We start from the raw sequence: 57,671 nt of genomic DNA on the forward strand, positions 1-57,671 counted from the left end.
AACGTGCTGAAGAAGGCCTAGAAAACATTAAAGAACACTTACTATTAACACGCTATAATCCTAGTCGTGTTGAAAAAGGTGAAATGCTATCGGTAGAAGATGTGCAAGATATTCTGTCAATCCCACTATTAGGTGTTATTCCTGAATCGCAAGCGGTATTAAGTGCTTCAAACTCAGGCCAACCTGTTATATTGGATACAGAATCTGATGCAGGCCAAGCTTATTCTGATGCAATTAACCGCTTACTAGGTGAAACCGTCGATTTTCGCTTCTTAGACGTTGAGAAAAAAGGCTTATTTAAACGGATTTTTGGAGGTTAACGTGTCTTTACTTGACTACTTCCGCTCAGAAAAGAAAAACAGTGCGTCACTAGCAAAAGAGCGATTGCAGATCATTGTCGCGCACGAGCGTTCTCAACGAGGAACGCCGGATTACTTACCACAATTAAAACAAGACATTTTAGATGTGATCCGTAAATACGTGAACGTAAGTACCGATGCAGTTCAGGTTCAGTTTGATCAGAACGAAGACGATTTAGCCGTACTTGAGCTAAACGTTACACTACCTGATGAAGAAAAGAAGTAATTGAAGAAAGGGCGCTTTATAAGCGCCCTCTTTATTTTCGCAATAACTTTCTAAATACCTACGTTTTAATCCCCTTCGTGCAACTAAAACTTTTTAACTATGTAACACAAAAACTATAGATAATACCAATTCGCTTAATTAAGTGATCTATTTTGAGGATCGAAAAACGTGTTGATAGCTAGGCAAAAAAATCGCTATTTAGTTGTTCTAAAAGAGATTTTTTTAACACAGGTAACGACACGTTTAGCGCCGCAAAATGATTAAGTATTATTGCGGATTGGTATAAGTATTACACAGTTAAAGAAAACATTTAGCCTTAAGTATCCCATTCTTTTAAAGCGTCTTTAACATAGGTATATCGCCAAGAACTAAGTAAATCTGGCTTTATATGACTCTGCTTTTGCTCATTAGTTAGCTTCCAATTCCAACTAATCAATTGATTTACCTGCTTTTTAGAGGCCATAACGTCTTCTGGTATATTGTGCTCTTTAGCTACTTTAGTGATTTTTTGTTTTATATCTTTTGCTACTTTTTTATAAGTAGGAAAATCAATTAAGCGCTTAAGTACATCAGGATGCTGAGCATCAGGAACCGCTTTGGCAACTTCAATACACTTTATTATATCTACACCAGAGCGATTAACTTCAATTGCTTCAACTCCTGGAATTTGACGTAGAGCGTTTAAACTTGAAGGACCACGTTTGGCAATTTCAGTCATGTTATGTTCTTTTAACACAAAATTAAGCGCCAAATTTTTCTTGATAGCTTTATTTCTTCGCCATACAGCAAGCTCTTTTAACACCGCTAATTCGTGCGGTTTAAGTTGCCATGCATTTTTAATATCTTTATATAAAAGCTCGTCAGGTGTTTGAAATGCACGTTTTTTTGCAATCAATTCACTTTCGTTTATTACAATGTCAAAGAAACCAGCCACATTGATACGGTCGATGATCTGCTCAAAACACGGTAATAAGTAAAAAGTATCAGCAGCAGCGTAGTCTAATTGTTTTTTGGTTAACGGACGTTGCAGCCAGTTAGTGCGTGACTCGCTTTTATCTATTTCAATACCTTGCAGTTCTTTTACCATAAGAGCAAAGCCCATACAGTTACCTTCACCGAGTAACTGCAACGCAAATTGTGTATCAAATAATGGAGCTGGAACGAACCCTGCGTACTTTTGAAAAACTTCAATATCTTCAGAAGGAGAATGCAGTACTTTTAAAACAGCAGGATCTTTAAGTATTTCCCAAAAATCAAATAGTGAAAGTTCAGCTAATGGGTCAATAAGCGCTAAATGCTCACCATCAAAAACTTGGATAAGTGCAACTTCTGGATACAAAGTGCGACGACGCATAAACTCAGTATCAATAGCTAAAATAGGCTTATTTTTTATTTGTTCAACAAAAGTATTAAGTTGATTTTGGGTTTCGATCAATTGGTATTGCACTTAATCTCCTACAATAAAAAAGCCGACATATGTCGGCTTTTTTATAGGTTGCTAATCTTTCAAGGCTCTTCGGAGTATCTTACCTACGTTAGTTTTAGGTAACTCATCCCTAAACTCTACCAGTTTGGGGACCTTGTAATTAGTTAAATTATCACGACAGTGACTTATTATATCTTTTTCAGTTAAAGAAGGGTCTTTTTTCACAACAAAAACTTTAACTTGTTCACCACTTACATCGTGAGGAATACCAATAGCTGCGACTTCAAGCACACCTTCGTGCATAGCCACTACTTCTTCAATCTCATTAGGGAAAACATTAAAGCCAGATACAATGATCATGTCTTTTTTACGATCTACAATAAAGAAGAAACCTTCGTCATCATAAGTCGCAATATCACCTGTAGCAAACCAGCCATCTTTTAAACATTCAGCTGTTGCATCTGGACGGTTATAATAACCAAGCATTACTTGCGGGCCTTTAACACAAAGCTCGCCAGGTTCACCTTTAGCGGCTTCTTCGCCATTATCTAAAACTAATTTAATATCAGTGTTCGGTGCAGGTAAACCAATAGAGCCATTATATGCTTTCAAATCAAAAGGACTAATAGTAACTAAAGGAGAACATTCTGTAAGGCCATAACCTTCCATCAGTTTTGACCCCGTCACTTTTTGCCATTTTTCAGCAACAGGGCGTTGAACGGCCATACCGCCACCCAAAGACATTTTTAAATGGCTAAAATCAAGTTCAGCAAAACCTGGTGTGTTTAATAAACCATTAAATAATGTATTAACGCCAGTAATTGCTGTGAATTTATGTTGACCCAGCTCTTTAACAAACCCTGGCATATCTCGTGGGTTTGTAATTAATATGTTTAAACCGCCGTACTTCATAAACGTTAGGCAGTTAGCTGTTAAAGCAAATATATGATAAAGAGGCAGTGCAGTAACAACAACTTCTTCACCACGGTTTAACACTTTGTCTAAACAACCTGAAACTTGCTCGAGGTTACCAACCATATTGCCATGGCTCAGCATTGCTCCTTTAGATACACCTGTTGTACCACCGGTGTACTGTAAAAAAGCAAGATCAGACAAGCTCATTTCAGGACGTGTATATTTAGCTTCATCTGCAGCTAAAACGTCTGAAAATTTAATTGTGTTAGGCAAGTTGAACTTTGGCACCATTTTTTTAATGTGCTTCACAACAAAATTAACTATGTGCTTTTTAAGCCCGCCTACCATGTCGCCTACTTGCGTTACTACAATATGTTTAACATCAGTATGGGCAAGTGACTTTTCAAGTGTGTCAGCAAAGTTTGCTAGGATGAAAATAGCAGTAGTGTCAGAGTCTTTTAGCTGATGCTCTAATTCACGCACAGTGTAGAGAGGGTTAACATTAACAACGACACAACCTGCACGTAAAACACCTAAAATTGTGACTGGTGTTTGTAGTAAGTTAGGCATCATTACGGCAACTTTGTCGCCTTTTTTGAGACCTAAGTCATTTTGAATATAGGAAGCAACTTTTTTTGTTGCTGTATCTATTTCATCGTAAGACATCGTTTTACCCATATTCGTAAATGCAGGTAAATCGGTGTAGTCACTAAAACTTTTTTCGAACACTTCGAGTAACGAGTTGTAATGCTCAGGATCGATTGTTTCAGGCATACCCTCTGGGTAGCGCTTAAGCCAGATTTTTTCCACTCTTAGCCCCTGTTTATAATTATATTTTTATTAACCTTAATCTAAGTAAGGCGCTTTAACAATTGAGCAAATACTCTAATGCAGGAATAATCCCACATTTAACACATATTTACAATTAACATGCACCATTTTGCAGCATAAAGTCTTGAATATGCTCAAAACAGTGTTCACTGCTTTGCATGTGGCAATGATGCCCACCATCTACATTAATGACCTTCAAGCTATTGTAATAACTAATATACTTTGCCAAATTTTGTTTTACAAACGAATAACCTTCGTTACCTAAAATTAATTGACATGGTGCAATTAAATCTTTTATTGCACCAATACATTGCGCTTCATCAAACCTAAAACCTGAGTGATTTTTGAGCTTTGGATCTGTTGTTAGCGCAAAACCATCTGAAACCTGTTTAATATTTCGTTGCATTAAGAGCTTAATAAGCTCGCTATTCAAATCGGTTGTTTGAGCACGAGCTTCATAAATAAGTTCTTTCGACTTATAAATTCTCGACTTTTTATTTTTTAAACGCGCTCTATTTAGTACTGCACTTTGTAACTGTTCACACACACCTTCACTAGGGGTTGTAACACAACCAATTCCCTCAATAAAGGTAACAGACTCTACATAATCGCTAAAGCAGCTAGCAAAAAGTCCTGCAACCATAGCGCCCATGGAATGACCTACTAAATGTACTTTTTTAACACCAAGGGCATTTATAAGTTGGTACACATCATCAATATAATCAACAAAATAATAGTGTGCATCATCACTTCGCCAAGATGATAAACCGTGCCCGACAAAGTCAATACAGTACCACGTATGCTTTGGGTTAACGTTGTTTAACATTGGCATAAAGCTATGGCAGTTGTCTAACCACCCATGCAACGCTATTACTATTTCGTTCCCTGAACCTACTTTTAAGCCATGGATATTTAAATTATTGGTTTCAATATTAAATGGCTGCACGGTAAGTCCTTTATTAATTTAGAGCATCATTATTTATAGCATACAAGTTGTCAGACCACTAACTTAGAAAATGGTGCCAAATTCACGATTTAATTATCTTCGTGATGACAAGAGAAGCAAAGCATAATAATTAAACATAACATTATTAATAACTTAAACTAAAAACAACAAACTAACCGTTTTTAATAAGCTTGCTCTGTATGTATTTTGAACAATTTAAAGGTGGCGGCATTGTATATACTTAACTTATAACTAGTATAATTTAAATAAATAGAACTAACAGCGTTAACTATAATTCTATGTATATAAAATCAAAGTATAAATTATAAATATCTCAGATATTCATTTATTTATCATCCTATCTGTATACAATATCAGCGGCTATTAAATAAGGTACACTCATAAGGTACAACCATGAAAAAACAGATCAGCTTATTGGCACTTTTATGCACCGCTTCTGGTGCTTACGCAGAATCAGCACCTAAAAATGTAATTTATATGATTGGTGACGGCATGGGTCCGGCTTACACCACGGCTTATCGCTATTTTAAAGATGACCCTGCAACAAAAGAAGTAGAAGGCACGGTTTTTGACACTATTTTAAAAGGCATGGCTCACACCTACCCTGATGACCATACTTATGTAACAGACAGCGCAGCGGGTGCTACAGCGCTTAGTAGCGGCCATAAAAGTTATAATGGTGCAGTTGCTGTAGATACAGATAAAAAGCCAGTTAAAACCATGCTTGAAATGGCAAAAGAGCGCGGTATGACAACTGCGCTTGTTGTAACGTCACAAATAAACCATGCAACACCTGCTAGCTTTACAGCTCACAATGAATCTCGTTACAACTACGATGATATTGCCAACGATTATATTGATAATAAGATTGCTGGTAAATTACCTGTTGATTTAATGCTAGGTGGCGGTACTAAATATTTTATTCGTGACGACCGTAATTTAGTTGAAGAATTTAAAGCGGCAGGTTACCAATACGGTGACGATATTAATAACCTGGGACAAATTACACAAATACCTGCCATAGGTTTGTATGCAAGCAAAGGCTTGCCATTTGCCCTTGATATGAACCCAACTCGCCTTACTCAGTTAACATCTAAAGCGCTTGGTTTACTAGATGACCAGAACGAAGAAGGCTTTTTTGTGATGATTGAGGGCAGCCAAATTGATTGGTGTGGTCACTCTAACGATATAGCGTGTGCGATGGCTGAAATGGACGACTTTGCTAAATCAATCGAAAAAGCAAAAGCGTACGTTGATAAAAATAAAGACACTATACTTGTAGTTACAGCCGATCACTCAACGGGCGGCTTAACTATTGGTTCGCACGGCCAATTTAAATGGGAAACAGACGTAATTAAAGGTGTTAAGGCAACGGCTAGTAAGTTAACAGACAAACTTATGGAGTCTAAAGACTTAAAACCAGTATGGACTGCTAACACCAATATTGAATTTACAACTGAAAACCAAATCAAACTTGAGCAAGCTAAAAAAATGGGCGAAAAAGCGCTTAATTTAGCTGTTAAAAGTATTATTAGTGATGCAAGCTTTACTGGCTGGACAACTGGCGGACACACCGCTGTAGACGTTCAAGTATTTGCCTATGGCAAAGGCAGTGAGCAATTTATCGGCTCACAAAATAATACTGATATTGCAGATAAGCTGATTGGCTTTATTGAGCAGTAAATTTCACCTCGTTTTGAACACAAAAAGCCCGAACACATGTTCGGGCTTTTTATTGAATTTTATCGCTGTATTTATCTAAAACGCTCAATTAAGCTTTAAGCGTATATATCAACACCTATTAAATTTTGTACTTCGGCTCTGCGTTCTAAATTAGCAAATTCAGTATAAGTAGAAATCGCTTTACTTACTTGAGCTGTCGGTTGGTCGTAAATTGTTTGGCTGTATTCATTGCTTTTAGCACTGCTTTTAAACAGTTGATTAGCTAGTTCGACGCCCTCGACACTGCTTTTTACATAATCGGTATTCGTTTTTTGAGCAGCCGGCTGGTCTAATAAACTCTGTGGTTTATTAGTAACAACTTTAGTAGGGCTAACCCTACCCGGAATATCTCCGGTAAAAAAACCTGAACCAATAGGCAGCGTCATTACGCGTCTCCAACCTTAATATTGTATAAAATTATGATTTAAAAACAACCAATTTGCAAATAATATGATTAGTCACGCCCTGGTAGCTTTTTCCACGTTACCGTATCTCGCACATATTTAGGTTGAGCGTCACTCGCTTTTACAACGTCACCCGCTAAAAACGCGGCTTCAACATGCGCTAACATATAACGCGCATCAGGCAATGTAATATCAGTATTAATTGTCACGTTTTCAAAGTCATTTAGCGCATCAGGATAGGTTTTAAAGCCCGTGCCCACAGCTACAGATGGCTCAGTGGTCGCTATATAGTCATTATTTAGTAAATCAGGTTTTATAACGCATTCTTGGTTCACTAAAAGCATTAGATTATTTTGCACTTGATAATGTGCAAAGTATATCTCCCCCATGCGGGCATCTATGCTTGGGTAAACACTGAGGCTACCGTTTTGTTCAAACGCTTGTTGCGCCATAATAGCCAAAGTAGACACACCTACAAGCGGCAAATTAGTTGAATACGCTAAACCTTGCGCTATAGCTACACTAATACGTACACCAGTAAAACTGCCCGGGCCTTGTCCAAAACCAATGACATCTAAGTCTTTTAATTTACAGTTTGCTTTAGTTAATAGCTCATCCACAAGTGGAAGTATTTTTTGGCTATGTTGCTGCGGACATTCTTCAAAATGATGAAACGTTTGGCCCTGAAAATGTAAAACAATTGAAAGTGCTTCTGTTGAAGCATCAAGGGCAAGAATATTACTTTTGATCATTTTAGTACTCTAGTTAATTTGTTTTAAAAATGTATTGGCATCTTCTAAGCTTCGCGTGCGGCGCATCGGCGGTAAGCTTTTTAAAAATACTTGGCCATATTGGCGTGTAACTAAGCGATTATCGCATATTACAAGTACGCCTTTGTCTTTACTATCTCGAATTAAACGCCCTACACCTTGTTTTAGCGCAATAACAGCCTGCGGTAATTGTATGTGTGAAAAAGGGTCTTTTCCCTGCATTTGGCAATCTTGCATTTTAGCTTGTAGCAATGGATCGTCAGGAGCTGCAAATGGCAATTTGTCTATAATAACACAGCTTAACGTGCTGCCGCGTACATCAACGCCTTCCCAAAAAGAAGCCGTGCCGAGTAATACCGCATTACCATGGCGGGTAAATTTCTCTAAAATAATACGCTTAGACATTTGCCCCTGCATATAAACTGGGTAGTCTATTTGTGTGGTGAGCCCTTCGGCCACCAAGTGCATCATTCGATAGCTCGTAAACAATACAAAACAACGCCCTTGTGCTGATTTTATAAGCTCAAGCGTGAGTTTTACAATTGCGTGCGGCATATTATCAGCGTGCGATTCGGGTAAGTAACGCGGTAAACACAGCAGCGCCTGATTAGGGTAATCAAACGGACTATCTACCATCATGCTTTGCTTTGGTTTTAAACCAAGGCTTGCATTAAAGTGCTCTAGCTTGTTGTCGACCGAAAGTGTTGCCGATGTAAATACAAAGCCTGCGCCCGTGTCTTGCATCATTTGAGCAAATTTAGCTGATACATTTAATGGCGTTATATTAATAGTTAAATAACGGCGGGTTGTTTCATACCAGTAACTAAAACCAGTTTGAGCCGTATCAAAAACCCGTTCTAACTGCCCTTTAAATGCCAATGCACGCTCAAACGGGTGCTCTATTTTATCGCTTCTATCCAAACAAAGTTTGAGTACTTGATAGACAAAGTCTAAATCACTAATGACGCGGTGGAGCGCCGCACATATTTGTTTATCGCTTAGCTTTTCTCGCCAATCGCCTCTACTGCCATCAACACCAAACTGTAATCGTAAATCAGCAACGCTTGTCTCAAGCTTATTTAAACTTTTACCAAGTTGCAGCATATCGGGTATTTCAGCTCTATAAATAGCACGTAAATCATTAATTAAATCCACCAGCTTTTTAGTGCTTACACTCTCACCAAAATAATCACTGGCAATTTCACTTAACTGATGCGCTTCATCAAATATATAAGCATCTGCTTTTGGCATTAGCTCAGCAAAGCCACTTTCTTTTACAGCCATATCGGCAAAAAACAAATGATGGTTAATAACAACCACATCGGCATCGGCCGCAGTTAAACGTGCTTTGCGTATATAACAGCTTTGAAAGTCTGGGCATTCTTTGCCTAAGCAATTATCCGCTGTTGAATTTACATAAGGCAGTACTTTGGCATCATCCTCTATACCAATACAATCGGCCAAATCGCCTGACTGTGTTTCGCTTGCAAACTTAGCTACCATAGCTAGTTGATGCATTACGTCAGAGTCGTCAGTAGGCACATGTGCAACATGCTGATTAAGTCGATAGGTACATAGGTAATTGGCACGCCCTTTTAATAAGGCGGTTTTTTTTGAAGCACTTAAAGCTTTAACTAGTTGCGGTAAATCTCGGTGATAAAGCTGCTCTTGTAAAGCTTTAGAACCTGTTGATATTATTGTGCGCCCTTTTGACTTAAGTGCAGGGGCTAAATATGCAAATGTTTTACCCGTACCCGTACCTGCTTCAACAACTAATTGCGAACTGTTTTTTAATGCATCCGCAACAGCTACTGCCATATCAATTTGTGGTTGGCGAGGCGTATACCCATCTAAAGATAACGCTAAAGGCCCGGTTGCACTAAACAGCTGTTTGATAATACCAATCACTTTAAAATAAATAATAGCGGGATTTTACGTAAGCTAAACATCAAGGGCAAGTAATTAAGTAATCGGTTTGAGTATATAAATAAGGGAGCAGAGCTCCCATTAGTTATTATTGCGCATTTATAGTTAAGGTTATTCCACTAGCTGCGCTGTACCCCTTTAAGTCAATATACCACTTGCCCGCTTGTGGGTTGGTAATACTACACGTTTCAGCATTACCATTTTTATACGGTCGACATTGATATACAGATTCAGTTGATTGACTGGCAAAATTCACATATAAATCGGCATCGCCTGAGCCACCAGCCATAGTTATATTTAAAGAGGAATACCCTGCTTCTAAGTCTTGTGTAGACCGCCCCCAATCTCCCGTAGCAACACTAATATCAGTTTCTGTTCGATTAATAGGTTCAATCGCTGTTGTTTCATTATAATTGGCAATAAGAGAAACATTAGCAATAGCGTTCCATGCTTCTACCATAACGTAATAAATACCGTTTTGGGCACTCGCAATATCACAACGTTCATTGCTCGATGATGTTGTACTTTTACAATCAAAATTTTCTAATGTAGGCGCTGTATTAAATTTAACATATAGGTCTGCATCACCACTGCCCCCTGAGGTAGTAAAGTTTAAGTTACTTGCATTATTAGGTACCTGTAGCGTATAGATAAGCTGCGCTTTAGCATCACCTGCAAGGCCAGAAACTGCAACACCATTTTGTAACTCATTATTAGCTGGTGGCACTATATCACCAGCATTTTTTGCCATTTCAGCTAAATAACTCACAGCAAGTTTTGCAAATTTACTAGCGTGGTCAGCATCAAAATTAGTGTCATTCTGTGTATGAATTAACGGATTAATATCAGCCATCCTAGATTCAAATGGCATTGATGCTGCAAAGCCTTGTTGATACCATGATGCATGATCAGAACACCCATACCCACATTGGTCAAAACCATAGGTAATGCTAGGTAAGTAGGTATCAATTAACTGACCTAAAAATTGGTTTTGAGCATTTGTAGTGTAATCAGTCATCATTACAATATCTTCGCTACTGCCATTGTTTCCAGTCATATCAAATTGCACCATGCCGATCACATTTTTTCCTTGTGATTTATAAGATGAAGCAATATCTTTTGAACCTCTTAAACCAACTTCCTCTGCAGCAAAAGCCATTATATGAATTGTTTTTTGCGGTTTATAATCATTTTCAACAATCGATCTTAACACTTCAGATAATACAGCAATCCCCGATGCATTATCATCAGCCCCTGGTGAGCGACCGTTGCTTGGATTTGATTGATTAATTGAGTCTAAATGCCCACCAATAATGACAATTTCATCAGCCTCTTCATCTCCTGCAATAGTAACAATGACCGACGACTGCGCCCAGCTATGAGTAAAGTAATCAACATTTATATCATTACGTGTAGCTGCTAACTGTTGCCAGTAATCTTTTAGCCATTGTGAGGCATCTACACCAGTTTGAGCCGTATAATAGCGATTATAAAAGCTACTCATCGAATTAACTGTGTTCGTCAAATTATTTGGACTAATACTATTTATTAATTGCTGAGTTGTTTGCGGATTGCTAATGCTATATGTAGCAGCTAACGCACTTAGATTTTGATTTTGAACGGCAGCTAACTGCTGAGTGTATTCATTAGCCTCGATTAACGAATCATGAGCAACAAACCCTCCACAGCGATGATAATTATCATGCATAAACTCACTTAATTGAATGATATTTCCCTGATCGATTCTCATTAAGTTTACCGAATCCATATTTGTATTCTGTACACTTAATAATTGATCGTTTTGTGTAAATGTTTTTTGAACTTGCTGATAATGTTTTGCAGCAACCGGGTCAATACTAACCCAAATGCTTTCATTATTTTGAGCATATAATGACGACGATGTTAAAAAAGTAAATGCGCATAATAGGGAAGTATAAATAGAAGTTTTCATCAGTATTCCTTGTTATTAAATACAACTTTAAAAGAAAGGGAGCTATTGCTCCCTAAAAGTAGGTTTAATTTGCTGAAATACTAAGCGTTAAACCACTTGCAGAGCTATAACCACGTAAGTCTATATACCAAGTGCCCGCTTGAGGAGCATCAAAGGTACAGCTTTCACTATTACCATTTTTATATGGGCGACAAAGGTATGTCCCCGTACTTGATGCTGCTCCATAATTTACATACAAATCAGCATCACCACTTCCACCAGATATATAAACATCAAGTGATGAATAACCCTCATTTAATGTTTGTGTAAACCGCGTCCACGAACCCGCACCAACACTCACATTAGTTTCAGTTACATTGATAGGAGTAACATCGCCCCCATTACTGCCATCAAAGCTACCCGTTAGAGAAACCCCAGAAATTGCATTCCATGCCTCTACCATCACGTAGTAAGTTCCGCTTTGAACATTACTAATTAAACAGCTCTCAGTACTTGATGAAGTGGTACTTTTACAATCAAAGTTATTTAACGTTGGTTTTGATCCAAATTGTACATAAAGATCAGCATCGCCTGATCCACCATTTGTATTAAACACTAAATTACTTGCTCCAGCAGGAACCTCTAGCGTAAAAAACAATTGCTCTTTAGCTGAGCCACTTATACCAGTACGAGTTACGCCATTAGTTAAAGCTTCATCGTTAGTTGGAGGAGGTGTTGAGCTACACGTGCTACCTGAACTTAAATTAGAATTTACTCCCACAGCACTTAGCGCTGCTTGTACATCACTTGGGTCATAGTTTAAATCACAAGCTGCATCCATTACGCCATTACCGGCTAAATCCCAATTTGTACTTGCGCTCCAATAAAGCTGATTAGCTCTAGTCATTACAATAAATGCTTTTTTTGTATTCCAACCGGGTGTGGTAGCCAAATTATAAAAAGCTTTATTAAATACACCAGAGCTATGGTGCACATCCATCCCAGAATAATAACTTGATTGGTTATCTATTGAATTACCATCTTGCGTTGGATTATTCATGTAGCGAAGCGCACCATTGCCTTTAAATATGTCTTGGCCGACTAGCCAATCATTAGTGCCTTTCATATAAAATTCGGCCGCTTCACCCGCCATATCAGAAAAGGCTTCATTTAAGCCGCCTGATTTTCCGCTGTACACTAAGCCAGAGTTTTGTTCAGTAAATCCATGGCTTACCTCATGAGCAGACACGTCTAGACTAACAAGCGGATAAAACGTATTTTGGCCATCACCAAAGGTCATGGCGCTGCCATCCCAAAATGCATTTTCATAGTTACTACTGTAGTGAACTCGCATTTTTAATTGAAACGTAAGTGGTGGCGTACCGATCCAATCGTTATACATATTAAAAATTACATTTCCAAAATAATGCGCATCATTGAGAGGAGAATAAGCACCATTTATTTCTTTAAATGTATTTTCAGGACAAGTAAAAGAATATGCAGACGTACCACTAGTACCACCGTTGAGGTTTATGGTGCGCACGTTTGTATTGTTCATCGTACAGTTATTGCCTGACTGGGTAACATCTAAACTATCAAAGTCAGTACCATATATGTATTTTCCTGTTTTTAAATTTCCGCCTGGACCTGTAGCATCTGCATGCTGAAGATTGTCAAAGCTAAGTAGCACTTCGCCAGAGTTAGCATCAATAATCTGATAGGGTCTAGAAGGCGATTTACCATAGGTGACATACGACACCTCATAAACCAAGTGCGCTTTGCTTTGCTGATCGACCCAAATAGCCAATCTTGATTTTTCATTATGTTTTTTTAAGCCAATTGTTTTTGCTGCAATACCCACATTTTGGCTTTGGAGCATCGCCTGTTTAGCTGATAATTTAGCACTAACATCGCTTATATCACCTTCAATGTCATACACTGCCGCGCCGTGCGCTTTTTTTAGCATGCCGTTTTTAAATGTTAAGCTTAGTGTATCCCCTATCACGGGTAACCCCTGGTAGGTTTGTTGATACCGGCGAGTCACCTCCCCGTTATTGCTTGTAAACTCTTTTAATACAACTAATTCGTTCCTTACACTCAACCCAATCAATTCTCGAGGACTTGTAGATAATATTGATGCAGAGTTTGATTGCACCATAGTATTTATAGCCTGTTGTTGATTTAGGTATTTCTTATTCGCAGCTACTGCATCTGTTGCTTGAACAAAAGTTAAAGCAGCAAAAGTTGCTAATGTGATTTTTGATAAATTCACGTTTACGCTCCGTTAAAATATTTAGTTTGTAGTGGAATTGTATTAACCGGAACCATCTGTACCCGATTAAGGATCAAGCATATGTTACAAATTGAAGATTTAAAAATTAAACATTTAATTTACACGTAAAGTATTAGTTTAAAATTTAAACTATTCTATTACAGTGAGTTACTGATTTAGTGACAAGTAATCAAAACCTCTATTTTACATTTTGTAAACATATATTTACTTAAAATCACATTAGCCAGTATTTAAAAAAGGATTAGAAAAAATTGAAGAAGTTTAAAAAATGGCTTGTAAAAACAAAAAATAGAGTTTTATTTTTTGATTAACTGAGAGTGGTAATTAACGCAGTTAAAAACATTTAAGTACGTATTAGAAGGCGCGCTTTCAACAATAGAAAAGGACTATTTAGAGCAATGTTTTATATTGGTTTAGTCAACTACCTGCATCAAGTAACCTAGTATTAAAAAGTGCATTACAAAACGTAACAATAGAAATTATAAATTAACTAAATGTCCTACAGGACATAATAAATATAGCTAATCAAACCATAAAGACTGTGACACAGATAAAGCACAGGAGTAACATATGCCGCGTTTATACTCCCCTTTTTCGTTTGTCGTTAAAAAATAGTAAGGTTAGCCAATGAATGCTTGGTATCTCATTTGTTTTCTCTCTGCCATTGCAATTTTTATTGCTTTTGCAAACCAATATATCCTCAAAATGCAAACTACAATTGCCATTACTACAGGTTCAGTTGTTATTTCTTTATTATTGATTATTGCCGTTAAATTATTAGGCGATCAAAATGCGTTAGCCATGACCCAAATTGTTTCCAGTATTAACTTTAACGAGTTATTACTCAAAGGTATGCTCGGATTTTTACTTTATGCTGGCGCATTGGAAATTAACCTTATGGCGCTTCGTAAACAGCGTTGGGAAATAACCGCACTAGTGCTATTTTCTACTATTGCTTCCACTTTTATAGTCGGTTATTTAAGTTTTTATCTATTTGCCTTATTTGGCTTTGATGTACCGTTTATATACTGTTTATTATTTGGCGCGCTTATTAGCCCAACCGACCCTATCGCTGTACTTGCTATTATTAAACAAATGCGAGCGCCAGAAGGTATATCGGTTCAAGTAGAAGGTGAGTCGCTATTTAACGACGGTATTGGTTTAGTAATATTTACCACTATATTTTCTGTTGCTTTTTATGGCACAGATGCACAATTTGGTGACATAGCAGAGCTATTCTTTGTTGATGCAATAGGGGGCATTGCGTTTGGTTTAGTCATTGCATTAGTTGGCCACTTTTTAATTATTAATAGCCGCGATGTAAATATTCGCTTATTAATTACCTTAACTATCCCAACTGCAGGTTTTGCTGCTGCAAATATTTGGGAAATATCTGGCGCACTTGCCATGGTAACCAGCGGCATATTAATGGGTAATATTACCCGCACCAAAGCAACCGAGCGGACGGGGCCTGAAGACACTCGTTACGTAAAAGATTTTTGGCATGCAACCGACAGCTTTTTAAATGCGCTACTGTTTTTAATAATTGGCATGTTGATAGTCACTATGCCAATTACCCTTGGCGAAATTGGTTTAGGTTTATTAATGGTGCCGGCTGTATTACTTGCACGCTTTATAAGTGTAGGCGCACCATTTGTAATTTTTAAACGCTTTAGAACTTACGATAAACACAGTGTTAAAATTTTGACCTGGGGTGGACTACGTGGTGGCCTTGCTCTGGCAATGGCGGCAGCAATCCCACGCGAGCAAGTTTTTGTAGGCGGCTCTGACCTACATAACCTAATAGTAATTGTTACTTACGTAGTGGTTATATTTTCTATTATTGTACAAGGCTTAACTATTTCGCCGCTTATTCAAAGCAGCATTAAGTCAGCTGAGCAAGCAAAGTAATAAATGCTTTACCTGCAACACATTCAGTAACCAAGTTATTAAAAAAATCACTTGGTTACTGTTACTCACGTGTTACAAAAACACTTTAAAGTTCTACAAATTGTTATCCTTTTTATTTATCTGCTTTGTTTAAATTAATCCGCTTGAAATGCAAATGAAAACAATTATAATTTTGGCTTTTCCTCTACAGGGCTTTTCGATGTCCATAAATAATTCTCACATATTTTTCAATTTGGTTTCTCTGGGAAAACGACAATTTCAATGTTTTTTTATGCTTTTTATAATGATCATGGCAAGCTTTAGTGTTTCAGCCTCGCCTAATGAGCAAACAAAAATAAAACAAATTGCACAGCTTGCAGAGTATGTAGGTGTTGATTACGTGGCAGCTGTTGGGAATGGTGAAATACTCGACCCCGACGAATATCAAGAAATGACTGAATTTTCGAACGTTATTATTGACCAAGCTGGACAGCTATCAAGCCAAACAAATGAGTTTGATACAGTAAAGGCACAAGCTAAAGCCCTGCATTCAGCAATTGCCAATAAAGCAAGTGTTGCCGATGTACGTGCAACAAGCTCAGCGCTTCGTGAGTCGCTACTTACCTTTATGCCGCAACTATCGTTACCTACGTCACTTCTTCCCGTTGAGCAAACCAAAGCGCTTTTTGCTGCTAACTGTTCAATGTGTCACGGCCCAAGTGGTCAAGGCGACGGCCCGCTTGCAAAAAACTTATCACCAGAGCCTACTAATTTTACCGACGAAGAACGCGCAACTAACCGCTCATTAATGGGTTTGTTTGACGCTGTTAGTAACGGTATTAACGACACGCCAATGGTTGCTTTTACTCAATTTAATGAACAACAACGTTGGTCTTTAGCTTTTTATGTAGGTAGCTTGGCATTTAAAGATGTTCAGAAACCACAAAATTTAGCGCAAAACATTACCGCTTCGCAGATTGTAAACTTAAATCCAGCACAATTATCGGCAGGTCAAAGTGAAACACAAGCACATTACGTTAAATGGCTTCGTGGTAATCCAGAGCAACTATTTACCGGTAAAAAGAATCCGATAACGGTTACTCGCACGCAGTTACTTGCAGCGCAAGCCGCGCATGCTAAAGGTAATTACTCACAAGCAAGTGATTTAGCAATTAGCGCTTACCTAGATGGCTTTGAGCTTGTTGAAAACAACTTAAATGCCTACGACGAAACGCTGCGTAAAAACATCGAAGTACAACTGATGAACCTGCGCCAAACATTTAAAAACGAGAAAGATGCAACCATCGTTGGCGAAAAAGTAAGTGCAGCGCTAGCTCAACTCGCTAAAGCAGATAGCATGCTAAACGAAACCAAACTAACTGATGGTGCACTCCTATCAGCAAGTTTGGTTATATTACTACGCGAAGGCCTAGAAGCACTCCTCGTTATTATTGCCCTTATGACCGTACTTATTAAAACGAAACGTCAAGATGCGCTTAAATACGTACATATTGGTTGGGTAACTGCACTTATTGCAGGTGGTTTAACGTGGGCTGCAGCGCAAACATTAATAGAAATAAGTGGTGCAAGTCGCGAAGTTATGGAAGGTGCTGGAGCATTGTTTGCAGCTGTAATATTGCTGTATGTTGGCGTATGGATGCACAGTAAAACGAGTGCGCAGCAATGGCAAAAATACATAAAAGACAATATAGATAAGCGCCTTGAGTCGGGTACATTATGGGGATTAGCTGGGCTTTCTTTTATTGCCGTTTACCGTGAAGTATTCGAAACAGTGCTGTTCTACCAGTCATTATTAACACAAAGCTCGCCTGCTCAATATTCATCTATTGCATCGGGTTTTGCCATCGGTGTAGCAATACTGGCTATTATTACGTGGGTATTAATTAAATACTCAATTAAATTACCGGTTGCTAAGTTTTTTGCCATTACCACTTACCTATTATTTGCACTCTCGTTTGTGCTTATGGGCAAAGCCGTTATTGCATTACAAGAGGCCGACATAATAGGTATTGCGCCGCTACCAATGAGCTTTGATATTGCATGGCTTGGTATAAAGTCAACATGGCAAGGTATTGTGGCTCAAGTATGTGTGTTCGCAATATTTAGCTTTTATATATTTAAAAGCAAAAGCCAAGCGTAATGCCAGTCTGCTTAAGAGTTTAAGCTAATTGGCATACGCAAAATACATAGTAAAAAGGCCCGAAAGGGCCTTTTTGATTTGATTACTTATGTATTTAGTAAAATTGCTGTTATCAAGCCCAGGTATCTAAATGGGGGTTTTCGTCATCATCTAAGTTGGACTTTTTTTTACTTTTTTTATCATCAAGCATATTGAGCTTTTTCTTTTTTTGTAACTCACGCCTTTTTTTATTCTCTAGTTCAACTTTTTCAGCGACAGTCCCACTTTGCACACCCGCAATATGAAAAGCACTTTTTGACTCAACTTCTAGCCTGGTTATTCTTCCTAAATAAGGGATCATAATATCCATGCGTACTTCCTTATTTTTTCATTTTATTCATTAACCACTTGGTTTGAGTGATAAACAACCAATTATTGGCGAAAATCGCGCTTATTATCTTAATATTATCGACAGTTATAACATATGCTTTAATTAAGCTAAAAAAAACTTGCCATAATATAGCTGTTTATGTTTTTATGAATGCGAAATTTATTTAAACAGATAACAATTGCACGTTCACAAAACAACGGGCAGTTAAATAGGATAAAAAATGCGCTTAAACCTGACAACAGTACATCATCACCACCATTCACCGGAATAACCTGTCAGGTCTTTCGCTGAGAGGTTATTCCTAAAAGGAACCTCTGGCGATTCAAATAACATTGATTCATTTTCGCCCTGAGGTTCCCCTCGGGGTTTTTAGTTTTTAAATTAAAGGAAAATGAATAATGAACAATAGTAATCGTCTACGTATCGCCATCCAAAAAGGCGGCCGCCTATCAAAAGATTGCCAAGATCTGCTTAAACAGTTAGGTGTTAAACTTAACCTTCGTGAACAACGCTTAATTGCACACTCAACTAATATGCCAATTGACGTACTACGTGTGCGCGATGACGATATTCCGGGTTTAGTAATGGACGGTGTATGTGACCTAGGCATAGTTGGCGAAAACGTACTAGTAGAAGTTCAAGCAGAACGTGAACGCCAGGGTGTTCCAAGTGAAGTAACCAAACTTTCAAAACTAGACTTTGGTTACTGTCGTCTTGCACTTGCATGGCCACAAGAGCTTGGCGCTCGCGATAAGAGCTGGTTTGAAGGCAAACGTATTGCTACTACCTACCCAGAAATTTTAACTCAGTGGTTAAAGCGCGAAGGCATTAACGCAAGTACTGTAATGCTTACGGGTTCTGTTGAAGTAGCACCGCGTGCGGGTTTATCTGATGCAATTTGTGATTTAGTATCTACCGGCGCAACACTTGAAGCTAACGGCTTAATTCAAGGCGAAACAATTTTAGAATCAAACGCGTGTTTAATTCAAAATAAAGATCTTCAAGATGCTGACAAACTAGCACTAATCAATAAGCTTATGCCGCGCTTACGTGGTGTTAGACAAGCTAAAGAAAGCAAATACATCATGCTACACGCACCAAAAAACAAACTTGATGAAATTTGTGAAATTTTACCAGGTTCTGGTCAACCTACTCTACTTGCCCTTGCTGGTAACGATGAATACGTAGCACTTCACATGGTAAGCAGCGAAACATTATTTTGGGAAACAATGGAGCAGTTAAAAGCCCTAGGCGCTAACTCTATTTTAGTTATGCCAATTGAAAAAATGATGGAGTAAGTGCCATGCTTCGTTGGAATGAGGAATCTTCACAAGTACAAGCAGCGGCGCTAATGCGCCCTGCAGTTTCTGCCAGCGCCAAGGTTGAAGCTATATGCAAAACTATTTTAGCTAATGTAAAAGAGCAAGGCGATGAAGCCTTACTTAGCATGGCTAAAGAGTTTGATAATAGAGCTAACCCTCGCCTATGTGTTCCGCTTGATGAAATTAACGCATCAGAGCAAGCACTAAGTGCAGAGCTTAAATACGCAATTGATACCGCTTATGCAAACGTTAAACGTTTTCACGAAGCGCAATTGCCAAAAGATATTAAATTATCGACCCAACCAGGCGTTGTATGTGAACTGAAATATCAAGCCATCGAAGCAGTCGGTATTTACGTACCCGGTGGCAGTGCTCCACTGCCATCGTCGGTTATTATGCAGGGTGTATTAGCGCAATTAAGCGGCGCAAAAACCGTTGTACTTGCTACACCAGTACAAGGTGATAAAGCGATTAACCCTGCTATTTTATATGCAGCTAAATTATGTGGCATTACTACTTTAATAGAAAGTGGTGGCGCAGGCGCAATTGCAGCAATGGCTTATGGCACCGAATCGGTTCCTAAAGTGAACAAAATATTTGGCCCAGGTAATAGCTTTGTAACAATGGCTAAACAGCTCGTTGCGCAAACTATTCCAGGTATGGCAATTGATATGCCTGCTGGCCCATCTGAAGTATTAGTTATTGCAGATGAACGTGCAAACCCAGAATTTATAGCCGCCGATTTACTCTCACAAGCAGAGCACGGCGCAGACTCGCAAGTTATTTTATTATGTAACAGCGAAAGTGTTATAGAACAAACTCAGCTGGCACTTACACGCCAGTTAGCTAACTTAAGCCGCAAAGAAACAGCCGAGCAAGCGCTCGCTAATTCTTCACTTATTTTGGTTGATTCAGTTGAGCAAGCATTTGATGTATCGGCGCAATACGGCCCAGAGCACTTAATTTTACAACTAGGCGATGCAACACCTTACCTAGATAAAGTTAAAAATGCAGGCTCAGTATTTGTAGGTGACTACACACCAGAATCTGCAGGCGATTACGCATCGGGTACTAACCACGTGTTACCAACATATGGTTACAGTGCAACTTACTCGAGTTTAAACTTGCTTGATTTTTTCCGTACATACACAGTGCAAACAATTACTAAAAGTGGTTTAACGCAGCTTTCAAAAGCAATTTTACCACTTGCAGATGCAGAAGGCCTTGATGCCCACGCTAATGCGGTTTCAATTCGTTTAGAGGCAATTAAAAATGAGCAATGAGAGCGCACAAGCGTCTAGCTTATTACCTAAGAATATTGCAGCCCTTGCTGCATACAGCTCTGCAAAAAGTGAAAAGCTAACCGGTACTACGTGGCTAAATGCTAACGAAAGCCCGTATGCTAAAAATCTTGAACTGAGTATTGAGGATTTAAATCGCTACCCCGACCCACAACCGCAACTGGTTATTGACCGTTACGCCGCTTATACAGAGCTTGAAAGCGAAAATGTATTAATGACGCGCGGCGCAGATGAAGGCATTGAGCTTTTAGTGCGCACATACTGTGAGCCAGCTAAAGATAGTATTGCGCTATTTTTACCAACCTACGGTATGTACAAAGTTACCGCCGATACACACAACGTTGGTATTAACGCGCTTACCCAAGAATTATTATTAAGTGGCAGTGCTGACGAAATAGTCGCAGCTGTTGGCAACTCAAAACTGGTATTTATTTGTAACCCAAATAATCCAACGGGCAGCTTAACGCCACTAGATAAAGTGAAAGCGATTGCAACAGCACTTACAGGTAAGGCATTAGTTATTGTTGATGAAGCCTATATAGAGTTTTGTCCAGAGCAAAGCGCCACTAAGCTTATTAATGAGTTTAGTAATGTAGTGGTTTTGCGCACCTTATCTAAAGCCTTTGCGCTAGCAGGCCTTAGAACAGGCTTTACGCTTGCACAAGCAAGCGTTCTTGCGCCAATTCGTAAAGTTATTGCGCCGTATCCAGTATCGGGCGTAGTAGCAAGTATTGCAGCGCAAGCAATTGCACCCGATGCAATTACATCAATGCGCCGCCAAGTCACTATTTTAAATAGCTTAAAAGCTAAGTTGGTAGATTGGCTAAACGCCTCCCCTGCTGCATTAAAAATTCTCACTGGTGAAGGTAACTTTGTTACTTTAAAATTAGCCGATAAAAACTACTTTAAAATTGCACTTGAGCAAGGTTTGGTTATGCGCGCTTTTACTCTATACGGTGAAGACGACTGGCTACGCATTTCAATTGGCAGCGAACAAGAACTTGAACAAGTAAAAATTTGGTTAGATGGCTTACAAACGCCGGCTACCACAGCATCTTTAGCAGGAAACGAAGTATCATGAGTAACCCCTATTTATTTATCGACCGCGACGGCACTATTATTGAAGAGCCAATTACCGACAAACAGGTAGATAGCCTTGAAAAGCTAGCATTTTTACCTGGCGTTATACCTGCGTTATTACAATTACAAGCTGCAGGTTACCGTTTAGTGATGGTATCTAACCAAGATGGTTTGGGCACAGACAGCTTCCCGACTGCTGACTTTGATATAGCACAAGATAAGATGATGGACATAATGCAAAGCCAAGGCATTAGCTTTGAGACCGTATTAATTTGCCCACACTTTAACGAGCAAAACTGTGATTGCCGTAAACCTAAAACTGGTTTACTTACCGAGCTTATGCGCTCAGGCAAAGTAGATTTAGCACGCTCTTTTGTTATTGGCGACCGTGAAACTGATATTGGCCTTGCGCAAAACTTATGTTGTGAAGGTATTTTATACGACGGAGATTGGAGTGCGATAGTGACTAAATTGACCACCGCAAACCGCGAAGGTCGTGTTACACGCAACACTAAAGAAACCCAAATTGATGTGGCCATAAACTTAGATCAAACTAAAAATGGCAGCATAGACACCGGACTTGGCTTTTTTGATCACATGCTTGATCAAATTCGTACGCACGCAAACATTGGCTTAAACATTAAAGCCAAAGGCGATTTACACATAGACGAGCACCACCTTGTTGAAGACATTGGTATTGCTCTTGGTGTCGCACTTAAACAAGCGCTTGGCACTAAATCGCAAATTGCACGCTATGGTTTTGCGCTTCCTATGGATGAGTGTAAAGCTGAAGCACAAATTGATTTATCGGGACGTGCATCATTTGTATTAAACGCTAACTTTAGTCGCGAAAAAGCAGGCGATTTAGACGTACAAATGGTTGAGCACTTTTTCAAAAGCTTAAGTGATAATGCCGCTATTAGCCTTATTTTATCGGTAAGCGACGGTAACTGTCATCACCAAGTTGAAGGCTTATTTAAAGCATTTTCACGTGCTCTTCGTATGGCAGTAGCACAAGACACGACCCAACAAACAGCCAGCTCTAAGGGATGTTTATGATTGCCATAATTAATACCGGTTGTGCCAATATTAATTCCGTACGCTTTGCGTTTGAACGCTTAGGCCAAACGCCAACAGTAATAACATCACCAGAGCAATTAGCCGGATATGAACGCGCTATATTGCCAGGTGTAGGTCATGCGTCGGTTGCTATGAAGCGCCTAGTCGATAACGGCTGGCAACAAGCTATAAATGAATACCAGCGCCCGCTTATGGGTATTTGTTTAGGCATGCAGTTACTGTGCGAAAGCACCGAAGAAGGTAACGTACAGTGCTTGGGTAAAATACCAGGGCAAGTAAAAGCGCTTGATGTAGGCAATTTAACGTCACCGCATATGGGTTGGAATAACTTAACCGTTAATAAAGAGCATGCATTAACTAAAGGGCTAACATTCGATGAGCAAGTGTACTTTGTTCATAGCTTTGCGCACACCGTAAACGACGCCACACTAGTGAGTGGCGAATACGGTCAAACCTTTTCAGCCATTGTTGCTAAAGACAATTACGCGGGCATGCAATTTCACCCAGAGCGCAGCGCAAAAGTTGGCGCACGTTTATTACAAAATTTTGTTGATTGGCAGTTGTAAGCTGCCCATTAACTAACAATAAAGAGATTATTTGTGATTATTCCAGCATTAGACGTATTACAAAATCAAATTGTGCGCTTGTACCAAGGTAAATACGACACAGCACAGTTTTACCCTTTCGAACTTGGCGCGCGTTTAAAAGAATACGCCGACAGTGGCGCAGGTAAACTGCACCTTGTTGATTTAGAAGGTGCACGCGATCCAAGTAAAAAACAGTGGAAACATATTCAAGCTGCGACCAAAGCACTTAACGTACCGTATCAAGTGGGCGGCGGTATTCGCTCAGAGCAAGATGTAAGTGATTGGCTGAAAGCCGGTGCAAACCAAGTTGTTATTGGTTCAATGGCAGTAGAAAAACGCGAACAAGTAAAAGCGTGGATTGAACAATTTGGCGCAGAGCACTTTGTAATTGCCCTTGATGTAAATAAAACAGCCACGGGCTGGGCACCTGCTACGCACGGTTGGTTAAGTGAATCTGAATTTGGTTTACTTGAGCTGGTAGATTTTTATGTTGGCTTAGGTGTTATCGACTTTTTATGCACGGACATCAGTAAAGATGGCACCATGACGGGTCCATCGTTTGAGCTTTACGAAGATTTAACTCGCCACAACAGCACAATTAAAGTGCAAGCCTCAGGGGGCGTAAGCTCACTTGACGACATTAAAAAGCTTAAAGAGCTCGGTGTGGGCGGCGTTATTTTAGGTAAATCATTGCTTGATGGCGCATTTAGCGTTGAGGAGGCTCTGGCATGTTATCAAAACGCATAATCCCGTGTTTAGACGTTAAAGACGGCCAAGTAGTTAAAGGCGTTAAATTTAAAGGCCATGAAGTTGTTGGCGATATTTTAACAATGGCTAAAGCCTACAGCGAAGCCGGTGCCGATGAACTGGTTTTTTACGAAATCAGTGCAAGCGTTGAAAAACGCCTACTTGATGTAAACTGGGTAGAGAGCATTGCACGTAATATCGATATTCCATTTTGTGTTGCGGGCGGTATTAAATCTGTCGCTGATGCAGCGCGTGTACTTGAGCGCGGTGCTGACAAAATAAGCATCAACAGCCCTGCTATTGCGCGCCCTGAACTTATTAAAGAATTACACGATGAGTTTGGTAAGCAATGTGTTGTTGTAGGTATAGATAGCTTTTTTGATGAAACGACCGGTGAGTATTTAGTTTACCAATTAACCGGCGATCCTAATGCATCAAGCCGCACGCGTTATAAAACACAAGAATGGGTTAAACGTGTACAAGACCTAGGCGCAGGCGAAATTGTATTAAACTGCATGAACCAAGATGGCGTTCGTAACGGTTACGACAACGAGCAGCTATGTAAAATTCGCGAGCTATGTCACATTCCTTTAATCGCCTCAGGCGGTGCGGGCTCTATGCAAGATTTTGTTGATGTATTTAAACAAAGCAAAGTAGATGGTGCATTAGCCGCCAGCGTTTTTCATAAAAATGTGATTAACATTGGCGAACTAAAACAATTTTTAACCGATAACCAAGTGGCAGCAAGATTATGCAAGTAACACAACAAAACCAAGCTCAAGTCGATTTCGCTAAAAGTGACATGATCCCTGCTATTATTCAAGATGCCCGCTCTGGTGTTATTTTAATGCAAGGCTTTATGAACAGCGAAGCACTAAACGTTACGCTTGAGAGCAATAAAGTAACGTTTTACTCGCGTTCAAAATCGCGTTTATGGACTAAAGGTGAGTCATCAGAAAACTACTTAAATGTAGTATCAATTCATACCGATTGTGACTACGATTCAATTTTAGTCCTTGCCAACCCAGAAGGCCCAACGTGCCACTTAGGTACACAAAGCTGTTTTGGCGATGATGCAAAACCAAGTTTAAGCTTTTTAGCACAGTTAGAAGATGTGATTGTTGCGCGTAAAAACGACGATCCTGAAAAAAGCTACACAGCGTCATTATTTGCAAAAGACTTAAGCCGTAGTTGTCAAAAAGTAGGTGAAGAAGGCGTAGAAGTTGCCCTTGCCGCTATGAAACACGATAACGATGAGCTAACAAACGAATCTGCTGATTTAATTTATCACCTGACAGTATTGCTACAACGCCAAGGCTTAGCCCTTGAAGATGTAGTTAAATGCTTGCAAGGTCGCCATAAATAGCATTAGTTGTGACTAACAAAGAGGCTCCTATTTATATGAGCCTTTTTATTTTTACAGTAAATCACGTGTGATATAGTGCGTGGCTAAATTAATCGGTTACTGTGAACTATGAAAAACTATATTACTCCTTCTATTGTCGCATTTATTTTAGTTATCGCGTTTATTTTAGCGGGCTGTACCAGCAAAACTAATCAGACTACAACTACAGCAACCACTACTACAACGAATCAGTCTGTAAAAACCACAGTAACACCCGATGAATGCAGCACCATAAATAACCTAATAAATGGTTATGAGTCTGGTTTTAATTCAATAAAAACAGATAAAGTAAATAACCAGTTTACTAATCAATGGCGCACGAATACTCATATGATTGGAGCAAACTGTACAGTTACTTTAAATCAGTCAGAGCAAGTAAGTTACCAATGCCAAACACCTGTTAAAACACAAACGCAAACAATAAAGTCTCATCAAAAACTGGCTAAGCAATTACGCCAATGCTTAACCAAAACAGGTTGGTTTGAAAGCCAAAAAGAAACAGCAAGTTCAATTTACAGCACCTTTGTACTTGATACTAAAAATCCGGTTATTACACTTGCTACCAATCAAGAAGGTATTGGGTTTTCTACTCGCTTTGAAATTGCACCACCATTAGGACTTTAACAATGCGCCAATTAAATCAAAACAAAAAACCATCTAAATTTAAAACCGATTGCCTAGGAATATGCGAAAGGCGCAGCGGTTACTGCACCGGGTGTGGGCGTACCAACGAAGAAATTTTTGATTGGATAATATTATCTGAAGATGAAAAAAAAGCGATTTTAGAAACACCACGAGCAGATGCTAACTCATAACAAATAAAGCCCCTAAAGGTTAAAAGTAACAGTTAACTAAAAACTTTTTACTTGTTGTGGCTATTCATTTTAGTTGCGCTAATACAACTTTCGACTACTTGCTCAAATGAGTTATTAATATCTATATTTATAACATTGGGCTCATCTTCTTTTGGTACTTCTAGCGCTTCAAATTGGCTTTTGAGTAAATCAACAGGCATAAAATGTCCTTTTCTGTCCTGCATACGGCTTTTAACCAGTTCAAAATCACCATAAAGATGTAAAAAGGTAATACCTATATTTCCGTCACATATTTGTTCTCGGTATTTCTTTTTTAATGCAGAGCAGACTATTACCGCAATTTCATTTTTCTTTTCAATGCTAAATGCAGCATCACGTATTCTTTCTAGCCAAGGCACACGATCAGCATCGTTTAAAGGCTGCCCAGATGACATTTTTAATATATTAGCCTTGGGATGTAAGTCGTCTCCGTCGATAAATTTAGCGCCAATGCGCTTTGCTAATGCATCACCCACACTTGACTTCCCTGTGCTTGAAACCCCCATTACAATATAAACACGACCTACATTTGTGTTACTCATGTATTTACCCTCGCTTTAATTTAATAATTAATTATTTTCAATGTATATATTATATTGAGTTACGGGTAACATGTTACGCGTAACAAATACGAAAGTGAAGTCAAACACACACTAAACATCATAATTCACACTGAATATAAGTAGGGAAAAATGTCAGATTTATCATTAATACTAACCGCGGCAGGCTCCATATTTTTATTGCTTTTCTTAGTAATGAAAGTACGACTACATGCTGTCGTCTCTTTAATCCTTGTTTCTATGATTGCAGGATTACTCTCAGGAATGAGCCCTGAAATAATTGCCGCTACAATTCAAAAGGGAATGGCTGGAACGCTAGGCTTTGTAGCTGTGGTGGTCGCTTTAGGCGCCATGTTTGGCAAAGTAATGGAAGAAACCGGCGCGCTGGATCGTATTGCCCACACACTTTTACACCGTTTTGGAGAAAAAAACGCTAATTGGGCGCTTACATTTACGGGCTTTATTTGTGCCCTCCCCCTCTTTTTTGATGTAGCCGTTGTACTTTTAATCGGTATTGTTTTTGCTGTGGTAAGAAAAGGCGGTGGCAGCGTTGTTAAAATTGGTATTGGGCTACTTGCTGGGATAGCGTCTTGTCAGGCGTTTCTTATTCCTGCGCCAGGGCCGATTTTGGTTGCCTCTCAATTAGGCGCTGACTATGGTTATATGATTTTATTTGGCCTTATTGCTGCCATACCAGCGATGATTATAGGAGGTCCAATTTGGGGCTCTATTATTTCTAAATCTATTCATGTAGAACTCCCACAGCACGAACAAATCGACGATAACCAAAGAGTTGGTAAAGGAACGCCTAGTTTTGGATTAGCATTAGGTTTGATTGCTTTGCCATTAATTATGATTAGTTTAAATACTATTGGTAGTCGCTTTGTTGAAAAAGACTCTGATTTATATAATTGGTTAGCCTTTATAGGACATCCATTTACAGCAATTTTAGTTGCTTGCCTAATGGCATTTTATTTGCTCGGTGCAAGGCGCGGTGTCCCTAATGCTAAAATCATGGAAATTTGTGGTAGTGCCTTACAACCTGCAGGAATTATTATTCTTGTCACTGGTGCCGGTGGGGTATTTAAACAAGTATTAGTTGATTCAGGAGTAGGTACTGCACTGGGTAATTACTTAGCTGGCTCAGGCTTACCGATTGTAATACTCGCTTTTGTATTATCAGCTGCTGTGCGGGTTATTCAAGGCTCAGCGACAGTAGCTATGCTTACAGCGTGTGGCTTAATTATTCCAATGCTTCAGCCTTTAGGCCTTGATGGAGCGCAGCTTGCAGCTGTCACCATCGCTATTGGTGGGGGATCTATTGTGCTCTCCCATGTAAACGACTCAGGATTTTGGTTAGCGAGTCGCTATCTCGGTTTGAGCGAAATGCAAACTCTTAAAACGTGGACGGTAATGGAAACTATTATTGGTACTGTTGGCGCACTTGTCGCTATGATTATTTCTCTGTTTTTGTAAATTTACAGTGCGTAGAGCTATCACACATATAAAAATCACCTGAGCCTTTTGTTATTTAGGCTCAGGTAATTAAGCTCATGTAATTAGGCTCATGTAATTTGAGTATTTAAACACTCTCACCTAGATGAACTATATAACCAGTATCAATTACTTGCTTATAATTCATGCTAGTATCCAAATCGGAATTAATCCGGCTCAACAATTCTCTTCCCGCAACATTACCTATCTGATAACGAGGGGTGATCACACTTGCTAATTGAGGCACCATTGCTTGGCCAATATCATGACCATGAAAACCCACAACCCCCATTTGGCTAGGCACTAAAATATTGTTTCGCTGGCACTCAAAAATAGCCCCAATTGCTAAATCATCATTAGTACAAAACAAACAGTCAGTATTTGGGTAGTCAGTACGCGCTTTTTGTAAAAGTTCAGCGCCTAAACTGTAAGATGAAGCTTGATCAGTCATCACACTTTTAGGCGTAAAGCCTTTAGCTAACATAGCATCTGAATAACCTTGAAATTTTAGGCGTGTTCGTACATCGAGCCTTGCACCTATATAAACAATATTGCGATAGCCTTTATTTAAAAGTGCTGTCGTCATATCAAAAGCGGCTTTAACGTTATCAAAACCAACCGCTTGCTGCATAGGAGAGTGATGAGTATCCATTATTTCAATCACAGGTACGCCTGACATCTCAATCATTTTTAGCGTTCTGTCTGTGTGTGTGGTTTCTGATAAAATTAAACCATCAACGTGGTACGACAATAAATACTCAACCCGTTTTTCTTCAATTTCAGGGTTGTAACCATAATGGGCCAACATTGTTTGATACCCTGCAGGCCCAGTCACATCTTCAATGCCTCTTATAACTTGAGCAAACACGTGATTCGTTAACGATGGGACTAGTACACCAATAGAGTAGCTTTTAGCATTAGAGAGTAAATCAGGGGCTTTATTTGCAATGTAACCTAGCGTATCAATAGCTGCACTAATTTTAGTGCGAGTAGACTCTGATACTTTTTCGGGATTGCGTAAATAACGACTCACCGTCATTTTGGTTACACCAACCGCATCGGCAATATCTTGAAGAGAAGAACGTTTGTTTTTTTTCATCACACACAATTAAATAAGATGTTACTTGTAACATACCAACTATTGCGAAAAATCACTACTTTTAGCCATTTTTATTTAAGTTATCGCTAAGCGGTTGCCCAGAGATTTAAATAACCTAGACCTATTTTAATGAATAAATCTGTATTTGTATTTGTACCAATAACATTAAACAGAGGCTCAGATACTCCGAGCCTCATCGTAATTAAAAACTTATAGCAATCTCAACAATTGCGAACCAGGTACGCCGCTTTGTGGTAATAACGCGGGGGTAACTGCAAATGCTTCTGGTATTTTACTTTTGATTTCATCCATCTTTTTACGGTTATTTTGTTTATCATAAACATAATATTTAAGGATATTGCCGTATACATCATCTTTTGCATCAACCTGCTCTAGGGTTTTTAATGCTTTATCGTAATCATCAAGGTAAATGTATGCCAGTGCTAAGTTATCAGCTGAGCCAACATGTAGCTTACCTTCAAGCTGTTTTGATAAATCTTCAAGCTCTGCAACAGCAAGCTCATAACGCCCTAGCTGTATATAGGCCGTTGCTAGTGAATTTTTTAAAAAGTAAGGTGGGTTACTGCCCTGCTCGTACCATTTTTCGTAAGCACTCAGTATGTCTTCATATTGCTCAAGTTTAGAGTAAACGTGATTTAGCAGCCTAAAGCTTTGTAGTTTGATTTCAGCTTCTTCAAACCCCGTAAGTTTGTCTCTATTCAAGTGCCAATCTTGAATGCCTTGCGCAGCTTGGTTTAACAGTTCAGGGTTATCACTTTTTGCCCCAGCAGCACTTTTTAGAAGCTGTGCAAGTTGTTGATTATAAACTTCACTTTTAACAGGAGCCTGAGACGTATTATTACTTTGCTGTTTATTATCTGAACTACCGTCTACAATTTGCGCTGCAGCTAAAGCACTAAAAGACATTGCCGCCGCAACCATAACCAAATATTTACTTTTCATTGTTTTTTCCTTGTTTAACATTTTGATCCTCTGAATATTAAAACTCTTAGAGTGAGCAATATTCAAAAGTGGGGGGGTAAAAAAGTTAGGCGAGCTTTTAGCACTTTGCTCTTGTAGCAATAAACTTGCTAAATCCAATTGGTATTTACCTTTTAGCTTTTGCATACACAACTCATCACAGCTAAGTTCGAGTTGCTCTCTTGCTAAACCAGTTAACTTTAAGCAAATAGGATTCCACCAAAAAACGCTTTCTATAAAACAAATAAGCCACGTCCAATAAATATCACCTTGTTGTAAGTGCGTAACCTCATGTTGAATAACTGAATTTAATTCTTCACGATTCATCATCGTCGACTCTAACCAAATAACAGGCTTTATTAACCCGGTAGCAAAAGCAGGTTCTGTATGGGTTGTTAGTCTAATTGGATACTGATTGTTGATGTGGTTAAGTTCAGGACTTGGCTTTGAGTTAATGTATAAATTTTTTATAAGCTTTACATATAAGCCCATGCGTAATAAAAACAATCCAAAACCAGCTAAAACTAAAACTATAAAAACATTACTAAGTGATGGCAATAAGTCCCATATACCCATATCGCTTTGTAATTCGTCCTTAGTTGCTACTTGTTCAGCGTTTGGTATTAATGCTTTAACATCGGGAATCAATTGCCCCACGTTGAATGTGTAACGATTTTCCCCTTCAAATAAGGGTAACTGGGAAAAGTACTGCCAAGGGACAAACCAACATGCCAAGGCAGTCATTAAAATGTAAAAGTTTAATCGTGCTGGGGCATTTTTTAGTCCTTTTACTGTAAGCAAAATACATAAGCTAATAAGTGTGCAAGTTAGTAAATAATCCGTCATTACCCTCTCCTTTAATCTAACTTCTTATTTTTTAAAAGCGTTTGTAAATATTCTATATCTTCATCATTTAGCTTTTCTTCTTTGATAAAGTGGGCAATTAAACTACGAGAATTACCTTTAAAAAATCGTTGCATAAAACTAGGCATAGCTTGCTCCGATAATGTGTCTTGAGTCACGATTGTTCTAAAAACAATAGCTCGCCCTTCATGTCCACAACGCTCAATCGCTCCTTTGTGTTCTAACCTATCTACAATAGTTTTAACTGTTGTATAGGCTACTTTTTTATCTTTTTGCTTATCAGCTAAAAGCACCTTATGTAGTTGACTCGCGGTACAGGGTTCTTCCTGCCAGAGCAGCTGCATAATATCCATTTCAAAATCACTAAGTTTCATTGTCGCTCCTATTACTACATTTGTAGTGGTACTGTTACAAATGTAGTAGTAAGTAATCTTAGTGTCAATACAAAATTGACATGTGAATAAAAAACAAACGGTAGAAATATAAAAGCCATGGGAAGGTTTTATAAAAAAGGCATATAAAATAAAGAGGTATACTTATTAATAGATTTTAGAAAAACATAAAAAACGATAGTTTATTTTCAACTAACGCTTTTTATGCTTTAAAGTTTTTTATGAAAAGTAGTGAGGTAACTATGCTTTATCGAGCGCTTGGCTTACATCGGCAATTATGTCTGCAATGTTTTCAATACCAACCGACAAACGAATTAAATCGCGACTTACGCCTGCATTAGCTAGCTCTTCATCGTTTAATTGGCGGTGTGTAGTTGACGCAGGATGACACGCAAGCGACTTGGCATCGCCAATATTAACTAAGCGTAAAATCATGTTTAGCGCATCAATAAAACGAGTACCGGCTTCTAGGCCACCAGCAATACCAAAACTTAAAATACCCGATGCTTTACCACTGGTAATTTTTTGACTCATTTCGTTATACGGGCTTGATTTAAGCCCTGCGTAATTAACCCAAAGCACTTTTGGATGATTTTCTAAATACTCAGCCAAGTGCTGTGCATTTTCGCAGTGGCGATCCATTCTTAAGCCTAAGGTTTCAAGGCCGATTAAAATGTCAGATGCGTTTTTAGGGGCAAGCGCTGCGCCGGTATTTCTAAGTGGCACTACTCTGCAGCGACCGATAAATGCAGCTTCAGCAAAGGCTTCAGTATACACCACGTTGTGATACGACGGATCGGGCTCGTTCATCATTGCAAAACGCGTAGCATTCGCTTTCCAATCAAATTTACCTGAGTCGACAATCATGCCGCCAATGGCAGTACCGTGCCCGTTGATATACTTTGTAAGTGAGTGAACCACTATATCTGCGCCCAGCTCAAATGGGCGGCATAAATACGGCGTAGCCACGGTATTATCAACAATAAGCGGCACACCTTTACTGTGTGCAATACGTGCTAAGCGTTCAATATCAACAATATTACCTGCCGGATTACCAATAGACTCACAAAAAACGGCGCGAGTGTTGTCGTCAATGGCATTCTCGAACGCGGTAAAGTCATCAGCTTTAATCATGCGCGCTTCAATACCTTGCCTAGGTAGTGTATGAGCAAATAAGTTATACGTGCCACCATATACTTGGCTGGTGCTTACAATATTAGTGCCTACTTCACACAAACATTGAATAGCATACGTAATAGCAGCCATCCCAGAGGCAACAGCTAGCCCACCAATACCCCCTTCCATTGCAGCAATACGTTGTTCAAGTACGGCATTAGTTGGGTTCATTATGCGGGTGTAAATATTTCCAGGTACTTTTAAATCGAATAAATCAGCGCCATGCTGCGTGTTATCAAATGTATAAGAAGAAGTGTGATAGATAGGCACGGCTGCCGATTTGGTCGTAGGCTCAGATTCGTAACCGTGGTGCAGTGCTAATGACTCTAATTTCATAATTATTTCCTTCAATTAATTTACCACTAAGCTAGCACTTCTTGGTTATAAAATGCACATGAAATATATTAAAGGGTGTTGAGGTGATTTGATTTAAGTTAAAGGCAGCTCAGAGCGATAAGCAGTCAGTCGTATTTTTACATTGTATGACTGCTTCAAGCTCATTGCAGTCGTTGATATTTAGATAGTGAACGTTAATAAATTGCCAGTAGAAAATTTAGAACCCTCAATTTAAATAATAAAATTCATGGGTAATGTGCCACTGTTCATAGAGTATCAACCTGTTGTAGATATAATGGGGACACCTCCTATTATTCGTTCTATAGTGAAATTCGTATAACAGCGAGGGTGATATTTTGTTGCCTAGCGGAGCCAAAACAATAGTCAAAATTGATATTTTTGAGCATTTCTGCAATAAGTTAACCTCTATACACTTCATTCACATTTGAATGTACTTACCTCTTGATATTTAATGAATTGACTTTATTATCATTTAGTTGAGTAGAAATAATTTAATTACATTAAATATGTCAAAATTGGATTGGACTAATTAGTAGATGGAAATAATGATTTATGGCTAGGCATGATTTTACTCCAGCAGATAAAAGGTTATTAGCAGAACGAGTCGGTTTTCATTGCTCAAACCCTTCTTGTGGTGTTTCCACAATTGGACCATCTATTATTCCAAATGAAAAAGAATATGTAGGTGTCGCTGCTCATATTTATTCCGCCTCCATTGATAATGGACCAAGAGCCAATCCTAGCCTTTCAGAAGAGGAACGGAGTAATATTTCTAATGCTATTCACCTATGTAATAAATGTTCAACAATAATTGATAAAAACAAAGGTACGGGATATTCGGCAGAAGTTTTGTTTGGTTGGAAGTCATATTCTGAAGGCGTAGCAAAGTCAAGGATATATATTGAGAAGCCTTTTGTATTGTTTAAAACAGTGGACTTTCAATTTCTAGAAAGTGACTATTCAACAGCGTTATCTTGCACTGGCCTTAATGAGAAAAATGTTGAATCTTGCCCATCAAGCGAAGCAATCATTTCGGATATTACTAATAAACTTCAATTAGCAAATAAATGTATTATTAAAGGGTGCAGTGGAAGTGGAAAATCATTATTAACTTACCAAGTTGCATATAACTTTTATAAGCAGGGTTACGCAGTATTTAGCATCCACAAAGAGTTATTTACAAATAACTTTACTCTTGCTTCACCTCAGGACAATTCTGTCTTAGTGATAGATGATGCACAAATACTTGACCCTAAGTTTTTTGAGATTATTCTAAGTAGTGCATATAAAAGCTGCTTAATACTTGCTAATTGGAACTCAAGTACATCAATTGACGATGGCTTCTTAAGAAATTACCCTTTTGTTGAAATTTCACCAATATCTCAGGTCAAAATGCTGGAAAAGTATTGTTTAGAGAATAAAGATCAAATTTCAGAAACTTTAAAACTTATTGGTTTGAAAACTAACAAAAAAGACCATCACGATAGAATCGATGCTAGGATTTTTAGGGCTTCTAGAGAAAGTACCCCTTGGTTATTTAATTATTCTTTAACTGAGGGGTGGAATGCTGCTAAACAAGATTTAGATTTATTAGAAAACGATCAAAAACTTAGCATGGCTGTTGTAACCGTCGCTATTTTTCAGTTTGCGACGTTAGATAATGGTGTTAGTAAGCAAACTATATTGACTGCACTGAAACAGTTCAATAATGATAGCCAATGGCTTCAAAAAGCCGAGACAGTATTAAACAAATATTGTGTGTCTATCGAAGGTAACATTAAGAACAAACACTACGAATACTCACGGCGAGTTTTGAAACTATTTCTGTCACAAAACAATTCCGCTGACGAATTAGAGTATCTTTTAAACCTTATCGCCTTTATTCTGAAAACAGATGCTTACCTCGCAGGTCATTCTAATTTGATTGAGTTTATCATATTTGATTTTAGAAGGGGGAAGTACGAATTAAATACACGAGGTATAACCGAAGAGGTTACTTTAAACCTTCTTGCTACCACAATTACAATACAAGATGCACCAGCGATAGTAACTAAATTAAACTCATTAATTCGACTTAATAAAGATGTTTTAAGCCTGTTGAAAAAAGACAGTTCCATACTTGAAAAATGGCTTCTAGATGTTTGCCGAAAAACTGCGTATCAATTAGGAAATTTGATTAACACTTTGTCCAATGAAGATAATAAATTTCTGACAGTATCTGAAAAGCATATTAAAGTTGTTTTTAACGCTATGATTAACGCCCAGATTGAAGATAGGTCTAGGTTTTCATATCTATTAAGCCGAATGCAGTTCTTTGTTGATGAAAAATGTAAGGACTACCAAAAAAATCTATTTGAGACATCTACGTTTGAAATAAATGTATCAGCGTTTTCTAATGACACTGCTTGTTATCAGTTTTCAAAATTAATTGACGAATTAGCATACATAAATAGTGATTGGGTTGATGAACAAGTAAAAAATAATATAGAAGGTATAAGCGAACTATTGAACAAAGACTTAATGAATGCTTATAGTTCTTTAAGTGATTTGTTTAGCCACTACTTCGGTGTAACTGCTGCAATTTTAGGTATTAAGTTAACTGATTCGAGGCTAAAGAAAAGGGCGAAACGTCTAGCAAGTAAACTATCGATCAATTCAATTTTAGAAGCCTTTGAAAGCCTAGAGATAGTAGACGTACAAGAGTATGGAGATATAATGATATTTCTAGCCTTATACGATATGAACAAATTAAAAGAAATATCAGATAAGTTTAATTACGATAGGCTTTTTGAACTTTATAAAAGCGATGATAAGTTAGACCATTATCACAGAGCACTTATCGCTATATTGCAAAATGCAGATAGCCAGAATTACCAAGATTATGTTGCTAAAACAATCAAAAAGTACCAATATATTGATCAACTGTTTGTAGCTTTATCTCCTGATTTCTCTCTTAATGAAATTCAAAATGGTACAAGGTATAAAATGGATTTCGGAGGGCGGTTAGAGTGTAAAAATGAACTCCTAATATTAGCGGAAATTATGAAAGAGGATGGTGGGATATCATTAGTCAAAAGAATACTTGAAGAAAATATTAGCGAAATTTCAGATGCGATTTTTGACAATGCAACGAACGTAGACAAAACAAAATCCAAATTTTCTCTTTTAGTTTTTATACATAAAAACTTGCCAAGTATATTTAACGAAATTGTTAAAGACCAAGAAAATGTTCTTGTATTGATAGAAAAAATTCGCCGGTTAATCAAAGGAAAAAAACAAGAAAAGGTGTTTGCTCAATTTTACGTATTCCTGCTAAAAAACTACTCTAATCAGCATGTACCGCAAGTTGCAGAAATCGAAAAGCAATATCCAAGTATTATTAGGTTTGATATTACTCAATATGAATAAAAGCCGATTATTACACTAGTTCTACAGCATTAAGGAGGGTTGTAGGTGAAGTAGCCAAATAATGAGCCGTAGCTTGAATTGATTTATGACCTGCTAATTCCTTGATAACATGAATACCAACTCAGCTATCACAAAGTTTTAAAGTTTAGGACACCCATCAATTGAAAAATAAAATTCATGGCTTTCCAAAGTTTTAGCATTAGGCTAACTTTGTGCACAAAGTGATCATTAACAATTATATGATGAATGACGGCTATGGTGGTTTTGCGACCATCAGTATAGACTTAAATTCAAATACTGAATGTCCGCAAATGGCACTTAGCAGCCATAAATATACGAATCAAACATCAACAAAAAGGTAAGAAAATGAGGTCGCCTTTGCTAATTTCTATTTAAATGACAGCAAGTCGCACTTTGCTGAAGCGTGCTGTGAGCGAGAATCAGTCATTGAGTGAGTAATTAATTAATGACTACTTCCCCCCTTTTTTATATGTTCAAATAACCCATCATAAGCATAATATATATAGCTAGCAATAACTTATGCTTTTTGCTATTAATAGAAGCTAATAAAATAAGGACGTTTTCGCTTAAAAATAGAGAAAGAGTCCTCTGATAAAGCATTTATATTTAAAGGAGTGTTACATGGAGTATAAGTTTATTGCAGTTTCTCAAATCTGGGCTACAGGTGGTATGTTAAATAGAGCAAACGCTAAAGCAAACGAGTTGGCAAGAGATGGGTGGGTGTTATCAAAAATGGAAAAAGGCTTTAGTGGTTTTTTATTTGCAACTTTATATCTAGCCTTTGAGCGTAAAATTTAAATATAACAAGCGACTAAGGTTTCGATTATCCGATCATGGCACTTAGCAGTCATAAACGAATCAAACATCAACAAAAAAGGCGCTTCCTTTACGGTAAGCGCTCTTCTCTTATCTCACCAATTACTTATTTTACAATTGTCATTTCGTCTAACAAGTTTTGTGCATTATCTACTTTATCCATTACCCACAGCATGTAGCGTGAATCAACGTGGATTGAGCGATTAAGCTCAGGGTTGTAATCCCAGTCACCAATAATACTTTCGTAAACACCGTCGAACAGTAAGCCTACAAGCTCTGCTTTACCGTTAAGTGTTGGCGAACCTGAGTTACCACCGGTAGTGTCTACATTTGATAAAAAGTTAACGGGTACTGTATTCATGCCACCCGTGTAATCACCGTAAAGCTTGGCTTTAATTTGCTCTTGTAACTTTTTAGGTGCATTAAATGGGTCAACATCGGTGTTTTTAGCAAGTAATCCTTCAAGCGATGTAAACGGTGTTGCTACCAAGCCATCTTGAGGTGAATAGCCACCTACAGTGCCATAGGTTACTCGTAATGTGCTGTTAGCATCGGCGTATACCGGTTTGTTTTTAGCTTTGTTAAGCGCAATGATTGCGCTCATTAGCTCTGGGCGAGCGGCTTGTAATTTACCTGCCAGTGCCTTTGATTTATCTTCCTCAGCTTTCATTACTTTAAAGATTGCTTTAGCGTACTGCACAAATGGGTCTTGGCTTTGATTTAGCTGGCTAAACGATTGCTCAAATAATGAATTGCGAACAGTGGCATTATCGAGTCTTAACTGCTCATACATGCTATCAAGTAACGCGCTTTGGGTTGCTTTATCAAACCCATTTTGTACTTTAAATACGTTATCAACGTCGCTAAAACGCTCTTCTTTTGGAAGTGCTGCATACAGTTCTAAAAAGTGCAGTAAAATAGCTTTGTCTACTTTGCTATCATAACGGCGCGTCATGCGCTCAAGCCCTGCTTTAATGCGAGGTAAGTCACGTTCTTGATAACCAGATTCGCGTTCGCTATTTGGCTTTTGTTTTTCATAAGCTAAACGGTATAAACGTCGTGCTGTGCTGATCATTTGTGAGCGGTGTACATAACCTAACATACGGTCGCGTTCACTGTGCTCTTGTGATTGTGCAATTAGCTCAGATAGCTCACCTAATACGCTTCCGTATTGTTCTTTACGCTCACCATCACTATTGATCCATTGTGTTAACTCTTGCTCAAACTGTTTTTTGCGCTCAAGCATAGTGCCTTTTTTGAAGCTTTCGATCATCGAACCAAAGTTTTTAATATAGTTGTTATAACCTGCAATGGTGCTTTCGTAAGCAATACGCGCTTTACTGCCGTCTTCTGAGTTTTCTTCGATAAGCGACACGTATTTTGAGTTATGAACACGTGCTTTAGGGTAGCTGTCGTTAAATACGTTATCTACCTCTGTTGCTATACGGTAGCGGTTAGTACGTCCTGGGTAGCCTGTAACCATTACAAAGTCGCCTTCTTGCACGCCTTTGGCACTTACTTTTAGGTAAGAGTCAGGTACGTAAGGTACGTTGTCTTCGCTGTACTCTGCAGGTTTTCCATCTTTGCCTACATAAGCGCGGTAAAAACCAAAGTCGCCTGTGTGGCGCGGCCACATCCAATTATCTATATCGCCGCCGTATTTACCTACGCCTATTGCCGGTGCATAAGTTAAGCGTACGTCTTTAATTTCAAGTGACTTAATTAGGTAAAACTCTAAACCACCATGAAACGAATACACATTACAGCGATAGCTTTCGTCGGCTTCACACTGGGCTACTAGCGCTTTTTCATTTTTTCGAGTGCGTCGTACCGTGCTTTTGCTGTTAGCTCGTTAGTACCTTTAATTACTTCATCTGTTACGTTGGTAACCGTTTTTGTTACATAGACGCGTGAGCCTGGCGCTGCAGGTAAATCCTCAGCAGGACTTTTAGCTAAAAAGCCATTTTCTAAAATATTGTTCTCAGGCGTTGAGTTGTACTGAACCGAGCCATAAACACAGTGATGGTTTGACACAACTAAACCCTTAGGCGATACAAACGATGCTGTACAACCACCTAGGCTAATTACTGCATTCATTGGGAATTCGGTTAACTTAGAAATAGATTCAACATCAATTTCAAGCCCTTTGGCTTTTAATATTGATTCTAACTCTGGAAGTTGGTGTGGTTGCCACATACCTTCGTCGGCTATGGCACTACTTGAAAGTGATAGTGCAAATGTGGCAGCTAATGTAGCTACAAGAGGTTTTAAACGCATTATAGAATCCTTTTTATTTGTTTCTATAACAGGTTACTCGCGATGGGACAATAAGGTCAATAGCCGTGCAATGAATTGTTACAATCGAGTGTTTAACCTTACTTTTTATCAAAATTCATCGAAAAATCAAGAAACTGTTTTGCTGGTATTGGTTTACTAAAATAGAAGCCTTGCATAAAATCACAACCCAATTCGTTCAATAAAGTATGCTGCTCTTTTGTTTCTACACCTTCGGCTACCACTGTCAGTCCTAAGCTGTGCGACATAGCAATAATTGCCTTTACGAGATTACAATCTTCATTGTTTAGCACAATGCCGTCAATAAAACTTCTATCTATTTTGAGTACATTAAAAGGATACTCTCTTAAATAACTTAATGACGAATAACCTGTACCAAAGTCATCCATTGATAAGTTAATGCCTAACGCTGTAATTTCGGTCAGTATATCAACAACATTTGTGTGGCAACTCATCAATACTCCCTCAGTTATTTCAAGCTCTAAACTTTCGGGGTTTACGTTTGCTTCACTCAATGAGTTTTGAATAAAACTGAGTAGTCCTACGTCTCTAAATTGGCGAGGTGATAAGTTAACAGCCATTGTATATTTTTGTTGGCGTTTACAGGTACTTTGCCATGTGTTTAAAAAGTGTAAAGCTTGGCTAATTACAAACTTGCCAATAGGTACAATTAATCCTGTATTTTCGGCAATAGGTATAAACTCATCAGGTGTTACATTACCTAACACAGGGTTATGCCAACGTAATAACGCTTCTGCACCAATGATGTGTTTATTTTTGGCGTCAAATTGGGGCTGGTAGAATAGCTCGAATTCATTGCGTTCAAGGGCGTCACGCATCTGCTCTTCTATTACTAGTCGGCGCTGAATAATTACGTTCATTTTTTTAGTAAAAAATGAATAAGTATTACGACCATATGATTTTGCTTGATACATTGCTGTATCGGCATTTCGTAGTAAATCAGCAACGGTTGTACCATTTTCTGGGTATATGGCTACACCAATACTCGCTGTTAGTATGTGTTCCCGGCCCTCAATTTTAAAAGGGGCTCTAAAGTTATTGACCAGTTTTTCAGTAATTTTTAGCGCTGCATGGTGATCAGTTATACCTCGTAGTAATACGATAAACTCATCTCCACCTAGGCGCCCTACCGTGTCGTCTTTTCGCAGTGCCTCTTGCAGCCTTTGCGCTGATTCAATTAAAAGTTTGTCTCCTGTTTCATGGCCTAAAGAGTCATTTATTTTTTTAAAATCATCTAAATCCAAAAACAGTACTGCCGCTTTCTCGTTATTTCTTTGTGCTTCAATAAGTAATTGCGACAAACGATCAAGTGCTAAAAAACGATTTGGGAGTAAAGTTAAGCTATCGTAATACGCTTGATGTCTAATTACTTCATCTGATTTATGCTGTTCTGTAATATCTCGAATAATAACCATTAACTGGTTATGTTCTGTTATTTTATTTATTCTTGCTTCAAAAAAAACGAGCCCATGGGGCAAAGCTAGCTCGTATTTAAAGCTCATCATCTGCTCTTTTTCTAATACAAGGCTGATATAAGTTTCAAATTTTTTGGCTACTTCCTCAGGTAATACATCTCCCATCTTTTTACCAATAAACTGCATTGGCTTGGTATAAAGATCGGTTTCATTGCTCGCATGATACTCCAGGATAGTTCCATCATTTTCCATCAGGAAAAATAAATCAGGGATTGCCCCAAAAATGGTTTTTAGCATATCCTCATTAAATGAAGCCTCTGCTTGTGCTTTTTTCACATCCGACAAATCGATATCAATACAGTACATTTGTTTTGTATTATATTGATTTATAAACATAACATGGCTGGAAAAAACCGATACGTTGTTTCCATCCTTGTCTTGTAAGATAATTTCAGACGCTGGAATTTCTATATCTTTTTTTACCCAATCACTGTGCGCGTCAATAACAAATTCACACATTGGCTCTGGAATTATAAGATCTTCTATTTTTTTCCCTATGGCTTCTTCTTTGGTATAGCCATAAAGTCGCTCACTGCCTTCATTCCAATAAATAACACGACGTTCATTGTCATAACCTTGAACAGAAATAACATTTACTGCATCAAATAACTGATGCAAATAGTCGTTAATTACAAATTGATGGGTTAAGTTTGAAGTCGGGTTATCTGATTTCATTTTGAGGCTATATCCATAATAATTTTATTTAATAATAGAGAAATACTAAATAATAATTAAATTTAACTTTAATGTTAAATTTCCATGTACATTTTATACGTCATTATGCAAAACAAAAAAAGAGCCGAAGCTCTTTTTTTAATGGTAGTTATTTATATTTAAACACTATAAAAACTGAGTTTAATTTTTTGTCACATCATTTGGATGTTCCACGCCAATCCATGCTTTGAATAGTGCTTTTTGCTCAGACGTTGCCTCTTTATCAGCAACTACTTTTTTAGGCTTATCAAACTCTTCTGATAATACTAATGTTAAGCTTTCAAGAGCATCGCGACGAAGATAGTCAATAGTTACTTTATCGCCTGTTTTAAACGTTTCTAAGCTGGTTTTTAAATCTTTACCTACGTGATGTTTGTTTATAGCAACAATTTTATCATCGGTAGTTAAACCTGCTTTCCACGCACTGCCACCACGGCGAACGTAACTTAGCGTAAGTAACTCGCCCGTGTTTTTAGCAGTAGCGTCAATACTTGCAAGCGCTTTTGCTTTTTCAGGACGCTCAAATTTCAAGCCTACTTTAGTAAGTAAGTCGTCAAAGTTGATACTTGCAGGTGACTCTACATTGTCTTGCCACCAGCTAGAGTAATCACGCCCGGTTAAATCTTTTAAGATATTAAGTACATCTATATCTGTAAAACCAGCTGGCATTTTATGATTGTTATAAAGTGCTTTGTGTACGTCGCGATAGCTTATTTTACCTTGGCTTTTTTCTAGCAAGTCGATATCTAAAACTAATGAAAGTAATGAACCTTCTGAATAAATATTAGTGCTGTAGTTACGTGCATGATCGCCACCTTGATTAATCCATTTATCAAAGCTTGTTTCGCTTGCGCTTTGCACTTCACGGCCCGGAGTTTGTAAATGACGATTAATAGTTTTACTCATCACTTTAAAAAATTCATCTGTTGTTTGAATGCCTGAGCGCACTAATAGATGATCTTCAAAGTAACTTGTTGAACCTTCGGCGATCCACAGTAGTTTTGAGTAGTTCATGTTCGTGTAATCGTAAGGTACCAAACCTTGAGGGCGGTATGCTTTAACATTCCACGTATGAACAAACTCATGCGCAGCGGTGCTAATAAACGCTAGGTAATCTTCGCGGCTACCAAATCTATCGCGTGGACGTTGAATAATTGTTGAGTTTAAATGCTCTGTTGCACCACCGGCACCCGATGTAGCATGAACCATAAACACATAACGTTCATACGGATAGCCATCCCAAATTACATTACCAGTAGCAACTAATTTTTTAAGATCGGTAAGCATTTGCTCTACATCGTAGTTACCGTAGCCCCATATAACTAAATCGTATTCACGGCCATCTACTTCAAATGTGTGAAGTTGGTTAATACCCGTTTCGATTGGAGAATCAACAAGTACGTCGTAATCTGCTGCTTTAAATGAATTTTTCCCTTTTAAATTATCCATACCCGATACAGAGCGCCACTTTTTAGGCACGTCTAAATTAACGGTTACTGGCTCTTGGCGAAATGATTCACTAAACATAAAAAAGCCTGACGCATCTATAAATGCATGGCTGTCGTCAATGTGACGTGAGCGCTTACCAAGCTCGTTTGCATACACTTGGTAGTCAACATTAATTTCTGTTGGCTCATTAAGATGTACACGCCACGTACTGTGATCTATTTTTTCCCACTTTAATTCTTTGCCGTCTTCATCTTTAGCTTTGAAATAACGAACACCATTGGCAAGGTTAAGCATTTCATAGCGACCGGTTCGCCATGCTGGAAGTTTTATATCAAGATGTGCTTGCGCTGTTTTTGGAAACCCTACACTTACATCGCCTAAATGGTGTTGAGGTTGTGAGATTTCTAAAGAATAATTTACATCGGCAAATACAGGTGCTGAACACGCAGCTAAAATAGATAGGGCTAATAACTTTTTCATAGAGACTCTTAGTGGAAACTTAATTACCTATAAGACTAACAAGCCCCTATTTAAAAGTGAATTAAATACGACAAATTGCCCTGTATACGAGTTTATACGTAGTAGCTTATTAAAATTTCTAAGTTTTTTACTAGATAACTACACATAATAAAAATTTGTTGTAAACTGAAGATAATAAAATTAATTTGATGGCGGTACGCTTAAGTGTCTGAAAGATCTAATCCAACAGATAAAAAACTCAAACAAGCAATTGATGCTCGTATGGCTGTTGAGAGTGCACGCAAACATCAAGTGGATATTTTGTGTGACTTTGCAGCTAAACTTTCGCTAAGCTGCAAAGGGCTTGATATTGAGTTAGATAATCGCCTTGCTAAATTTAGAAGTGCACTCAACAAAGGTATGAGCTTTGAAGACCTCTCTCCTCTTGTTAGTGAAACTTTGATATTACTTAAAAATCAAGAATCGATTCAGCAAGCTCAGCAACGTGATTTATTTAACAGTGTACAAAATGCAGGTAAACAGTTACAAAAAACCAAAGGCTTACCTGATGAAACTCGCAGAGCCCTGAGAAATTTACTCGATCAAGAGATTAATAACGTTCAATCAACTCATGGTTATATTCCGCTACTTGATCAACTTATTCTCTTTTATCACGAAGCATTACTAACTAAACAGAACCCTGAAGTTAATAATCAACGGCCTGCTAAACAGGCTCGTGCAAAAAAACTACTTGAGTTAGCTAATGAACTTATACTTGAAGAAGAAGCTACACTACAAATTAATAGTATAAAAAATAGTATTACGGAAAGTGACACTATAGATGCACTACTCGATGTCGCCATAAAGATAATTGAAGTCGTAGTAAAAAATATTAGTAATGAGCGTAAGTCTGCGCAAAGCTTTTTAGTTTCGTTAAATCAAACCCTCGAAGATTTACATAATTCTATTGTCTCTACTAGCAGGCACTCTGAATCGATGAGTGTTGAATTTGATTCGTTAAATAAAAGCATTGAACTAAAAATTAAAAATCTCAACGATCAAACGCAAAAAGCAACATCAATTTCATCTTTAAAAGAACTCGTAGATAACGAATTAAAATCACTAAGCCAAGACTTTTTAGCAAAAGAAAAGTTAGAGCGAAAAGATAGAGAAATGCTTAGCGCTAGCTTTAGTGAAATAAATAAACGAATTGTTACTTTAGAAGACAAGTTAACAACGTATAAAAAACGCTTAAACGAACAGCGCTTTAAAAGTTTACTTGATGGGCTTACAAAACTGCCTAACCGAGCTGCATTTGATGAACGTTACAGCCATGAAATGCACTTGTTTAATGTTCAGCCCTCTGATGTTACGCTTGCAGTTATTGATGTTGACCACTTTAAATCTATCAATGATAGATTTGGCCACACCGCTGGTGACATAACACTTCAAGTTATATCAAAAGCGTTGCAAAAGTCGGTAAGAAAGTCCGATTTTATAGCGCGTTACGGCGGTGAAGAATTTGTATTGTTAATGCCCGGTGTGTCGCTTGAAAACGCAACATTACCTCTGGATAAAGTTAGAAAGGTAATTAAAAATATACCTTTTAAATTTAGAGAAAAACAAATTGAGATCACTATTTCGGTAGGTGCTACTCAGTTTAAAAAAGGCGATACTCTTTTAAAGGCATTTGATAGAGCAGATGATGCTCTTTACGAGGCCAAAAATTCAGGACGAGATAGACTTTGTACCAGTAAATAATGTCATAGCTATTATAAATTTTATGACAAGTAGTTTTTTACGATTTAGCAGTAAGGAGAACGTCTATGTTAATACAGTTAAACCCAACTGGGGTTTTAGATTTACTGTCGCAATTAGAAGTTGATTTATTAGAGCAATCTTCTGCTAGTGAGCGTTATAGGTTATTTAGAAACTGCGTATTAGCAGTACTTAATGTAGGTAGCCATACCGACGAAAGTAGCGATATATACGACAAATACAAAGATTTTGATATTCGTTTAGTAAGCCGCGAACGAGGCATTAAAATTGAGCTTGAAAACCCACCCGAAACCGCATTTGTTGATGGCGAAATAATTACCGGAATTCACGAGCATATATTTTCTGTTATTCGCGATATTTTGTTTATTTGTCAAAAATACGAAAAAGATTTAAAAGAGCAAAAAGCCATTACTCATATGGTGTTCGATATGCTCAGAAATGCAGGTGCTTTGCGTGTTAATAGCGAGCCAAGTATGGTTGTTTGCTGGGGCGGACACTCAATAAACGAAGTTGAATATAAATACACAAAACAAGTAGGTTACGAACTAGGCTTACGTGGATTAAATATTTGTACTGGTTGTGGCCCTGGTGCCATGAAAGGGCCAATGAAAGGTGCCACTATTGGCCATGCAAAACAGCGCAATACCAATAATCGTTACTTAGGCCTAACAGAGCCAAGCATTATTGCTGCAGAGCCACCAAACCCTATTGTTAACGAATTAGTTATTTTACCTGACATTGAAAAGCGCCTTGAAGCTTTTATAAGAACAGCTCACGCGATTATAATTTTCCCTGGTGGCGCAGGTACTGCCGAAGAATTGCTATATTTATTAGGCATATTACTGCATCCAGATAACACCAAACAATGTTTACCTGTTATTTTAACTGGCCCAAAAGAAAGTGAAGCGTACTTTAAAGAGCTGTGTGAATTCGTTGAAATGACGCTGGGTAAAGAAGTATTGGATAAGTTTGAAGTTATTATTGATAATCCGCAATTAGTAGGTCAAAAGCTAAGGTCGGCTATGGCCAATGTTCGTGATTACCGTAAAAGTGAAGGCGATGCCTACTACTTTAACTGGACATTAAAAATAGATAACGATTTTCAACAACCTTTTGCACCAACACACGAAAATATGGCAAGTCTTGATTTACATCTTGATCAACCAAAACAGTTATTAGCGGCTAATTTACGCAGAGCTTTTTCAGGTATTGTAGCTGGAAATGTAAAAGACGAAGGCGTAAAAGCCATTAAGCAAAACGGTCCATACATTTTAAGTGGCGAGCCTGCCCTTATGGAAAGTATGGATACGTTATTACAAGCATTTGTTGATCAGGGCCGTATGAAACTCCCTGGCAGCAAATACATTCCGTGTTACAAAATAAAAGCATGAGTTTTATAGTTTGAAACCCCATTTACTTCTTATTGATGCGCTTAATTTAATTAGGCGCATTTACGCCGTTGACGCAAATCAAAAACATCACAGCGATGAGCAAATGATACAAACGTGCTGTGCACGTGTAGCTCATGCGTGTAAAAAGCTTTTAGATACAAGTAATGCAACCCATGCTATTGCAGTATTTGATGGTGACAAAAGCTGGCGTTATCATTTTTATAAAGACTACAAACACTCACGTGCGCCAATGCCTCAAGTACTAAAAGATGCCTTAGAGCACTTTAAAACCGCAATAGAAGAAACTGGTATTGTTGTATTTGAGCCTATTAACGATGAAGCCGATGACATTATTGCAACGCTTGCGTTTAAAGCATCAAATAATCAAATAGCTAATACTGTTGTTTCTACTGATAAAGGCTTTTTACCCTATTTAGGCCCCTACATTACAGTTTATGATTACTTTAAAAAACTCTATTTAGATGAGACAAGTATAAAAGAGCGTTTTGGTGTTGAGCAAAATAAGCTCGTTGATTTTTGGGCTTTAGCTGGTGATAAAACAAATGATATTCCGGGAGTAAAAGGAATAGGTACCAAGTCTGCGCAGCAAATAGTTAATAACTATAATTCAATTGAGCATGCTGCCGAAGATGAGTCTCTAAGCCCGAGTATTAAAGCAAAGTTAGCCGCTAATATGGATATGTACGTGATCTCAAAGCACTTGGTTAGTTTACGCACCGATATAAATTTAGGCTTTAGTTTAAAGCAGTTAAGACTTAATTAGTCGCAAGTTAATAGCCTCTAAACATTACAAAACGTATACTATTATTAGTTACCGGAGTCAGAGTAAACCATATTGAAAAAATTTATCCGATATTTAATCTTAGGTTTAGGGCTATATGCACTGATAGCAACGTTGGTGATCACCTTTTATAAAGACGATCCTCAGGCTATGATCTGGCAAGACCGAGAAGCTTTTAATAAACGTTATATCGAAAAACTATCACTTGAGCAGCCTACAACACTAAATACTGTGCTTGATTATTTAGGCAGCCCTGACCTTACTTATGCCAAACGAGATGGTGAACAGGTATTTCAGATAGTTTTTTATCGTACACAGCATAAAACATCTGACGGTATAACCACTATGGATGAATGTACTGGGTTATTATTTAAAAATGGGCAGCTATTTTTATGGGGTCCTAGTGCATATAATAAATATCAAGAACAAAATTAGGTGAAGGTTTAATGGATGAAGCTGTTTCAACTACTTTAGAGCAGCTGCTTAATAATACGCAGCTCTTTTTAAGCTATTATAACAATAAACAAAAGTGGACAGCCTTATACCCCATGGCAAGTAAGTTAGCCGAGCAATATAGAGTGCTCTATAGCAAACAGCCATTCGCATTACAAGCACGTTTAACACTTTATAATCCTAATTATTCTTATGCAACCAACTTAGTTGTTAGTCAGAGTGTAATAACCGCTGCACTTTGTAAATCTCAACACTATAACAATGCCCTAAGCGAGCTATACATAGCAGCTTCACTTATTGAGCATTTATGTGTAGGAGCGCAATTAAACAAGCTCTGTGAGCAAACACCTTTTCAAGACTCTGATAAAAAAACATGGCAAGTGCGTCATCAACTAGCAGCAAAAGTTATGCTATCCGGTGGCGATTCTGCCAAACCCGTTACGCAATTGTTAGCTAAATTAAGTAAATATAAACAAGCATTAGTAAGTGCCCCTAAAATTATGCTTTACGATGGGGGCATAACACTGATTGCTTTAGCAAATATTATTAGCATGAACATCACTAGCAATACGGCTAATAAACATATGAGTTTATTTAAAGCACTTGCTGATTTGTACATTCGCACTCCCAACTTATTTGCACTGCAGCTAATCAAATCACTTATAGCTCATTTTGGGCCACTGTTACCGGGAAGCCGCGTTTTTTATGCCGAGCAAACCATGATTTATTTAGCGACTGATGCGCAGCAAAAAAATATTTTAATTAGTACCGCTAATCCAAATAAATTAGCTTGGTTTAGCGTTAAAGCAACGCTTAACGACAACCCAAAACAATGGCATTGCGCTGATAAAACTATTAACTTTAAAGTGTTCAACAGTGAACATGTAAAGTCGAAAAGTGCAGTTGACGTTGATGAAGCACAGTCTTTACTTGAACTAATAAGTAATATTAAGTCACAGCACGAATATAGCTATAAAGGGTTAAGCCAACTAATGGCGGTTCACCCTCAGGTAGTCGCGAATTTATGTGAGGCAGTAAAACCTTACAATAAGGAGCATCAGGCCGCTAAAGACTTAAAGCATAGCTTATCGATGGTCGGTTATTATAATGCGCCTGCGATAATTCAAAGAGTTGTTTTTGAGCAATTAGTTAATGTTACCCCACACCCTCTGCAAGCATACGTTACTAACAGATTAAATTGTTTAGTGAAAATAATGGCCTTATTAGTCAGTAAAAATAAACACGACCAATTTGAACACATTACATTACCTTTATATGCTTATGCTCATTTTTTATTAACGCAATGCAGTACACAGCTTTCTCGTAAAACGCTGATTGACGACACACCAAATAAAACATTGAGTGCCCCTATTAGCTCATTTTTTGGAGTGGATGCAATTAATAACGAGCAACTAACGCAACAGCTTACTCATTTATTAAGTGACAACCCATGGACAACGGCACTTTTAGAAGCAGAGCAAACACCTAAAAAACATTTAACTGACTCTCATAAACTCTGGATCACGCTTAAAATTGTTGCGCAGAGTGTTTTTAAACCGGAACTTGCGCTTACAGCGTGGCAACTGCAAACATTAAACGAACAACTGAAAATACTAAAGTGGCAAAATCTAACTGATTTCAATCAAAAATTAGAATCGCTTGCGCTATTTAATAGTATTTAATTTATAGAGGACTATTTAACGTTCTTATACCCATTATAACTTTGGTGTATACCCGGTATTTCCTGTATAAACTAGCAAAATGGGCGATAACTTGGTATAAATGCGCCCTTAAATTTTCAAGCACGTTCACATAAATGACCTAACAAGCTATTACTCTCTCAGGGTAATAATTTATGTGCAAATCAAACTCTTTAAAGGAAAAGTCAATGGCCAAACAAACCATCACAGTGATCAAAGGCGACGGCATCGGTCCGAGCATTATCGACTCAGCACTTGAAATATTAAAAGCCGCAGGTTGCGACTTTGATTATGAATTTGTTGATGCTGGCCTAGCTGCACTTGAAAAAACAGGTGAGTTACTTCCACAAGACACGGTTGATACAATAGCTAAAAACAAAATCACTCTTAAAGGCCCATTAACAACGCCTGTAGGTGAAGGTTTTACGTCTATTAACGTAACACTTCGTAAGCAATTTGGTTTATACGCTAACGTACGTCCTGTTAAATCATTTGTTGGTACTAAAGCTCGTTACGACGATATTGATATCATTACTATTCGTGAAAACACGCAAGGTATGTACTCAGGTGCAGGCCAAATAGTAAGTGAAGACGGTAATGAAGCAGAAGCAAAATCAATAATTACGCGTGAAGGCGCAGAAAAAATAGTAACTTTTGCATACGAGCTAGCGGTACGTGAAGGCCGTAAAAAAGTAACAGCTGTTCATAAAGCTAACATTTTAAAATCAACATCTGGTTTGTTTTTAAAAGTTGCGCGTGAAGTAGCTGAACGTTACCCACAAATTGAATCAAACGAAATGATTGTTGATGCAACGTGTATGAAACTGGTAATGACACCTGAAGAGTTTGACGTAATTGTAACGACTAACTTATTTGGTGATATTTTATCTGACCTTTGTGCTGGTTTAGTTGGCGGTTTAGGTATGGCTCCAGGTGCTAACATTGGTGAAGACGCAGCAATTTTTGAAGCTGTACACGGTAGTGCTCCAGATATTGCTGGCAAAAACCTAGCTAACCCAACGTCTGTAATTTTAGCATCTATCCAAATGCTTGAGCATTTAGATATGGGCGACACAGCAGAGCGTATTCGTAGTGCTGTTGCTGATGTAATAAAATCTGGCGACCGTACAACTCGCGATTTAGGCGGCAGCCACGGTACAACTGATTTCACTCAATCAGTAATTGACCGTTTATAATTAATATTTGTTATTAATTTCAAAAGCCCGCTAATTTAGCGGGCTTTTTTGTGTTTGCTAGCTGCGTTTTATCCTAGGTAAGCATAAAAGTAATAACACTAATAAACCTCCCAATGATCCGCCACTTGAACCAGAACTACTTTGCTGCTTTTGCACTGTAAGGGATAACTCTTTAGTAAAAGTATCATTTGTTTGAGTATCAGTAACACTCAACGTTACATTAAATGCCCCGTTAGCTTGATAAGTATGTATTGGGTTTTGTAAATTTGATAGCGCACTGCCATCACCAAAATCCCAACTATAAGTATAACTATTAAAGCCGCCGGTCACTTGCCCATTAAATTGAGCGCTTAAATCATTTACTGTAACGTTTGCATCTATGCTAAGCGGAACAACTGCAGTTACATCAACCACTTTAGTTTGCTCCGTGCCTTCGTTATCTGTCACTGTAAGCGTTACTTGGTAATCACCTGAGTATAAATAATTATGGGTGATCGATTGCGTCGTTAAAGTACTTCCATCCCCTAGCTGCCAATTATAAGTATACGGTGCGACTCCACCTGTAAACGAAGCTTGAGCTGTTAATATTCCTTGGTTTATTTCATATTCAATTTCATTTACAGATAATGGTTTAACTAGTGTAACTTCAACTACAGTTACTTGCTGTGAAGTACCATTGCTAGCAGTAAACTCAACATCGTAGGTGCCATAGTCTTGGTATGTATGCGTTGGATTTAACTCTGTGCTTGAGCTGCCATCGTCAAAATTCCACGCAAATTTATCCGCAGGTGTTAGGGCTAAACCTTCTATATTAAAATCAACGATTAAACCTGTTTTGGTAAAATTAATACCCTTAATAACATCGTAATTAAGCTGTACTTCTATGTCTTCACTGTCAGCTGACTGGTTTATAATATTAAACCCAAAACCAACCTGTGGAAGCACAACACCCGATGGCTGTTGCGCTGAAAAACTATAGTCGGTTTTATCAGTAAACTCTGTGATAGCTGATAAATCATCATCACCTAACCCTGCCCTTTGTTGATATAGGCTAAAAGCAGCATCACGTATTTGAATTGCTGAAGCAGCGGGAGTTTGCGTGCTGCCTTTATTTATTGAATGCTGATCGGCATCTACCACTAATGCAAAACCACTGCCTGGATGCTCTGTCGTGTTGTTATCCGCTTGAGATTTATCGCTATACCACAACAATAATCCTGGTGAGTACTGCTCTGCTTGCAAACTGCTGTCAACACCTGTGTACGAACGCAATTGTAAATAGTAATGTGATGGCGATGCGTACGTATAACTACCAACTTTTGCAAAGCCATTAAATTCAGTGTTAATTTGATCTTGTGCATTATTGTGCCAGATTAAGGTATCACTTTGCTCAATACGCATATCATCAACAACAAAACCATAATAATGTGTGTTCGCATCTGTAATGTATTCAATTTTCAAATCTATTGTTTGCCCAGCATAAGCTGATAAATCAAACTTATGAGTTAAGTATCCATTGGGTTGCTTAGCATCGCTATTTAAAAATGAATCACCTGAAATATACGGACCAATATTGCCATAATATGGGTTAACTGCTTGTGTATAATTACTAGCAATAGGCTCCCCATTTACTTTTACTTGTACTAAATCGTAATCGCGCTCAATACTGTAATAAGCAATAAAGCTTAAAGTAAGTGCCTCAGTTGTGCTTGGTAGCGCTATGGTATTAATTAAGCTGTTGCTAACATTGTCACCCGTATTTGAATAGTATTGAAAATCACCTTCTACTGGCGTTTTAAATTTTTCGAGCCTTGGAGGCAGTGTCACTTTTATTTGGTTTTGTAGTTGTGAAGTGCTCGCAGTATTAATTAATGTCTGCTGTGAGTTAGCGTCTATCTCATCCATATCAAGCGTTAGCTGATTAACCCAATTTCCCTGGTATCGATTTTGTAAATACTCAAGTGCATAAGGACTAAACATAACGGGCTCTGAACCTCTTGGCGAACCTGCCCAACTTCCTGTAGACATAACTGACCAAGACGCGACGGGCTCACCTACCGTGTTAGACTGTAAGTCGTATTCATCCAATAATCCCAAGTCATGCCCAAACTCATGCACTACCACACCAATACCAGCATCAATTGGATTAATTGTGTAACCAAAGAGTTTAATACTGCTGCCTGCAATCTCGCTCGGGCCGCTATTTTCATCAAATACATAATAACGATGGGACCAAATAGCATCGGTGCTTAGGTAGCCACCACCTGCTTCTTCGCCAATACTTGAATGAAAAATCATTACATGGTCAATAATGCCATTAGGCTCGTTAAGGATTCCATCGCCATCAATATCATCTAAATCAGTTAAATCATAATCGGCTAAATTAATATTAAACTTTGCAACTGCCTTTTCCACAGCCTCTTTGACTAAAGCGGGCGCATTTTTATCTCGTGTTGTACCTTGGCGTTCACCATATACTTTTGCGTTATTATCAGCGCTTACCCAACCATATACTTGCCCGGTAAAGTTTAAACTATTACCAGACGCTGCTTTATAATAATCAGCAGCTGTTAATAAGCTTTGCCCATCAGGACCCGCATAACCTAGAGTATTAAAAAGCATTTGCTGATAGTGCTCAGTTGAATATTCAGCGTAAAACATCTCTGTATCTTGATCTACAAGCTGATTATCGTCATATTTAAGATCAGGAAAATCAATTAAGATAGCTAACACTTTTACATCATTAATGCTTTGATCTGGCACTAGCGACGTTGAAAAAGCGGCTTGTTGTTTATTTGTGTTTGAAAAATCAGTAAAGGAGGATTTAAATTGCCTAAAGCCATTTTTAATTGAGTGGTTGGCAACCTCAATATTACTCATATACGACTTAAATGAACTATCTAACTCACTTAAAGGTACTTGGTCTCTTTTTTTAAGCCAATATAAAATACGTTCTTCGTTAGTTATACCAACATCGTGTGGGCTTAAATTATTAGCCGCTACGATAGGGCTTATTAGCGTAGATAAAAGCGCAATTAACGTCACTTTTTTCACTGTGTTTTCCTCAAACAGAATTATGTAGTAATCATACCTAATAATAAAAATTTAAACATGCGATAAAAACATATAGTTAACATATGTTCTGATAATTATGGGTTCATAAATACTTTTATATTCTAATTTTATAGTACAGCCAATAAACGCATAATTTCTGCTAGGTAACTCACTTAACGTTAATATTTTTGCAGTTTTAAATTAATAAAAGACGAAAAACGAATTTAAAATGCAAATAAGCACTTTCAAGGTTGACATAAAGGCTCAAAACCCTTAAAAATAAACCCATACAGAATTTTTAATTTAAAAGCAGTGTTTTGCTAATAGGGTAAAAACTATGAACACACATATTAACCTTTTAGTCGTACTCGTACTGGTCTTAGTTATAAGCCCAGCGGGGATGTATTAAAAGGTGATACTGCTTTTTAAAAACCCTCGCACTACGCGGGGGTTTTTTTATGCATAAAAAAGCGCACAGAGGAATGAGGATGAGCAAACAAGAATATAATGGCTCTGAACTAGTAGTTCAGGCATTAAAAGAATTAAAGGTAAAATACATATTTGGCTACCCCGGTGGTTCAGTTTTAGACTTATATGATGCACTATTTCAGCAAGATGATATTGAGCATATATTAGTACGCCATGAACAAGCAGCCACGCATATGGCTGATGGTTATGCGCGTGCAACTGGAGACGTTGGTGTTGTACTTGCAACCTCAGGCCCAGGCGCTACAAATTGTATAACGGGTATTGCAACAGCATACATGGATTCAATTCCTATGGTTGTATTATCAGGCCAAGTGCCTACAAATTTAATTGGTGATGATGCATTCCAAGAAACTGATATTGTTGGCTGTTCTCGCCCGGTAGTAAAACACAGCTTTAACTGTCGAAGTGCTAAAGAAATCCCAACAATCTTAGCTAAAGCCTTTTACATAGCCAGCACAGGCCGCCCGGGGCCTGTTGTAGTTGAGCTTCCTAAAGATATGCTTAACCCTGCCATTAAGTTTGAATACGAATTTCCTAAAACAACAGAGCTAAGAACATACAGCCCTAATACTAAAGGGCACTCAAAACAAATTCGTAAAGCGGTAACGACTATTTTAGAGGCCAAAAAACTGGTTATCTATTCTGGCGGTGGTATTGTTATTTCAAATACGTCAGAGCAATTAACGCATTTGGTTGAATCGTTAAATGCACCCATTACAAATACACTAATGGGGCTTGGCGGTATATCAGGTGTACATCCAAACTTTGTAGGTATGCTTGGCATGCACGGCACGCTTGAGGCTAACAAAGCAATGGCCAATGCTGATGTGATATTAGCGCTTGGTGCACGTTTTGATGATCGTGTAACAAATAACGTTAAAAAGTTTTGTCCTAATGCCACAATTGTACATGTAGATGTAGATCCAACTTCAATTTCAAAAACAATCAAAGCGCACATACCGGTTGTAGGTTGCTTAGCAACAGTACTAGAACAACTACAAGCTGGTATTGATAAAAGCCCAATTAAAATAGATCGCAGCGCACAAGAAGATTGGTGGCGTCAAATTATTAGTTGGCGTGAACAAAAATGTTTAAGCTACAACACTGATGGCGACAAAATTAAACCACAAGCCGTAATTGAAGCTGTTTATAAAGCCACTAATGGCGATGCTTATGTAAGTTCTGACGTTGGTCAGCACCAAATGTTTGCAGCGCAATATTACCCATTTAAGCATCCTCGTCAGTGGATAAATTCAGGCGGCCTAGGCACTATGGGTTTTGGCTTACCTGCAGCAATGGGTGTAAAACTAGCCTTTCCAGACAAAGAGTCTGTATGTATTACGGGTGATGGCTCTATTCAAATGAATATTCAAGAGCTATCTACCTGTTTACAGTACAACCTAGCGGTAAAAGTTGTATCACTTAATAACCGATCTTTAGGTATGGTACGCCAATGGCAAGATATGGTTTACGGCGGACGTCATTCATCATCTTACATGGACTCGCTACCTGATTTTGTTAAGTTAGTTGAAAGCTACGGGCATGTAGGAATACAAGTAAATACACTTGATGAATTGCAGCCTGCTATAGATAAAGCAATGTCAATTAACGACCGATTAGTCTTTTTAGACATAAACGTTGATGAGAAAGAACATGTATACCCAATGCAAATCAAGTTAGGTGGCATTGATGAGATGTGGTTACGTAAAGGAGTAAAAGCATAATGCGTCGTATTTTATCTATTCTATTAGAAAACGAACCGGGTGCACTGTCGCGTATTGTTGGGCTATTTTCACAACGTGCATACAACATTGACAGCCTAACTGTTGGCACAACTGATGATCAATCATTGTCACGTATTACTATTACCACTATGGGTGACGACAGAGTTGTTGAGCAGATCACAAAGCAAGTTAACAAGTTAGTAGATGTACTTAAAATTATCGATTTAACAGAAATGAGTCACATTGAGCGCGAGCTATTACTTGTTAAGGTATTTGCTCAAGACGAGACGACTCGTGCAGCGGTTACTCGCGTAGTTGATGTATTTCAAGGTGTTATTTTAGATATGGGCCGACAAAGCTATAGTTTGCAACTAGTGAGCAGTACAGACAAAATAGAATCGTTTTTAGACACACTTCGCCATGAAACCGATATTATTGAAGTTGTACGTTCTGGTGCTGTTGGTATTGGGCGAGGCGATAAAGCGCTAAAAGCATAACACTCATCTATTAAAGCCGTTATATAGCGGCTTTTTAAACATAAAAAAAAAGAGCTAAATAGCTCTTTTTTTAATTTAATTCGTTAAACCTATTAAGGGTTTACTTGGTCTTTAAGACCTTTACCTGCTTTAAAGCTTGGGATAGTTGCCGCTGCGATTTGGATCTCAGCACCCGTTTGTGGGTTACGGCCAGTGCGAGCTGCACGTTCTTTTACTGAGAAAGTACCAAAACCAACTAATGCTACTGAATCACCTTCTTTTAAAGAAGAAGTTACAGCACCTGTAAACGCGTCAAGAGCACGAGTAGCAGCGGCTTTAGAGATTTCTGCATCAGTAGCAATTTTTTCAACTAATTGAGCTTTATTCATTGTTAGATTCCTATTCGTTATTATTTTGCCTTCGCAAAACCTATCTTTATGCATTTTTAAAGAGTTAGCAA

44 protein-coding genes and 1 pseudogene (1 of these 45 only partly in view) are annotated in these 57,671 nt (G+C 38.1%); 26 read left to right on the top strand and 19 right to left on the bottom strand.

Annotation, left to right across the window (positions count from 1 at the left end):
- Positions 1–320: the end of a septum site-determining protein MinD gene (gene minD / locus BW142_RS09330; protein WP_007583272.1), read on the top strand. It extends 490 nt beyond the left edge of the window; 320 of the gene's 810 nt are visible here — the last part of the coding sequence; the start codon falls outside the window, past its left edge; it ends in the stop codon at positions 318–320.
- Position 321: 1 nt separating this feature from the next.
- A complete protein-coding gene (gene minE, locus BW142_RS09335) occupies positions 322–585 on the top strand; it encodes a cell division topological specificity factor MinE (protein WP_004334706.1) in 264 nt (87 codons plus the stop codon).
- A gap of 316 nt (positions 586–901) precedes the next feature.
- Here minE and rnd read toward each other — a convergent pair whose 3' ends face one another.
- From rnd to BW142_RS09350, 3 genes are all read right to left on the bottom strand, one after another.
- Positions 902–2,032, bottom strand: coding sequence for a ribonuclease D (gene rnd, locus BW142_RS09340; protein ID WP_076924693.1), 1,131 nt, complete (start codon positions 2,030–2,032; stop codon positions 902–904).
- 51 nt (positions 2,033–2,083) lie between these two features.
- Entirely contained in the window at positions 2,084–3,736 is a 1,653-nt protein-coding gene (gene fadD / locus BW142_RS09345; RefSeq protein ID WP_076924694.1) for a long-chain-fatty-acid--CoA ligase FadD, read from the bottom strand.
- A 115-nt stretch (positions 3,737–3,851) separates the two neighbouring features.
- Entirely contained in the window at positions 3,852–4,703 is an 852-nt protein-coding gene (locus tag BW142_RS09350; RefSeq protein ID WP_024598149.1) for an alpha/beta hydrolase, read from the bottom strand.
- 414 nt (positions 4,704–5,117) lie between these two features.
- On the opposite strand from BW142_RS09350, the gene BW142_RS09355 reads away from it, so the two are divergent.
- The gene (locus tag BW142_RS09355; RefSeq protein WP_076924695.1) at positions 5,118–6,407 is read left to right on the top strand and encodes an alkaline phosphatase; all 1,290 of its coding nucleotides are present in this window, start codon (positions 5,118–5,120) and stop codon (positions 6,405–6,407) included.
- Positions 6,408–6,502: 95 nt separating this feature from the next.
- On the opposite strand, the gene BW142_RS09360 is transcribed toward BW142_RS09355, so the two are convergent.
- From BW142_RS09360 to BW142_RS09380, 5 genes are all read right to left on the bottom strand, one after another.
- On the bottom strand, positions 6,503–6,832 hold the full coding sequence (locus BW142_RS09360; protein WP_007580633.1) for a hypothetical protein: 330 nt from the start codon (positions 6,830–6,832) through the stop codon (positions 6,503–6,505).
- Positions 6,833–6,900: 68 nt separating this feature from the next.
- On the bottom strand, positions 6,901–7,602 hold the full coding sequence (tsaB, locus tag BW142_RS09365; RefSeq protein ID WP_076924696.1) for a tRNA (adenosine(37)-N6)-threonylcarbamoyltransferase complex dimerization subunit type 1 TsaB: 702 nt from the start codon (positions 7,600–7,602) through the stop codon (positions 6,901–6,903).
- 9 nt (positions 7,603–7,611) lie between these two features.
- The gene (locus BW142_RS09370; protein ID WP_002960248.1) at positions 7,612–9,528 is read right to left on the bottom strand and encodes an ATP-dependent DNA helicase; all 1,917 of its coding nucleotides are present in this window, start codon (positions 9,526–9,528) and stop codon (positions 7,612–7,614) included.
- A 106-nt stretch (positions 9,529–9,634) separates the two neighbouring features.
- On the bottom strand, positions 9,635–11,497 hold the full coding sequence (locus tag BW142_RS09375; protein ID WP_076924697.1) for a M28 family metallopeptidase: 1,863 nt from the start codon (positions 11,495–11,497) through the stop codon (positions 9,635–9,637).
- Between the two features lie 64 nt (positions 11,498–11,561).
- Complete coding sequence (locus tag BW142_RS09380) at positions 11,562–13,748, bottom strand: M4 family metallopeptidase (RefSeq protein WP_076924698.1); 2,187 nt, start codon at positions 13,746–13,748, stop codon at positions 11,562–11,564.
- Positions 13,749–14,396: 648 nt separating this feature from the next.
- On the opposite strand from BW142_RS09380, the gene BW142_RS09385 reads away from it, so the two are divergent.
- Together BW142_RS09385 and BW142_RS09390 are read left to right on the top strand one after the other, a co-directional pair.
- Complete coding sequence (locus BW142_RS09385; protein WP_076924699.1) at positions 14,397–15,680, top strand: sodium:proton antiporter; 1,284 nt, start codon at positions 14,397–14,399, stop codon at positions 15,678–15,680.
- A 283-nt stretch (positions 15,681–15,963) separates the two neighbouring features.
- The gene (locus tag BW142_RS09390; RefSeq protein WP_076924700.1) at positions 15,964–17,820 is read left to right on the top strand and encodes a cytochrome c/FTR1 family iron permease; all 1,857 of its coding nucleotides are present in this window, start codon (positions 15,964–15,966) and stop codon (positions 17,818–17,820) included.
- 112 nt (positions 17,821–17,932) lie between these two features.
- On the opposite strand, the gene BW142_RS09395 is transcribed toward BW142_RS09390, so the two are convergent.
- Positions 17,933–18,169, bottom strand: coding sequence for a hypothetical protein (locus BW142_RS09395; protein ID WP_076924701.1), 237 nt, complete (start codon positions 18,167–18,169; stop codon positions 17,933–17,935).
- A gap of 419 nt (positions 18,170–18,588) precedes the next feature.
- Between BW142_RS09395 and hisG the strand changes: the two genes are divergently transcribed.
- The 10 genes from hisG (at position 18,589) to BW142_RS09445 (ending at position 26,527) form a co-directional block, all read left to right on the top strand.
- Positions 18,589–19,488: an ATP phosphoribosyltransferase gene (hisG, locus tag BW142_RS09400; RefSeq protein WP_007580644.1), complete on the top strand. Its 900-nt coding sequence runs from the start codon at positions 18,589–18,591 to the stop codon at positions 19,486–19,488.
- Positions 19,489–19,493: 5 nt separating this feature from the next.
- Positions 19,494–20,795 (top strand): histidinol dehydrogenase, encoded by a 1,302-nt coding sequence (gene hisD / locus BW142_RS09405; RefSeq protein WP_076924702.1) that lies wholly within the window; start codon positions 19,494–19,496, stop codon positions 20,793–20,795.
- Complete coding sequence (gene hisC / locus BW142_RS09410) at positions 20,785–21,894, top strand: histidinol-phosphate transaminase (protein ID WP_076924703.1); 1,110 nt, start codon at positions 20,785–20,787, stop codon at positions 21,892–21,894. Before hisD ends, hisC begins: the two co-directional genes overlap by 11 nt.
- Positions 21,891–22,952, top strand: coding sequence for a bifunctional histidinol-phosphatase/imidazoleglycerol-phosphate dehydratase HisB (gene hisB, locus BW142_RS09415; RefSeq protein WP_024598085.1), 1,062 nt, complete (start codon positions 21,891–21,893; stop codon positions 22,950–22,952). Before hisC ends, hisB begins: the two co-directional genes overlap by 4 nt.
- Positions 22,949–23,539 carry an imidazole glycerol phosphate synthase subunit HisH gene (gene hisH, locus BW142_RS09420; RefSeq protein WP_024598086.1) on the top strand — a complete coding sequence of 197 codons (591 nt, stop codon included), beginning with the start codon at positions 22,949–22,951 and terminating at the stop codon, positions 23,537–23,539. Before hisB ends, hisH begins: the two co-directional genes overlap by 4 nt.
- Positions 23,540–23,572: 33 nt before the next feature.
- Positions 23,573–24,307, top strand: coding sequence for a 1-(5-phosphoribosyl)-5-[(5-phosphoribosylamino)methylideneamino] imidazole-4-carboxamide isomerase (locus BW142_RS09425; protein ID WP_010552951.1), 735 nt, complete (start codon positions 23,573–23,575; stop codon positions 24,305–24,307).
- Entirely contained in the window at positions 24,289–25,068 is a 780-nt protein-coding gene (gene hisF / locus BW142_RS09430) for an imidazole glycerol phosphate synthase subunit HisF (protein ID WP_076924704.1), read from the top strand. The genes BW142_RS09425 and hisF overlap by 19 nt, the downstream gene beginning before the upstream one ends.
- Positions 25,059–25,673 carry a bifunctional phosphoribosyl-AMP cyclohydrolase/phosphoribosyl-ATP diphosphatase HisIE gene (hisIE, locus tag BW142_RS09435; protein ID WP_076924705.1) on the top strand — a complete coding sequence of 205 codons (615 nt, stop codon included), beginning with the start codon at positions 25,059–25,061 and terminating at the stop codon, positions 25,671–25,673. The genes hisF and hisIE overlap by 10 nt, the downstream gene beginning before the upstream one ends.
- Positions 25,674–25,781: 108 nt before the next feature.
- A complete protein-coding gene (locus BW142_RS09440) occupies positions 25,782–26,336 on the top strand; it encodes a hypothetical protein (protein WP_076924706.1) in 555 nt (184 codons plus the stop codon).
- A gap of 2 nt (positions 26,337–26,338) precedes the next feature.
- Positions 26,339–26,527 (top strand): DUF1289 domain-containing protein, encoded by a 189-nt coding sequence (locus tag BW142_RS09445; RefSeq protein WP_002960277.1) that lies wholly within the window; start codon positions 26,339–26,341, stop codon positions 26,525–26,527.
- Between the two features lie 47 nt (positions 26,528–26,574).
- Here the strand turns inward: BW142_RS09445 and BW142_RS09450 are convergent, their stop codons facing one another.
- Entirely contained in the window at positions 26,575–27,108 is a 534-nt protein-coding gene (locus BW142_RS09450; protein WP_076924707.1) for a gluconokinase, read from the bottom strand.
- Between the two features lie 150 nt (positions 27,109–27,258).
- Here BW142_RS09450 and gntU point away from each other — a divergent pair, with 150 nt between their 5' ends.
- Positions 27,259–28,602 (top strand): gluconate transporter, encoded by a 1,344-nt coding sequence (gene gntU, locus BW142_RS09455; protein WP_076924708.1) that lies wholly within the window; start codon positions 27,259–27,261, stop codon positions 28,600–28,602.
- 106 nt (positions 28,603–28,708) lie between these two features.
- Here gntU and gntR read toward each other — a convergent pair whose 3' ends face one another.
- The 4 genes from gntR to BW142_RS09475 all read right to left on the bottom strand — a co-directional run bounded on the left by gntR (position 28,709) and on the right by BW142_RS09475 (position 33,468).
- Complete coding sequence (gene gntR, locus BW142_RS09460) at positions 28,709–29,719, bottom strand: gluconate operon transcriptional repressor GntR (protein ID WP_076924709.1); 1,011 nt, start codon at positions 29,717–29,719, stop codon at positions 28,709–28,711.
- A gap of 210 nt (positions 29,720–29,929) precedes the next feature.
- A complete protein-coding gene (locus BW142_RS09465) occupies positions 29,930–31,546 on the bottom strand; it encodes a M56 family metallopeptidase (protein ID WP_076924710.1) in 1,617 nt (538 codons plus the stop codon).
- A gap of 11 nt (positions 31,547–31,557) precedes the next feature.
- Positions 31,558–31,938: a BlaI/MecI/CopY family transcriptional regulator gene (locus tag BW142_RS09470; RefSeq protein WP_002960288.1), complete on the bottom strand. Its 381-nt coding sequence runs from the start codon at positions 31,936–31,938 to the stop codon at positions 31,558–31,560.
- A 258-nt stretch (positions 31,939–32,196) separates the two neighbouring features.
- Positions 32,197–33,468 carry an aminotransferase class I/II-fold pyridoxal phosphate-dependent enzyme gene (locus tag BW142_RS09475; protein ID WP_076924711.1) on the bottom strand — a complete coding sequence of 424 codons (1,272 nt, stop codon included), beginning with the start codon at positions 33,466–33,468 and terminating at the stop codon, positions 32,197–32,199.
- Between the two features lie 573 nt (positions 33,469–34,041).
- On the opposite strand from BW142_RS09475, the gene BW142_RS09480 reads away from it, so the two are divergent.
- Both BW142_RS09480 and BW142_RS20715 read left to right on the top strand, forming a co-directional pair.
- Positions 34,042–36,897 (top strand): hypothetical protein, encoded by a 2,856-nt coding sequence (locus BW142_RS09480; RefSeq protein WP_076924712.1) that lies wholly within the window; start codon positions 34,042–34,044, stop codon positions 36,895–36,897.
- Positions 36,898–37,539: 642 nt separating this feature from the next.
- Complete coding sequence (locus tag BW142_RS20715) at positions 37,540–37,716, top strand: hypothetical protein (RefSeq protein ID WP_165722958.1); 177 nt, start codon at positions 37,540–37,542, stop codon at positions 37,714–37,716.
- Between the two features lie 124 nt (positions 37,717–37,840).
- Here the strand turns inward: BW142_RS20715 and BW142_RS09485 are convergent.
- The 3 genes and pseudogenes from BW142_RS09485 to BW142_RS09495 all read right to left on the bottom strand — a co-directional run bounded on the left by BW142_RS09485 (position 37,841) and on the right by BW142_RS09495 (position 44,168).
- Positions 37,841–40,011: pseudogene (locus tag BW142_RS09485) on the bottom strand (S46 family peptidase).
- Between the two features lie 98 nt (positions 40,012–40,109).
- On the bottom strand, positions 40,110–42,200 hold the full coding sequence (locus BW142_RS09490; protein WP_076924713.1) for a bifunctional diguanylate cyclase/phosphodiesterase: 2,091 nt from the start codon (positions 42,198–42,200) through the stop codon (positions 40,110–40,112).
- A 180-nt stretch (positions 42,201–42,380) separates the two neighbouring features.
- Positions 42,381–44,168: a PDZ domain-containing protein gene (locus tag BW142_RS09495; RefSeq protein ID WP_076924714.1), complete on the bottom strand. Its 1,788-nt coding sequence runs from the start codon at positions 44,166–44,168 to the stop codon at positions 42,381–42,383.
- Positions 44,169–44,372: 204 nt separating this feature from the next.
- Here BW142_RS09495 and BW142_RS09500 point away from each other — a divergent pair, with 204 nt between their 5' ends.
- The 6 genes from BW142_RS09500 (at position 44,373) to BW142_RS09525 (ending at position 51,468) form a co-directional block, all read left to right on the top strand.
- On the top strand, positions 44,373–45,908 hold the full coding sequence (locus BW142_RS09500; protein WP_076924715.1) for a GGDEF domain-containing protein: 1,536 nt from the start codon (positions 44,373–44,375) through the stop codon (positions 45,906–45,908).
- Positions 45,909–45,973: 65 nt separating this feature from the next.
- Positions 45,974–47,317 carry a nucleotide 5'-monophosphate nucleosidase PpnN gene (ppnN, locus tag BW142_RS09505; RefSeq protein ID WP_076924716.1) on the top strand — a complete coding sequence of 448 codons (1,344 nt, stop codon included), beginning with the start codon at positions 45,974–45,976 and terminating at the stop codon, positions 47,315–47,317.
- A 10-nt stretch (positions 47,318–47,327) separates the two neighbouring features.
- Entirely contained in the window at positions 47,328–48,101 is a 774-nt protein-coding gene (xni, locus tag BW142_RS09510; protein ID WP_007580680.1) for a flap endonuclease Xni, read from the top strand.
- 69 nt (positions 48,102–48,170) lie between these two features.
- Entirely contained in the window at positions 48,171–48,554 is a 384-nt protein-coding gene (locus BW142_RS09515; protein ID WP_024598101.1) for a DUF3192 domain-containing protein, read from the top strand.
- Positions 48,555–48,565: 11 nt separating this feature from the next.
- On the top strand, positions 48,566–50,254 hold the full coding sequence (locus tag BW142_RS09520; RefSeq protein WP_076924717.1) for a hypothetical protein: 1,689 nt from the start codon (positions 48,566–48,568) through the stop codon (positions 50,252–50,254).
- A 206-nt stretch (positions 50,255–50,460) separates the two neighbouring features.
- Positions 50,461–51,468: an isocitrate dehydrogenase gene (locus tag BW142_RS09525; RefSeq protein ID WP_024598103.1), complete on the top strand. Its 1,008-nt coding sequence runs from the start codon at positions 50,461–50,463 to the stop codon at positions 51,466–51,468.
- A gap of 57 nt (positions 51,469–51,525) precedes the next feature.
- Here the strand turns inward: BW142_RS09525 and BW142_RS09530 are convergent, their stop codons facing one another.
- Entirely contained in the window at positions 51,526–54,522 is a 2,997-nt protein-coding gene (locus BW142_RS09530; protein WP_076924718.1) for an immune inhibitor A domain-containing protein, read from the bottom strand.
- Positions 54,523–55,010: 488 nt separating this feature from the next.
- On the opposite strand from BW142_RS09530, the gene BW142_RS09535 reads away from it, so the two are divergent.
- Together BW142_RS09535 and ilvN are read left to right on the top strand one after the other, a co-directional pair.
- Entirely contained in the window at positions 55,011–56,735 is a 1,725-nt protein-coding gene (locus BW142_RS09535) for an acetolactate synthase 3 large subunit (protein ID WP_024598105.1), read from the top strand.
- On the top strand, positions 56,735–57,232 hold the full coding sequence (ilvN, locus tag BW142_RS09540; protein ID WP_007580691.1) for an acetolactate synthase small subunit: 498 nt from the start codon (positions 56,735–56,737) through the stop codon (positions 57,230–57,232). The genes BW142_RS09535 and ilvN overlap by 1 nt, the downstream gene beginning before the upstream one ends.
- A gap of 92 nt (positions 57,233–57,324) precedes the next feature.
- On the opposite strand, the gene BW142_RS09545 is transcribed toward ilvN, so the two are convergent.
- Entirely contained in the window at positions 57,325–57,600 is a 276-nt protein-coding gene (locus BW142_RS09545) for an HU family DNA-binding protein (protein ID WP_002962474.1), read from the bottom strand.
- Positions 57,601–57,671: the final 71 nt, after the last annotated feature.

The organism is Pseudoalteromonas sp. EB27 (genome assembly GCF_001974875.1).
In the GTDB taxonomy this organism is placed as follows: Bacteria; Pseudomonadota; Gammaproteobacteria; order Enterobacterales; family Alteromonadaceae; genus Pseudoalteromonas.

What these genes read in the sequence shown, in the direction of transcription:
- BW142_RS09355 (WP_076924695.1), top strand. Translation starts at nt 5,118, where the DNA reads ATGAAAAAACAGATCAGCTTATTGGCACTTTTATGCACCGCTTCTGGT.
- BW142_RS09360 (WP_007580633.1), bottom strand. Translation starts at nt 6,832, where the DNA reads ATGACGCTGCCTATTGGTTCAGGTTTTTTTACCGGAGATATTCCGGGT.
- tsaB (WP_076924696.1), bottom strand. Translation starts at nt 7,602, where the DNA reads ATGATCAAAAGTAATATTCTTGCCCTTGATGCTTCAACAGAAGCACTT.
- BW142_RS09375 (WP_076924697.1), bottom strand. Translation starts at nt 11,497, where the DNA reads ATGAAAACTTCTATTTATACTTCCCTATTATGCGCATTTACTTTTTTA.
- BW142_RS09385 (WP_076924699.1), top strand. Translation starts at nt 14,397, where the DNA reads ATGAATGCTTGGTATCTCATTTGTTTTCTCTCTGCCATTGCAATTTTT.
- BW142_RS09390 (WP_076924700.1), top strand. Translation starts at nt 15,964, where the DNA reads ATGATCATGGCAAGCTTTAGTGTTTCAGCCTCGCCTAATGAGCAAACA.
- BW142_RS09395 (WP_076924701.1), bottom strand. Translation starts at nt 18,169, where the DNA reads ATGGATATTATGATCCCTTATTTAGGAAGAATAACCAGGCTAGAAGTT.
- hisG (WP_007580644.1), top strand. Translation starts at nt 18,589, where the DNA reads ATGAACAATAGTAATCGTCTACGTATCGCCATCCAAAAAGGCGGCCGC.
- hisD (WP_076924702.1), top strand. Translation starts at nt 19,494, where the DNA reads ATGCTTCGTTGGAATGAGGAATCTTCACAAGTACAAGCAGCGGCGCTA.
- hisC (WP_076924703.1), top strand. Translation starts at nt 20,785, where the DNA reads ATGAGCAATGAGAGCGCACAAGCGTCTAGCTTATTACCTAAGAATATT.
- hisB (WP_024598085.1), top strand. Translation starts at nt 21,891, where the DNA reads ATGAGTAACCCCTATTTATTTATCGACCGCGACGGCACTATTATTGAA.
- hisH (WP_024598086.1), top strand. Translation starts at nt 22,949, where the DNA reads ATGATTGCCATAATTAATACCGGTTGTGCCAATATTAATTCCGTACGC.
- hisF (WP_076924704.1), top strand. Translation starts at nt 24,289, where the DNA reads ATGTTATCAAAACGCATAATCCCGTGTTTAGACGTTAAAGACGGCCAA.
- hisIE (WP_076924705.1), top strand. Translation starts at nt 25,059, where the DNA reads ATGCAAGTAACACAACAAAACCAAGCTCAAGTCGATTTCGCTAAAAGT.
- BW142_RS09440 (WP_076924706.1), top strand. Translation starts at nt 25,782, where the DNA reads ATGAAAAACTATATTACTCCTTCTATTGTCGCATTTATTTTAGTTATC.
- BW142_RS09445 (WP_002960277.1), top strand. Translation starts at nt 26,339, where the DNA reads ATGCGCCAATTAAATCAAAACAAAAAACCATCTAAATTTAAAACCGAT.
- BW142_RS09450 (WP_076924707.1), bottom strand. Translation starts at nt 27,108, where the DNA reads ATGAGTAACACAAATGTAGGTCGTGTTTATATTGTAATGGGGGTTTCA.
- gntU (WP_076924708.1), top strand. Translation starts at nt 27,259, where the DNA reads ATGTCAGATTTATCATTAATACTAACCGCGGCAGGCTCCATATTTTTA.
- gntR (WP_076924709.1), bottom strand. Translation starts at nt 29,719, where the DNA reads ATGAAAAAAAACAAACGTTCTTCTCTTCAAGATATTGCCGATGCGGTT.
- BW142_RS09465 (WP_076924710.1), bottom strand. Translation starts at nt 31,546, where the DNA reads ATGACGGATTATTTACTAACTTGCACACTTATTAGCTTATGTATTTTG.
- BW142_RS09470 (WP_002960288.1), bottom strand. Translation starts at nt 31,938, where the DNA reads ATGAAACTTAGTGATTTTGAAATGGATATTATGCAGCTGCTCTGGCAG.
- BW142_RS09475 (WP_076924711.1), bottom strand. Translation starts at nt 33,468, where the DNA reads ATGAAATTAGAGTCATTAGCACTGCACCACGGTTACGAATCTGAGCCT.
- BW142_RS09480 (WP_076924712.1), top strand. Translation starts at nt 34,042, where the DNA reads ATGGCTAGGCATGATTTTACTCCAGCAGATAAAAGGTTATTAGCAGAA.
- BW142_RS20715 (WP_165722958.1), top strand. Translation starts at nt 37,540, where the DNA reads ATGGAGTATAAGTTTATTGCAGTTTCTCAAATCTGGGCTACAGGTGGT.
- BW142_RS09490 (WP_076924713.1), bottom strand. Translation starts at nt 42,200, where the DNA reads ATGAAATCAGATAACCCGACTTCAAACTTAACCCATCAATTTGTAATT.
- BW142_RS09495 (WP_076924714.1), bottom strand. Translation starts at nt 44,168, where the DNA reads ATGAAAAAGTTATTAGCCCTATCTATTTTAGCTGCGTGTTCAGCACCT.
- ppnN (WP_076924716.1), top strand. Translation starts at nt 45,974, where the DNA reads ATGTTAATACAGTTAAACCCAACTGGGGTTTTAGATTTACTGTCGCAA.
- BW142_RS09520 (WP_076924717.1), top strand. Translation starts at nt 48,566, where the DNA reads ATGGATGAAGCTGTTTCAACTACTTTAGAGCAGCTGCTTAATAATACG.
- BW142_RS09525 (WP_024598103.1), top strand. Translation starts at nt 50,461, where the DNA reads ATGGCCAAACAAACCATCACAGTGATCAAAGGCGACGGCATCGGTCCG.
- BW142_RS09535 (WP_024598105.1), top strand. Translation starts at nt 55,011, where the DNA reads ATGAGCAAACAAGAATATAATGGCTCTGAACTAGTAGTTCAGGCATTA.
- ilvN (WP_007580691.1), top strand. Translation starts at nt 56,735, where the DNA reads ATGCGTCGTATTTTATCTATTCTATTAGAAAACGAACCGGGTGCACTG.
- BW142_RS09545 (WP_002962474.1), bottom strand. Translation starts at nt 57,600, where the DNA reads ATGAATAAAGCTCAATTAGTTGAAAAAATTGCTACTGATGCAGAAATC.